Origin of the sequence: Dehalogenimonas formicexedens, from assembly GCF_001953175.1 — a bacterium.
GTDB classification, from domain to species: Bacteria; Chloroflexota; Dehalococcoidia; order Dehalococcoidales; family Dehalococcoidaceae; genus Dehalogenimonas; species Dehalogenimonas formicexedens.
In genome coordinates this window covers 2,048,519-2,092,789 of record NZ_CP018258.1, presented here as the reverse complement: position 1 = coordinate 2,092,789, position 44,271 = coordinate 2,048,519, and the positions used below count along the sequence as shown (strand labels likewise).

Genomic DNA, 44,271 nt, shown 5'->3' with positions numbered 1-44,271 from the left:
AAAATAGTACTATGACCAGATTAGTTTTCATGGGCACCCCCGGGTTCGCCGCGTCCGTCCTTTCCGGCTTGATCGACGAGGGCTGCGAAATCGCCGCCGTTTATACCCGCCCCGACGCCCCCGCCGGAAGGGGCCGCGGCCTGGTCGCCTCTCCGGTAAAACAACTGGCCGAAAAATACGCCCTTCCCGTGATTCAGCCGCGATCGCTCAGGAAACCCGAAGCCCAGGACGAGCTCCGAAAAATCTCGCCAGACGTTATCGTGGTCGCCGCCTATGGGCTGATCCTGCCGCAGGCGGTCCTGGATATTCCGCGCCTCGGCTGCGTCAACGTCCACGCCTCGCTGCTGCCGAAACACCGCGGCGCCGCGCCGATCTCCGCGGCCATCCTTTCAGGGGACGAATTTACCGGGGTCTCGATCATGCGCATGGACGCCGGGATAGACACCGGGGCCGTTTACTCACGGTCAATGATCCCTGTACTCTCGTGGGACAACACCGGAAGTTTGACCCAAAGCCTGGGGATTATCGGCTCGATGGCTTTGCTCGACGTGCTGCCCCAACTCATTAACGGGACGATCGAGGCGGTACCGCAATCCTCCGAAGGCGCCACTTATTCGCCGATGATCTCCAAAGAAGCCGGCCGTATAGATTGGTCCAAATCCGCCGCTGACATCTGGCGGCAGGTCCGGGCCTTCCAACCCTGGCCGGGCGCTTTTACCACCTGGGAAGGCAAGCTGGTCAAGCTTGTCGAGACGTTCCCCGCACCCAACCAGCCTAAGGCTGCGCCTGGTACCGTCGTCGCCCGCGCTGGGGAGGGTGCCGCCATCGGGGTTGCCACCGGCGACGGTGTCCTGACTATCAGGAAGCTGCAGATCGAGGGCAAGAAGCCGATGACCGGCGAGGAGTTTCTGCGGGGGGCGCGGGGCTTTATCGGCGCGGGGCTGGGTTAATTCCAACTACCCTACCGGAACCTCGATCCTGGTCAGCAGTTCGCTCTCCGGCACCTCCTGGGGGGAATTCAGGTAAAACTCAAACCATGGCCCCGCCGGTTTCAACCCGGTCTCCTCCAGCCATTTCATGATTTCGCCGTAGGCGGTTTCCATCTTGGCGTACGGACCTTTGTAAAGGGCCGAGGCGGTCAGCGCGGCGGGATTTCCCGGAACCTGATGTCGTCCTGAGGCTGAAGCTGTCCCGGCACCGGAAAGCCCAGCTCGACATCCAATGCCTGCGGATCCATGTTGTAATAGGCCGCGTAGGGTTCGCCGGCCAACTGCGATCCGGCGCGCGGCAGGTATTCCATGATCTTCGTATAGGCTTCGCCGATGGTCTGGGGTAGTTCAGCTTGAGGGACACGGGTCCTGATGAACGCCACCGGTTGGGCGGGTTTGTTGACCACCTGGATATTCATCGTTTTTTTCCTCCTGTTCAAGCCCCTATTGTATCACTTCAATAGACAAATTTGGTCATATAGAACATGATTATTGTCTCTCACCGCAAAATTCTGGTATACTCTAACCGGTACCTATCGTTATGTAATGGAGGTTCTTGATATGTTGGGTGGCTGGGGCCTCTACCTGGCTTTGATCGTTCCCCCTCTTCTGCTGATGCTTTATGCCCAGTGGAAGGTGTCTTCCACCTTCGGCAAATATTCCAAGGTGGCTAACGACCGCAATATGACCGGACTCCAGGTGGCCCGATGGCTCCTGGACCAGAATAACCTGCAGAACGTCCAGGTCGAACTGACCAAGGGCAAGCTCTCCGACCACTATGATCCCCGGGTCAAGATCCTGCGGCTGTCTCCCGATGTGGCCAACAAGGCCTCGGTAGCCTCGATGGGCATCGTCGCCCATGAAGTCGGCCACGCGGTGCAGCACGCCCAGGCCTACGCCCCGATGCAGATCCGCAGCGCCCTGGCCCCGGTGGCCAGTGTCGGCTCCAACTTCGGTTTTATTCTGATCTTCATCGGCATCCTGCTCGCCGGCGGCGGCGCGGCCTTCGGGCTGAACCTCGCCTGGCTGGGCGTGGCCCTTTTCGGCGTGGCGGTCCTCTTCACCTTCGTGACCCTGCCGGTCGAATTCGATGCTTCGTCTCGGGCCCGGTCAATGCTCCGCTCGACCGGACTGGCTTCCGTGTCCGAGGCCAGCGGCGCCAGCGCCGTCCTTTCCGCGGCAGCTCTGACCTATGTGGCAGCCCTGCTTGCCGCGGTCGGCCAGCTCCTGTACTGGGTCCTGTTGCTCACCGGAGGCGGCGGCGGCCGCCGCTAAAATCAGCTTTGGCTCACAGATGGGGGCGGCTCAGGCCGTCCCCATCTTTAGTTATAACAAAAAGTTATCGAAATCCAGCGGCGGCGGCATTTAATAACAATTTGTTATGGCGCTCGGTGGGCGGCCGATCCCCGTCCGGGCGGCATCCAGGGCTAAAAATTGTTTGCCCTTTAGATAATCAAGACCCTGTCTAACGGCGAAAGGGCAATAACTTTTAGATAAGCCGCCGCAACATTCGATAACCGGCGGCGCCGGTACGATTGAAATGACCCCGGTTCTGGATTACAGGAGCGGTAAGATATCGTCCCTATAAATACAACTGTTAAAGCCATCTTATTTTGATATACTGAAACAAATTGAATAACACATTGAAACGGACTCGATAATTGATAGATCAGGCAGAAATCGAAGTTAAAAGCGGCGACGGCGGGCGAGGAGTGGCTACCTTCCGGCATGAGAAATATGTCCCCCGCGGCGGGCCGGACGGCGGCGACGGCGGCCGAGGCGGCGATGTCATCATCGAAGCCGATAAAGATATCGGCAGCCTGATGAAATACCGCCACCAGCGCCATTTCAAGGCCGGTGACGGCGCCCGCGGCCAGGGGCAGAAGAAGTACGGCAAAAGCGGCGAGGATGTGGTCATCAACCTGCCGGTCGGCACCGTAATCCGCGACAAAGACACCGGCGAGGTGCTGGCCGACCTGTCCCATAACGGGGAACGCGTCGTTGTCGCCAAGGGCGGTAAAGGCGGCCTGGGCAACCCCCATTTTGCCGGTTCCACCAACCAGGCGCCGCGGCTGGCGCAGGTGGGCGTGCCCGGTGAGACCAAAACCCTGTCTTTGGAGCTGAAACTTATCGCCGACGCCGGCATCATCGGATTACCCAATGCCGGCAAATCGTCGTTGCTTTCGGCCATTTCGGCGGCCAGACCAAAGGTCGCCGATTATCCTTTCACCACCCTGGAACCGGCCCTTGGCGTCGTCGCCGCGGGCGGGCACAGCTGGGTGGTGGCCGATGTTCCCGGCCTGATCGAAGGCGCCCACCTGGGTAAGGGCCTGGGGCTGCAGTTTTTGCGCCATGTCGCCCGGACCCGGGTGCTGGTGCATCTCCTCGACGGGTCCTCCGCCGAACCGGTGAACGACATGGTCAAGATCAATACCGAACTGCTGTTGTACGACCCGCTCCTGGCCCGGAAAGAGCAGATAATCGCGGTCAACAAGATCGACCTGCCGGTGGTTAAAAGCCGCATACCGGTCCTTAAGGAAATGTTCAAGGCGGCAGGGCATAAAGCCGTCTTTATCTCCGCGGCTACCGGCGAGGGTGTCGAAACACTGCTGGCCGAACTGGACCGGGTCCTTTCCGAACCTGAAAAATCTCCGGAAACGGACAATGAAGAACCGATCAAGGTGTTCCGGCCGGCGCCCCAGCGGGAGAAAGTGGAAGTCACCCGGGACGCCGACGGTTACCACGTTCATTCTGACGAATACGAGCGCCTGGTGGCCGGTTCCGACCTCAACGACCCCGAGGTCCGGCGCCAGATCCTGGGGGAGTTGTGGCGCTGGGGCGTGTTGAGGGCCATCAAAGCCGCCAGGATCCAGCCCGGCGAGAAACTCTTTATCGGCAAAGGGGAGTTTTACTGGTGAGACTCGGGCTTCTGGGCGGCACCTTCGACCCGCCCCATGTCGGCCACCTCCAGATAGCTGAAGAAGCCCGCCGGAAACTGTGCCTAGACCGGATAGTATTCATCCCGGCCGGCCTGCCGTGGGTGAAAGCATCGATGAAAGTGTCTCCCGCCCAACAGCGGTTGGAGATGATCAGGCTGGCGACCGCGGGGAAATCATATTACTCGGTAAGCGACCTGGAGGTCAGGCGCCCCGGACCGTCCTACACCTGGCAAACCCTCCAGGAACTCAAGGCCCAGTATCCTGGCGATGAACTGTACTTCATCCTCGGCTGGGACAACCTGACGTCTCTCCCTTCCTGGCACCATCCCGACCGGATCATCCAGGCGGCTTGCCTGGTGGCGGCGCCGAGGGTGGGCTCGACGCGGCCGGACCTGCACGAGCTTGACGCGCGGGTGCCGGGAATCGCGGCTCGGACGGTGATTCTGACCGAACCGGAGATCGATGTCTCGGCGACGGCTATAAGGCAACTGGTCAGGTTAGGCCAGCCTGTCAGCCACCTGGTGCCGCCGCCGGTTGCCGGTTACATCAGCGCGAATGGCATGTACCGGGATTGACCCGGTTCCGCAGCCCAGTCGCGGCAAATTAGAAATAACGCCTCTGAAAATGCAGGGCGACGTTTACCAGAGATATCAGGACCGGGACTTCCACCAGGGGCCCGATGACGGCCGCGAAGGCCACCCCGGAGCCTATTCCGAAAACCGCCACCGCCACCGCTATCGCCAGTTCGAAATTGTTTGACGCCGCGGTGAAGGAAATTGCGGCTGTCTGCCGGTAATCGGCGCCGGCTTTCCGGCCAAGATAGAACGACACGAAGAACATGATCACGAAGTAGACCAGCAGCGGCAAGGCAATCCTCAGGACATCCAGAGGCAGGCTGAGGATGACGTCGCCCTTCAGTGAGAACATCACTACGATGGTGAAAAGCAGCGCCACCAGCGTTATCGGGCTGATGCGCGGAATGAAGCGCTGGTCATACCATTCCCTGCCGCGCCGCCGGATCAGGTACCGGCGGGTCAGCATCCCGGCAAAGAACGGGATGCCCAGGTAGATCAAGACGCTCCTGGCCACGTCGAGAATCGATATTTTTACCAGCGTCCCGCTCAGGCCGAAATACGGCGGCAGGACGGTGATAAAAACGTAGGCGAACACTGAATAGAAGACGATCTGGAAGATCGAATTAAAGGCGACCAGCCCCGCCGCGTACTCGGAATCTCCCCTGGCCAGTTCGTTCCACACGATGACCATGGCAATGCAGCGGGCCAGGCCGATGAGAATAAGCCCGGTCATGTAGTCCGGGTAGGCGCGCAGGAAAATGACCGCCAGGGCAAACATGAGCACCGGACCGATCAACCAGTTCTGGATCAACGACAGGCCGAGGATTCTCCAGTTTCTGAAGACCTTGCCCAGTTCCTCATATTTCACCTTGGCCAGGGGCGGGTACATCATGAGTATCAGCCCCGCGGCGATGGGTATCGATGTCGTGCCGGCTGAAAATGAGCTGATGGCGTTGCTGAAAGACGGGACGAGGAAACTCAGGAGCAGTCCGGCCGCCATGGCGAGGAAGATCCAGAGGGTCAGCAGTTTATCGAAGGTAGATAAAGTTGTCGGGCATCCGGCGTCTTGCTGCATTAGGCTTAATTTACTACAAGTTAAACGTGGGGACAACAAAAAAGAGAGGCTAAAAAAGCCTCTCTTTGAATTCCAGTCGAAAGTAAAATTATTTGACGGCGTTGAGCTTTTTGGCCATCCGGCTCTTCTTGCGGGCCGCGGTGTTGGGGTGGATCAGTTTCTTCTTGGCGGCCACGTCCAGGGCGCTCTGGCTGGCGGCTACCGCTTCTTTGGCGGTGGGAGCCTTGGCGGCAATGGCTTTATCAGCCTTCCGGATGGCGGTCTTCAGGCCGCTGGTGGCGGCGCGGTTCCGCTCGGTCTTCTTCGCCGAGGTGATGATATCTTTAATTGAGCTCTTGATATTGGCCAAAGGGATGCCTCCTAAAACTTATACACTGACAACAAGCATATGATTATACGGGATGCCGGGACTTGATGCAACCTGCCGGGAAGAATCTACAAATAAACCTAAAGTACTGGAACATAACATCTTGAAACCACTGATACACACTGCTAGTATTGTGCCGATGAATTTTTTGACCAAGATCGGCGGTGCTCGACGCCATAACGAGAGCTGCCTGTGCGTGGGGCTCGATCCCGAACCCGCCAGGCTTCCCGAAGGCGTCGGGGTTGAAGAATTTTGCCGGGCGATTATCGGCGCCACTTACGATTTGGTCTGCGCCTATAAGCCCAACATCGCCTTTTTCGAGGCCCTGGGACCGGATGGCTGGCGCATCCTGAAGAACATAATCGAAGCCACGCCCCGCAACATCCCGGTCATCCTGGACGCCAAGCGCGGCGATATCGGCAACACCGCTAAAGCCTACGCCAGATCCGCATTCGATGAACTGGGCGCCGACGCCGTCACCGTCAACCCCTACATGGGCTATGACTCGCTCGAACCCTTCATCGAATATAAAGACAAGGGAATCTTCGTTCTCTGCCGTACTTCAAACCCCGGCTCAGCGGACTTTCAGTCGCTCGATTGCGGCGGGAAGCCGCTATATCAGGTCGTCGCCGACAAGGTGGAATCCTGGAATAAAAACGGCAACCTCGGCCTGGTGGTCGGCGCCACCCAGCCAGATGAACTCAAAACCATCCGCGAGAGCCATCCCACCCTGCCCCTCCTCATCCCCGGTGTCGGGTCACAGGGCGGCTCACTGGAACTCTCTGTCAAAAACGGTATAACCGAAGAGGGGCTGGGGATCATCAATGTCTCCCGCCAGGTGATCTACGCCTCCAGCGGGCTGGATTACGCCGCTGCCGCCCGCTCGGCGGCCTTGAAGCTGCGGGACGAGATCAACCGTTTTCTGGCCTGACAATTAATCGTTGCATTTGTCCGGCCGCCCCACCATAATCATCCCATGGTCGAAAAAATCATCGCCCCGCGCCTGGAATTGTTTGATCTTACAGCCGGGCAACTCTTTAAATACCTGAACGATGTCGCAGCCCTTGAAGCAGAACTGGGCTTCCAGGTTTCCCGTTCTATTGTCGACGCCAATCTGAGCCGGGCTCTCGGGATAAAACTGGAGAAACTGAAGAGCGCTCCGCAGGAAGCCCATCCATGGCTCACCTATTGGCTCGTCGTTTTGAAAGAGCCCCTTTTTGGATCCGGGATGATCGGTTTCAAGGGGGTCCCGGACGCAACCGGCCGCGTTGAGGTCGGTTACGGCATCGATCAAGCCTGGCGCAACCAAGGCTACATCACCGAATCCCTGGAGGCACTCAGAGCGTGGGCTTTCCAACATCCGGATTGTCACGCCATAACCGCCACCGCCGTGGTCAACCCGGCTTCGGAAAAGGTGCTTGAAAAAACGGGTTTCAAAATCGTAAGCCGCGATGGCGGCACGTCATCATGGGAATTTTTGAAGCGGGACTGGCAGGACGATGGTCGATTTCAAGCTTAACGATGTCCTTCGACTGAGAAAACCCCACCCGTGCGGCGGCTACGAGTGGACGGTCTACCGCCTGGGTGCCGACATCGGCATCATTTGCAACACCTGCAAGCATCGCCTTCTGATCCCCCGCTCAGACATCGAAAAGCGGATCAAAACCTTCGTCTCGCGAGGCGAGTGATGGCGGACGACACCTTCCCCGAAAAGCCCCGGCGCATCATGCACATCGACCTGGACGCCTTCTTCGTCTCGGTAGAACAGGTCTTCGATCCCTCCCTCAAAGGCAAACCCGTCGCCGTCGGCGGCATCCCCGGTGAAGGCCGCGGTGTGGTGACAACGGCGTCATACGAAGCGAGAAAGTTCGGCGTTTTTTCAGGTATGTCACTCGTCGAGGCCCAGCGCCGCTGCCCCAAATGCATTTTCATTGGGGGTAACTGGGACAGATACTCCGAAGCTTCCAAGAAATTCATGGCGATATTGGCCGACTTTTCGCCCTTTCTGGAACCCGCGGGCATCGATGAAGCCTACCTTGAAGTCACCGGCTTCGAGAGCCTCCACGGATCGCTCAAGGCCATGGGCGAGAAGATCCGGAAACGCATCCGTGACGAGATCGGCATCGCCGCGTCGATAGGCCTGGCGGGCAGCAAGATAACCGCCAAGGTGGCTTCCAAGGCGGCCAAGCCGGATGGCATGGTGGAGGTGCCCGTCGGCGGCGAGGCGGCGTTCATGGCTCCCCAGCCTATCGGCCGGATGCCGGGCGTGGGCGGGGTCACCGAAAAAGCCTTGAACTCCCTGGGCATTAGGACGCTCGGTCAACTGGCCAGCATGCCGCTCGACTCCCTCACCTCCCGGTTCGGCTCTTACGGCGAGATGTTGAAGAGACATGCCAGGGGTATCGACCGCAGCCGCGTCCAGCCGCCATCGGAAGCGAAATCGATCTCGACCGAGCGCACCTTCGACCACGACAGCCGCGACCGGGAGTTCCTGGAGGCGACTTTAAGATACCTTTCCGAGCAGATCGGCGCCCGGCTCCGCAAATACGGCCAGAAAGGCTCAGTGGTGCACATCAGGATCCGCTGGTCGGATTTTGTCGCCATCACCCGGCAGAGAAGCCTTGGCTATTCGACGGATTCCAACGAGGTCATCTTCGATGAGGCCTTGAAACTGCTGGATAAAGCCCTGGAGAGCAACCGGCAGGCAGTGAGGTTGCTGGGGGTTGGGGTGGCCAACCTTTCGGAAGGGGAAAACCAGCTGCCGCTTTCGATCGGTGCGTCTGCGCGGTCGTCGGCCATAGACAAAGCCCTGGACCGCATCCGCAAGCGGTACGGCTTCAGCTCCATCCAGACCGGGCGGACCTTGCCGCTGGGACACCGTTCAGGCGGAAGAGAACACCCATGGCAGCGCAAGCCCCCCGAAGACAAGCAAATAGATGAAAATTAGTTAAGGATTGTTATTTGTTAACGGCTTCAGAAAAACTGGCCTATAATCGAAGTCGTCGGGTAAATAAATCTTAACGAGGGCGTGCTATGGCTTCGGGGCGAAAGGCCGGAAAGTATAACAATTCTGCGCTGCGGAAGACGGCTGAGGGTTTGATCGCCCGCGGCGCTCCCGAAAAACTCGCTTCGTTGACTTCCGATGACATTGCCGAACTAGTCCAGGAACTCGAAGTGCACCAGGTGGAGCTGGAGTTACAGAACGAGGAACTGCGGGAAGCCCAGGTCGAACTCCAGGAATCACGAGACGCCTACGCCAGCCTGTTTGATTTCGCTCCGGTCGGTTATCTCATCCTAGACCGGGACTACCGGGTCACAAATATCAATTTCACCGCCCGTAAAATCCTTGACGCGGACAGGATGAAGGTGATCAAGGCGCCGTTGTCCAGATTTGTCAACCGGGAAGACTGGGACCATTTCTACCACTACATGAAAAAACCTTATCAAAAAACTTCGCCCGCCTACACTTTTGAACTGAGGATGTTCACCGATAAACGAATCCCTTTCGACGCTCACCTGATCATGGAGCCCCTTTATAACACGGAGGGTACCACTTCCAGCTATCGCATCGCCCTGCTGGACGTGACCGAGCGAAAAAAAGCCGATGAGGAACTCCGGAAGTACCGGGACGATCTCGAACAACAGGTTGTCAACCGGACGTTGGAACTCAGGGACCTGGCGAACCGGCTGGTGGACATCCAGGAAAAGGAACGGGCCAGCATTGGCACCGAACTCCATGACGATATCGGCCAGACTTTAACATATGCCACCCTGCTTATCGCCCAGGCGATCCGCCGGCCTGAGGAAAAAATCCTGCGCGACGCCCAGAAAAGCGTCCAGGAAGCCATGGCCAAGACCCGCGACCTGTCCCATACGCTGTCTCCCAGCATCCTGAAGAGCGCCGGACTGTCGATGGCGCTGGAATGCATGGCGGGCGAGTTTGAACGGAACACCGGCATCAAGACCGAATTTACCATCGATAAGATAATTGACCAGGTGCCGGACGCGGTGGCCCTGGCGGCTTACCGTATCACCCAGGAGGCGTTGACGAATGTCACCCGGCACGCGGCCGCCTCGCAGGTTTTGGTGAGCGCCATCAGGAAAGGCGATAAACTTTCTGTCGTGGTGGCGGATAACGGCATCGGCTTCGATCCGTCAATACAGAAACGCACCACAGGGCTGGTCGGCATGAGGGAACGGGTGCTGGCTCTGGGCGGCGAGTTCAGGATCGGCCCTAACGGCAATCAAGGCACCCGCCTGTCCGCCGAGTTCCCCCTGCCGCCGGATGTCCCCTCGCCTGATTTGTTGTAGGGGCGACGCGGGCGTCGCCCGACGATCTCACTGATACGGTTGAATTATCCCGTTTTTCTGCGACCCCGTTTACACGCAGGATCGTTGGGCGAGGCGTTCGCCTCGCCCCTACAGCGGATTGATTAATGTCGATGTTACGTCTTGGGGTGGAGTGCCGTAGGGGCGACGCGGGCGTCGCCCGACCATCCTGCCCATGTGAAGATGCATCCCATTGATCGCATATCCCGAGGTTTGTTTGGCATCGTTGGGCGAGGCATTCGCCTCGCCCCTACATTCTACGGTTTGGAACGTGGTGAGTCAGGCATCATCAGCCCAGGTATTTGGTTTCGAGTGTTCGGGGTCGTCAGCCCATTTGGCAGGATTTAATTCGATATACTCCCGGATACTGTTCAGGTCTTCATCACGGCGAATCACGTGTTCATAATAATTGCGTTGCCACACCTGCGGCATTTTTATACCCGCATCGTGGATGCGCTTCGTGGTCCGGGATTTGAACGCACCAACGATCGCCCCAATGGATTTTGGTTCCGGACCGACGGGTCGGGATGGGTCTTGTAGGGGCGACGCAGGCGTCGCCCGACCATCTCTTCCATTCAACCAGACGATCCCATGAACGTGGTTTGGCATCACCGTGAATGAATCGGTTTCGACGTATGGGAACCGCCGAGGTAATTCCGCCCAGCATTCTGCGACGATCCGGCCGTTATCGTTCGGCTTCATGGTTTCGTTTTCGATCTGGCCGAATATTGACCGTCGATCATGGGCGCAGATGGTGATGAAATATGCCCCGCCGCCGGTATAATCATAATCGGCCAGGCGCAACGAACGCCGCCCGAAATCCGATTGCGGGGTTTTGTTTTTATCGATCATTTTTTATTTTCGTTCGCCCCGGGGTGGCGCGGTGCCGTAGGGGCGACGCAGGCGTCGCCCAAACCTTCCGCCCAAATGCGAACACACACATCCATGGCTAATTATCGTTTTGTTGGGCGAGAGACATCGTTGGGCGAGGCGTTCGCCTCGCCCCTACACTGACGCCAGGTTGCCCATCCATCCCGCCCGTTCAACGTTGGCATCAATATTTAATGCCGTGTATTGTTGTTGACCGGCATAGTTGGGCGAGGCGTTCGCCTCACCCCTACATTTACCCGCAGCCCTCTTTGCGCGGCTCGGTGATGTCCTCGATGGCCAGCAGGAAACGCTTGGGTTCGCCCTTTTCAACCAGCTTCCGGGCGTTAAGGCAAAGTTTTCGTTTGCCGATGCGCTTGAAGTCTGCTTCGAAGAAATAACCCTTGACCTCATGCCCGTCTTTCAGGATCCCGCTGAGGGCTTCTTTCAGCTCGGGAATGTTCCATTCACCTTCGCCTATCTCGTAAAGTTGCTTGCCTACGGCATCGGCGCGGGAGATCTTGAAGGCGTCGTGGAAAGCCGCGTTGGCGGTGACCAGCCTCAACTTATCGTCCAGCACCAGGGTCGGCTGAAACAGCGTATCTATGATCGATTCGGCGTATGACAGGGCGACCTTCACGCGCTCCTGTTCGGTGATGTCGAGGAAGGTGACCACCACCCCGGCGATGGAATTATCGGTCGTGCGGTAGGGAAGAATGCGCATGGTGTACCATTTGCCGCCCTTGCTTTCGATGCTCTCCTGGACCGGGATGAGGGTATCGAGGACTTTCTGCGCCCGGGAGTTGATGTCGTATTCGCCTATCTGGGAAGTGATATGGGATATCGGGCGGTCCACATCGGAGGCGATGAGGTTGAAGATATTCGTCGCCGCCGGGGTAAAACGCTTCACCTTGAGGTCGTTGTCCAGGTAAATGGTGGCCACACCGGTGGAGTTGAGCAGGTTTTTCATGTCGTCGTTGACCGTCGACAGTTCTTCGATCTTGGCCTGGTGCTCGGCGTTGACCGTCGACAGCTCCTCGTTGACCGACTGGAGTTCCTCGCGAGAGGTCTCCAGTTCCTCGTTGGTGCTCTGCAGCTCCTCATTGGTGGACTGGTATTCCTCGTTGGCCGACCTAAGCTCTTCGTTAGCCGTTTCCAACTCTTCGATAGTCGAGCGGAGCGTTTCCTTATTGAACTGGAGTTCCTGTTCCAGCTGAGAGACTCTGCCGTCGGGTCATCGATACCCTTGCCCTTGAATCGTCTGGACTTGGGGACGTCCTGGAAGGTGATGATATAGCGGCCGCCCAGTTCCGCCATGCCGACCGGCATGATCGGGACCACGGTGATCTTGACCGGCCTGGTATCGCCATTCACGTTGACCTGGGCTCCTTCGTTAACTGCGGTCCGATTGCTGGTCATCGCTTCATGAAGGGCGGCAGAAATGGCGGCGCGTATTTCCGGATGAGCTATCTCCGAAATATCCAGGTTCGGCCGGCCCTCGGGGAAACCGATGAACCGCCGTGTGTCACCATGGGTATAAATCACCTGCTGGTTGGAATCCAAAAGCACGGTGGGCGGCAGGGCCTCCAGCAGCACCTGCTCCGGGGTCCGGGGTTTGAGCCCGGCGGTGGCGATGGATTCGCCCTCGTTCTTCGGCGCCAGCGGCTCCTTCCAGGCGCGGCGCATCTGCAGCGGGAAGGGCAGGTGCTTGTCTTTGACCTGGGCCTTGTAGATCTTCCACTTGCGGTCAACGGGTTCGAACAGTTCAGCGAACTCGCCCGTTGTTTCGGCGGTGCCCAGGAACAGCAGCCCGTCATTGTTCAGGGCGTAATGGAACATCGGGATCAGCCGTTTTTGGAGATCGGAATCGAAATAGATCAGAAGGTTCCGGGCGGAGATCAAATCCATGCGGGTGAACGGTGGGTCGGCAATAATATCCTGGACTGCAAAAACCAGTTTTTCCCGGAGTTCCCGCTTGATCTGGAACTGGTCGTCTTTCTTGGCGAAGTATTTCTTAAGACGCTCTTCGCCGACGTCCGGTGCGATCGAGGTCGGATACACCCCGGTTCGGGCTACCGAGATGGCATCCGGGTCCAGGTCGGTGCCGAAGACCTGAATTATGAAATATTTTTTCAGTTCTTCCAGGACTTCATCGATCACCATGACGATCGAATACGCCTCCTCCCCCGTGGAACAGCCCGGTATCCAGGCTCTTATTTCGGCCCCCTCCGGTTTGGAATTGAACAAATTCCGGAGCTGTTCCTTGAGCGCGATAAAGGCCTCAGGGTCGCGGAAGAAAGAGGTGACGTTGATCAGGAAATCCTTGACCAGCGAGTCCACCTCCGACGGCTTTTCGCGAAGATACTTGAGATACTGGGAGATGTTGTCTATCTGGTTGATGCCCATGCGCCGCTCGATACGGCGGTTGATTGTCGATTGCTTGTAGCCTGAGAAATCGTGCTTCGTGCGGGCCCGGATCATCGAAAGGACATTGGCCAGGCTGGCCGAATCCTTCTCCACCTCATGCTGGCGGACCTCGCGCTTGCCGTAAGACTTGTCGACGTATTCGATCAGCTGGGAGGCCATTTTTTCAGCCGGCAGGATGAAATCGGCCACTCCGGAGGCAATAGCCGAACGGGGCATGCCGTCGTAACCCGCCGTCTCCGGGTCCTGGACGATGACCATTCCCAGCTCCGCCTTGACCGCCTTGGCGCCGAGCGAGCCGTCGGTGCCGGTGCCGGACATGATAATGGCAATGGCTTTCTCCTTGAGGTCGGAAGCCAGCGACTTGAAGAAGAGATCGATCGAATGGGAAATGCCCGGCCGCTCGATCTGCTGCAACAGGCGCAGGTTGTGGTCGGTGATGGTCATATTGCGGTTGGGCGGGATCATGTAGACGTGATTAGGTTCCAACTGTACCTCATCGGTCGCTTCGCTGACCGGCATCCTGGTATAGCGCCCCAGCAACTCCACCATATTAGAGGCATGCGTCGGATCCAGGTGCTGGATCAGCACAAAAGACATGCCGGTATCGTTCGGCATGGCCGACAGGAACTTGCCGAAGGCGTCCAGCCCGCCCACGGAGGCGCCGATGCCGACGATAGGGAAGTCTTTTTTATTGTACCGGGGCGATTTTTTTGCCGGGGTGGCTTCCTTAAGCGGTAAGCCGGAACTCTTGGCACCGACGCTTTCGGGTTTGGCGGGTGCGGTTTTTTCCTTTTTGGCCTTGTCAATCTCAGCCGCTTTGGTGGTCTTTTTCTCCGTGGCCATTTCCCGCCTCCTTGAGCGCGATGAAATACCCGCATCCCGGGTTCACAAGTAGCATTCTAAGAGTACTCTATTCTCAACCGAGAGTCGAGGGTTTTGCCTTAAAATCAAAGAATGACTGTGTCGGCGCGCCTCAGATACCGGCATATTGACCATGCCTCTGCAGGGATTTCGTACAACCCGATCGTCCCGCCGGCGATGGTATTCGGATGGGCGAGCATTGCGTCGAGACCGGCGGGCTTTTATGACGGGGATGACCGGGTGAATCAACCTTGCCCGGGGATTGAAAAACCGCCCTCAACAGGTAGTGACAAAAATAGTCCAGCTGGTGTTATTATTTAGTCGTTCGATTTGCCGGAGCCGGTGTTCCGGTTTGAGGAGGACTCCATGAATTTCGGTATAAAGACGATAATCTTCCCCGTCAAGGACATGCTGAAAGCCAAAGCGCTCTATACCAGCCTGCTTGGCGTTCCTCCGTATACAGACCAGTCTTATTACGTCGGTTTCCGCGACGGCGATCAGGAAATCGGGCTTGATCCCGCCGGCCACGCCAAGGGCATGACCGGCGCTACCATCTACTGGCAGGTGAGTGATATCAAGAAGAGCCTGAAATCGCTCCTGGCATCCGGGGCTAAAATTGACCAGGAAGTCATCGACGTGGGGCGGGGCAAACTGGTAGCCCGTGTCCGCGACGCCGACAACAACGTTATCGGGCTGATCCAGGACGTGGTGGTGTAGAAATTATTTTCGTCTCCGCGAGCCGCGAAAGCCCTTGAAAAATATTTTGAGAATACCCCCGAAAACGACAAAACTCGCTTGCGTGTTCTAGTACGCGTGTACTATAATAGCCGCCGTGTCCCACCTTTTGTCATTCTGAACGGAGTGAAGAATCTCAATTTCGCCCTTGAGGCCTGGATTGTTATTGAAACTGATTCCCGCGTTAAACGTTCCGCCCGGATTGACCGCCTTTTTCGTCTCGAAACGACTCCAATCCTGCGGCAAAATCCAAACGTGAAAACAGGATTCGTTTCATTCGATATTGCAAAAAGGACTTTCAAATATTCTCACCCCCGGCAACCGTGAACTGAAAACTGAAAACTGCGAACTGACAACTCATAACTGACATTTCTTTAGAACATATGCTACAATGAAAGGCAAGAACATGGCGAACATTGACTTAGAGAAGCAAAGAGCACTGGAAGCAGCCGTCGGGCTGATCGAGAAGCAATTCGGCAAGGGCGCCATCATGAAGCTGTCGGAAGCGGCCTCCACCATGGCGGTGGACGTCATCCCGACAGGCTCCATCTCGCTGGACCTGGCTTTGGGCGTCGGGGGCATCCCCCGCGGCCGGGTGACCGAGATCTTCGGTCCCGAGGGTTCCGGCAAGACCACGCTGGCGCAGCACGTCATCGCCCAGTGTCAGAAGCAGGGCGGCAAGGCTTTCTACATCGACGTAGAGCACGCCTTCGACCCGAAATACGCCAAGACCTGCGGCATCAACCTCGATGAGCTTTACATCGCCCAGCCCGACACCGGAGAAGAAGCCCTCGATATCTGCGAAAAACTGGTAAGGTCGGGCGGCGCCGACCTGGTGGTCATCGACTCAGTAGCCGCCCTGGTGCCCAAGGCTGAGCTTGAAGGCGACATGGGTGATTCCCACGTCGGCTTGCAAGCCCGCCTCATGAGCCAGGCCCTGCGGAAACTGACCGCGGCCATCGGCTCGACGGGAACCGCCGTCATCTTCATCAACCAGCTTCGCGAAAAAGTGGGCATCGTCTTCGGCAACCCCGAGATCACCCCCGGCGGGCGGGCGCTCAAGTTTTACGCCTCGGTCCGGCTGGACGTGCGCCGGGTGGAGACCCTGAAATCCGGGAACTCCGCCATCGGCACCCACGTCAAGGTCAGGGTGGTCAAGAACAAGGTGGCGCCCCCGTTCAGGAGCGCCGAATTCGACATCCTGTTCGATTCGGGCATTTCCCGCGAGGGCAACCTGATCGATCTGGGCGTTGAATCCAACGTGATCAAGAAATCCGGTGCTTTCTTCTCTTACGGTGATGTTCGCCTGGGGCAGGGACGGGAGGCGGCGAGGAATTTCCTCGTCCAGCATCCCGAGACGGCCGATGCCGTCGAAAAGGATATCCGTGCCGCGGCGGCCACCAACGCAAGCTTTATCGAAACCGAATAGCCTCCAATAAAGGCTCTTAGTTTAGGTAAAACCCTTTGGTGTCGGGCGCGAGGGCATGGCATCCTCCGCCCGATACTTGTTTAAGGGGGAGAGGTTGCCTCTGGCGAGACGACCGGGAAAACCGGCTCAACCCAGGCTTCTGAACGAGGAAGGCCCCGACCGGCCGCCCAAAGAACCGGCTGACGCCTGCTACCAGGCAGCCCTGAAACTGCTGGGGTACCGGGCGCGCACCGAATCCGAGATGCGCCAGAGGCTCACCCGCAAGGGGTTTGGCGAAACCGACATCGAATTGACGCTCGGCCGGTTGAAATCATCCGGCCTGATCGACGACGCCGCTTTCGCCCGGTCCTGGAGTGAAAACCGGTCGGCAGGCAGTCCCAGGTCAGCCTACATCATCAAACGGGAACTCAAGACCAAGGGCATCGACGCCGGCACCGCCGATGAGGCCGTCTCCGCCATCGATGACGGAGAGGCGGCCTACCGCGCGGTTTTGCCGAGGCTCAAGCGGCTGGAATCTTTGCCGCCGGAAGAAAGCCGGCGCAAGCTGGCGGATTTCCTCAGGAGACGGGGTTTCAACTGGAATACCATCGAGCGGACTCTCGTCCGGCTCAAGGCGCAGGGCGTTGAGCCGGACGAAGGGAGTATTTGAACCAATTACAGGATAGGCCGTTATCCCCCAGGCAAAACGGCAACAAACTTAAAATAATCGGGGGTTAAAAATATGGACCTTGCTAATCCACTGAATATCCTGGCAGCTTTCGTTATCGGGGCGGTCGCCGGAGGTGTTTTCATCACCTTCTCCCGGCAATTGGTCTACAGCCGCAGGCTCAGGGTGGCGCAGCGCAAGGCGGCTCACACCATCGCTGAAGCCAACGCCGAGGCCAAAACCATTGCCCAGAGCGCGCGCGATGAAGCGGAAAAAATGCGTTTCGCCAATGAGAATGAACTTCGCGAACGCCGCACCGAGCTGGCCAAGCAGGAGACCCGGGTAACCCAGAAAGTGGAAACACTGGAGCGCAAACTTGAGACCCTGGACCAGCGCGAGCACTCCCTCATGGCCCGCGAAAAATCGATCGACGAAGAGTTGGCCCGGGTCGAAGAACTCCGCGGCCAGGAGCAGCGGAAATTGGAAGAGGTGGCCGGCTTGACCACCCAGGAGGCCAAAGACCAGCTGCTGGAAATTGTCGAAGCGGAGATGCAGGTGGAGTCAGCCCGCCGCATCCGCCAATGGGAGCAGCGGATTAAAGAAGAGGCCGATGAAAAGGCGCGCAACATCATCATCCATGCCATTCAGCGCACCGCCTCCGATATTGTGACTGAAACCACCGTCTCGGTCGTGCCCATCCCATCCGACGAAATGAAAGGCCGGCTCATCGGCCGCGAAGGCCGGAACATCCGCGCCCTGGAACAGGCCACCGGGGTCGACCTGATTATCGACGACACGCCGGAAGCGGTGACCATCTCCAGCTTTGACCCGGTCAGGCGCGAGATCGCCCGCCAGGTGCTGTCCAAGCTGGTCATCGACGGCCGCATCCATCCCGCCCGTATCGAAGAGGTGGTGGCCAAGGCCAAGGAAGAGGTCGAAGCCGCCATGCAGGCCGCCGGAGAGCAGGCGGCCTATTCCGCCGGCGTCCACGGCTTGAGACCGGAACTGGTCAAGATCATGGGCCGCCTGAAGTACCGCACCAGCTACGGCCAGAACGTCCTGCAGCACTCGGTTGAAGTGGCTCAGCTGGCCGGGATGATGGCCGCCGACCTGGGCATCAACGTCAATGTGGCCCGGCGCGCCGGCTTCCTCCATGACATCGGCAAGGCCGTCGACCGCGATATCGAGGGCACCCACGCCGCCATCGGCGCCGACCTGGTCAAGCAGTGGGACAAGAACCCCGACGTGGTGCGCGGCGTCGCCGAGCATCACTTCGATCAGACCGAAACCTCGATCTGGGGCTTCCTGGTTTCCGCCGCCGACGCCGTTTCCAGCGCCCGCCCCGGCGCCCGCCGCGAATCGCTGGAAAATTACATCAAGCGCCTGAAAGCCCTGGAAGAGATTGCCAACAGCTTCAAGGGCGTTGAACGGTCGTACGCCATCCAGGCCGGGCGCGAGATCCGCATCCTGGTCAGGCCGGAGGAGATCGACGACCTGGGTTCGATGAGGCTGGCCCGCGATATCGTCAAGAAGATCGAAGAAGGGCTGGACTATCCCGGCCAGATCAAGGTCACAGTGCTGCGCGAAACCCGGGCGACGGACTACGCCAGATAAAGCCGATTTCTCCCTTTGAAAAGGGAGACTGAGAGGGATTTAAGGGAGGGGCGAAAGCCCCTCCTAGTTTTTTCAGTTCATGCTGGCCGGAATCCTGCGAAGGGGTAGAGTGCGCCCCGTGTTCCTGTGCCTTTGATAGACCTCGCCGGTATTTGTGCCTTTCTTCTCCGGTTCTACGTGAAGGCAAAGGAGTGGGAGAGGAAAGGCAATCAAATATTCGCCCCGGAGTTTGCTCCAAGGCATCAATTAACCTCGATGGTAGTACAGGCATCCTGCCTGTATAGCCAGCGACGGACACAGAACACAAGCGGCGGGTTTAGACCCAAAAAGAGAATTACAGCCGCCCGCGTTGAACGATCGCCCAATGAGTGGCATAATAGGGCGTTTCGGGCTATCTTAAAACATCGGGGATAAATGAAAATACTGGCTATCGGCGACATTATCGGCAAGCCCGGGCGGCGGGCGGTCAAGGAAATACTGCCGGCCTTGAAGCTGGGCCTGGGCGTCGACTTCGTCATCGCCAACGGTGAAAACGCCGCCGGCGGCAAAGGCCTGACGCCTGATACGGCTGAGGAGCTTTTCTCCTACGGCATCGACGTCATCACCTCCGGCAACCATATCTTTGCCCAGTCCGAGATTATCCCGATGCTCGAGGGTTCTGCGCCGGTGCTGCGGCCGCTGAATTATCCCCCCGGTGTTCCGGGAAAGGGTTTTGCCATTGTCAAAGGTGTCCTGGTGGTCAGCCTCATGGGGCGGACTTTCATGAACACTATCGATGACCCTTTCCGGGCTATGGACAGTCTACTCTCCAGCCTGGATAAAAAACCGAACCACGTGATCGTCGATTTTCACGCTGAGGCCACTTCGGAAAAGCAGGGCATGGGCTGGTTCCTCGACGGCCGGGTAACCGGTGTAGTCGGCACGCACACGCACGTCGGCACTGTCGACGCCAGAATCCTGCCGGGCGGCACCGCCTGCGTTTCCGACATCGGCATGGTGGGTCCTTGGCAATCGATCATCGGCGACGATAAAGACGACGTGCTGAAAAGATTTCTTACCGGCATGTACGAACGCCTCTCCGTAGCCAAAGGTTCACGGATCATTTTCAACTCGGTCCTTATCACCACCAATTCCGAGGGCAAGGCCATCGCCGTCGAACGCGTGGACCGGGAAGCGGCGATCTAAAAATCCGAAATCCGAATATCGAAATACGAAACAAATTAGAATGACCAAATATCAAATGACAGAAACCGGAAGACGGGAAACAGTCCTGCAGCCGAGGGATGTCCCTGCAGTCATTTCGGATTTTGGATTTCGTGCTTCGGATTTCCGCCCGGAGGGCGGCTAATGGTCAGCCGCGTCGATCTCCACCTGCACTCGACAGCCTCCGACGGGGTGTTCTCCCCTGCCGAGGTGGTGCGCAAGGCAGGCTACCTTAAGCTCAAATACATGGCTCTGACCGACCACGATTCAGTTGACGGTATCGCCGAGGCACTGGCCGAAGCCGAAAAATTCCCTAGCATGACCGTCATTCCTGGCGTGGAGATGTCAACCGACGTGGCCGCCGGGGATGTCCACATCCTGGGGTACTTCATCGACTGGCAGGACCCGGAACTGATCCGCCGGCTCAAGATCATGCGCATCTCCAGGGAGGACCGGGGCCAGGCTATCGTCGAGAGACTCCGGGAACTCGGCATGCCGCTCGAATGGGAACGAGTCAAGGAGATCGCCGGGGAGGCCGTCATCGGCAGGCCGCATATTGCCCAGGCCATGCTTGAAAAAGGTTACATCAAGTATCTCGGCGAGGCTTTCGACAAGTACATCAGCCGCGGCGGCCCGGGTTATGTCGAACGCATCAAGATGGCTCCCGCCGAAGCCGTGGCGCTCATTCGGGCCTCCGGCGGTGTGCCGGTGATGGCTCATCCGCTGACGTTGCCCGGTTACGAAAAGCTGATCGAGGAACTCGTCCCCGCCGGGCTGGCGGGCATTGAGGTATTTTATTCCAGCTTCAAAGACTGGGAGATCGAAAGATTGAAACTTCTGGCGGAACGGCTTGGACTCGTAGCCACCGGCGGCACCGACTATCACGGGCTCGATCCTGTGACTGAAACGATGATCGGGGGACAGCCGGTGCCGCTATCGGCCGTCGAGGGACTGATGGCACGGCGCCCTTAAATTGATCGAGCGAGGATTTTCGGAGAATATATGGTTTTTGCCCTGGCACTAGCCGCCTACCTTGTATCCAGCATTCCGGTGGCGTACCTGGTGGCCCGGTGGACCCGTGGAATAGACCTTAGGAAATTCGGCTCCGGTAACGTCGGTTCCTCCAACGTCCTGGCCGCCACCTCCAAGCGCTGGGTGTTGCCGGTGGCAGTGTTTGACCTGAGCAAGGGCATTCTTGCCGTATTGGCGGCGCGGTGGGCCGGCCTGGACACGGGACTGCAATTCATCGTCGGCCTTGCCGGCATCGCGGGGCATAACTGGCCTATTTATTTGAACTTCCGGGGCGGCAGGGGGATCCTGACCAGCCTCGGCGTTATCCTCGCCTTCTCCCCGCTGCTGGGACTGATTGTTTTGCTGATGGCATTTTCCCTGGCTCCGTTCAGGCAACTGTCCCTGGGGGTTTTTGCCGCCCTGCTCCTGCTGCCGGTTCTGTCCTATTATTTCGCCGGGTTTTTCGGCATCGACAACAGGGCGGCGGTAACCGCCGGGATGGTGGCTATTACAGCCCTTGCTTATGCTCGTAGACTGTTGGCGGGCCCCCGGAGCGACCTCGCGGCTGATCTTTCGACGGGAGAATTGCTGATCAACCGTCTGGTGTTCGACAGGGATATCCGTAACCGCCGCCTGTGGCTTTCAAGGTCGGAGAATTCGGGCAAGGCTTTCAGCTGAATAATTAGCGATCGAGATTCATTAAAATGCGTAAAGTAGCCGTAATCGGCGCCGGGCAGACCAGGTTTTCCGGGGCCCAGGAAAAAAGTCTTTCGGAATTATTTGCTGAAGCTGCCTTCGACGCCCTGGCGGATGCCAATTTGCAGCCGAGGGACGTCCAGGCTCTTTTTGTCGGCAACGCGCTGGGTGATTTTTCGGAAGGCCAGGGGATGACGCCGGCCTTCATCGCCGATTACATCGGCGCCTGGAATGTGCCGGCCAACCGCTACGACGGCGCCTGTGCCTCGGCTTCGATGGCTGTTAGAGACGCCTTCCTTCTCGTCGCTTCCGGGGTCTACGATATCGTAATCGCCGGTGGGGTCGAACGCGCCGCTTCGCTCGGGACGCCGCTGGCTACCCGCACTTTCGCCATGTTTTCAGATTCACGGTACGAGTTCCCGGCGGGCATGACCTTTCCCGGCGTGTTCGCCCTGCTGGCGCACCGTTACGCCGCCCGATACGGCCTGCCGATCGAGAAGCTCAAAGAACAGATGGCCCAGGTGTCGGTACAATCTTACAAACACGGCATGTTCAACCCTAAGGCGCACCTGCGGAAATCAGTCACCATCCCCGACGTGCTCAAGAGTTTCACCGTCGCCACCCCTATCCAGCTCCACGACTGCTGCCCGTTTTCCGACGGTGCGGCGGCTTTGATCATCGCTTCAGAGGACAAAGCCAGGGTGCTTTCGCCAAAGCCGGTGTTCATCGCAGGGGCAGGACAAGCATCTTCGGGGCCGCTGGCCTCACAAGGCGAATACCTGCCCCGGTTGAAAGCCCGTGAAATGGCCTCGAAACAGGCTTACGCCATGGCCGGCGTGACCCCGGGTGACATCGATGTTTGCGAACTGCACGACTGTTTCTCGATAGCCAGTCTCATCGCCGCCGAGGGGTTGGGCTTCTTCGATTACGGCAAGGCTGGAGAGGCCTGGATGAAGGGTGAGGCGGACATCGGCGGCAAAGTGGCGATCAACCCATCGGGCGGCTTAAAAAGCAAGGGGCATCCCATCGGCGCCACCGGGGCCGCCCAGGTATATGAGATCGTGCGGCAACTCCGGGGTGAGGTGGAATCTGAGCGCCAGGTGCCCGACGCCAAAATCGGCCTGACCGATACCCTAGGCGGCGACGGCGGCACTATGGTCAGCATGGTCTTCAAGCGAGGCTGGTGATGGCGATAAAATTATCTTTCAAGGAATATGACACCGCGCTGAGGGAAGGGCGCCTTCTTGGCTTGAAATGCGGTTGCGGAGACATTCTCTGCCCGCCGCGGGCGGTCTGCCCACGGTGCGGCGATGCTGACCTTGAGGTTGTCCAGCTTTCCGGCAGGGGCAAGATAGCCAGCTACACCACCCTGTTCGTAGCCGCCGAAGGGAGGGATAAGGAACTCCCGTACGCTATGGCGCTGGTTGCCCTTGAGGAGGGTCCTTATCTAATAGGCCGCATCGACACTGATTGTCCCGATAAATTAGACATGAGTGCCATCGGGAAAACGGTAACTACCGGCCACGGGGTTTTCGGCGGCGATAAATATTCCGCCGGTGAGGCGGCCTATCCAATGTTCAGATTTGTGACTGATCAAGCGTACGAATAATTTACTCAGGAACCCTGGTTCGGCCGGACAGTTGAAGACATAATTGAAATCAACAGGCCGGCCAAAGATATAGCCAGTCCGAATCCACTGCCGCTTGAAGCCAATATCAGGGCGATTCCGAAGAGAATTATCGCGATTCCAACCAAAATACCTTTCATTGTCTATCCTACCTGCGGTTTGTATTCAGCCCAGGATTCCGGGGATTCCCATACCATAACCGATTCGAGGACGGCGCCGTGGATCGCTGGTTTAATTGCCTCGAAAATGGTGCGTGCCAGGTTCTCGGCTGAAGGATTGATCTGGTCGAAAGGCGGCACGTCGTTCAGGAGGGTGTGGTCGAAGCGGTCGATCACGGGTTTCAGCGCGTCCTTTATCTCCCTGAAGTCAATAACCAAACCGGTCTCGTTGAGCGTCGCCGAAGAGACCTTTACCGCCACTTTATAACGGTGCCCGTGCAGATTTTCACATTTGCCCTGGTAACCACGGAGGAAGTGGGCGGCGTCAAAGTGATTTTCGACGGCAATGTAATACATAGGCTTCGACCTTCTTTAAGCTTTTTTACCGTGGAGAGAGCCGCTGTAAAGCTCGACCCCACGCGTGTTGTCCAGGGCTGCCAGAAGCTCGTTAACGGTCTTTTTCATAACCGGATGAACGAGGTCGGGCGCAAGCTCGTTCAAGGGGACAAGGACGAACGCCCTTTGGGACAGGCGCGGGTGGGGTATCACGAGAGATTCACCGGACATGGTTAGATCATCGAAGAACAGAATATCGATGTCGATCGGTCGAGGGGCATCCGATCCGGCATCTCCCCTGCCCAACTTCTGTTCGATCGACTTCAGAAATCCCAGCAGACCTTCGGGCGTCTCCGCGGTGTTTCCTTCGATAACCAGATTCAAGAATTTGGGTTGTTCGGAAACCCCAAGGGGTAGCGTTTCGTAGATGGGAGAAGTCCGCGTGACGGTCACTTTCTCGCTGATTAACTTTAATGCTGATTCCAGGTTTTCCAGCCGGTCCCCCAGATTCGAACCGAGCCCCAGGAAGATTTGATGGAACTGGTTGCTGCCGAAGCCGAACCCAAAGACCACGGCGCCGGTCATCCGGGCGGCCTGGACATTTTCTGCGACATCATGGACACGGATAATGCTGGCGCCGTTCATAATCCCGATGGCGGTAGTCGCGATCGTGCCGAAAAGACGCTGGTCCGGCGGGATGTCACCCAGTACTCTGCCGATGGTTGACTTGCGTGAAGTGCCGAGCAAGATTGGCTTGCCCAGGGTTTTAAGCGCATCCAATCGGCGGAGCAACTCTAGGTTCTGTTGGACTGTTTTACCGAATCCGAAACCAGGATCAACGATGATATTGTCCTTGGCTACACATGCGGATTCAGCGGCTTGGATGGCGCCAAGCAGGTCTGTGAGAACCGCCGAGATGATGTCTTTCGCCGGTTCGTCCCGCTGGGATGAGGTCAGGATGATCGGGACGTTCAAACGTGAAGCGACTCCGGCCAAACTGGGGTCCCGTTTCAAGCCATAGACCGAATTGATCATCGCCGCCCCCGCCCGGATAGAGGCTTCCGCCACCTCCGATTTGTAAGTGTCGACGCTTATGGGGACATCGATCTCGAAACTGAGTGCGCGGATGACTGGGACAACCCGGTCGATTTCTTCCGCGACTGAGATCTCCGGGGCGCCTGGGCGGGTAGATTCACCGCCGACATCGATAATATCCGCGCCTTCCAGGACCATTTGCTTCGCCCTGGCGACGGCACTATCAATGTCATACCCCACTCCGTCTCCTGAAAAGGAGTCTGGCGTAACGTTAAGTATGCCCATGATGAAGGTGCGTTTCCCCCACTGGAAATCGCGTTTGCCGATTCGGGTGGCGTTAGGCAATCCGGTGCGGATGTTCATCGGTGTTTATGATAGCGTTGGACAGGTTGAGTGGCAAGGGAGGCGCTTTGCTTGCCAGTTAGCAGTCCTTGTAAGAGTTTGCTAATTTCTCCAACATTATGTCTAGTGACGATTGACAAGATAAATGAATGGGCGGTATCATTAACCCGTAATTCGCAAATAGGGTTTGCTTCAACTGAGGAGGTTGAAATGAGGTTAGGACCGCCCGAGATCATCCTGATTCTTGTTGTCGTTATTCTTATTTTTGGTGTCGGTAAGTTGCCCCAGATCGGCAAATCGCTGGGTGAGGGTTTGAAGTCCTTCAAACAGGGCGTGTCCGGCGAAGGCGAAGAAGCAAAGAGCGATGAAACTACCGAAAACGCTGCCGAACAAGCCAAAACTGAAGCCACAGATATTGAGGCTCCCGCCAAGGTGAGCGAAGAAGATCTGGCTGCGTTCAAGAAATGGCAGACTGACCAGTCAAAGAAAGGCTGATATGAAATTCGGTCCACTTGAAATTATTCTAATACTTGCAATTATCCTGGTCGTCACTGGCGCCGGGTTTGCGCCCTCGCTGGGAAAGAATCTCGGTACAGGCATCCGGCAATTGCGCCAAGCCGTCGGCGGAGATAAAAACAAGACCAAGATCGTTACTAGCCTCCACGATGGCGCCGCGGCTAAAGAAATTAACCGGCGGGTGTTCGAACAGAAACGAAGCTCTAAAGCCGGCTGATCCCTTTAAATAATCTGGAGCAATATTAATTAGATGAATTTATTTGGCATGGGCACTTTCGAGATTCTCACGATTCTCGTGGTGGCCACTCTCGTCTTCGGTCCCAATAGAATTCCTGAATTTGCCAGGAAAGCCGGGGAATTTTTGCGCAGCTTCCGGAGAGTCACCACGGACATGACAAAAGAGTTTACCAAAGCCATCGATAGTTCCCCAACCAAGCCTGTCGATTCCGGCAAGTCTTCAATCGACAAAAAATAAGCGGAAGTCTGAAAGATCTTAGCTGATAAATGACCGACGAAAAACGTTTGCCCATAACCGAACACTTCACCGAGATGCGGCAGCGGTTTATTCGTTCCATTCTGGGGCTTGTGGTAGGTGTCATTATCGGCATGTTCGTAGCCGATAAACTTGTACTCCTTCTTGAACGCCCGGCCGGAGATCTGGCTGGGAACATTATCGCCACTGAGATGCTGGAAACCTTCAGCACCTATTTTAAGGTAGCGATGACTGCAGGCTTTATCATCGCCATGCCATGGATCATATACCAGATGTTTGCCTTTCTGACCCCTGCTCTTACGGCAAAAGAAAAGCGATTTTTGTTTCTATTCTTCCCGTTCATCGTATTCATGTTCCTGGCCGGTGTGGCTTTCGCTTATTTTATCGCGTTGCCGCCCGCTATTCACTTCTTGTTCACCTTTACTATTGGCGATGTTACGGTCATGCCTCGTATCTCCAATTATGTCGATATAGTACTCCGTATGCTGGTGATAATCGGCTTGGTTTTCGAACTGCCTATCATCCTTATGGCTCTTTCCGCGGTGGGCCTCGTTACCTCGAAATGGCTCGCTTCCAAACGCAAGATATGGTTTGTCTTGGCGTTTATTATCTCTGCTTTTATCACCCCAACCTTCGATCCCATCAACCAGACGATTGTCGCAGCTCCGCTCATCGTCCTGTATGAGCTGAGTATCTGGTTGACCAGGATCGTCAAAAAGCGCAAACCCTCAATTCAAGGCGTCGCGTAACCCCTTCGGTGGTCTGAAGAAAAATATTTTCAGGCTTAAACCGCTAATTCCTCTATCATTCACTAATCAATTACCCCTATTATCTGAGTAAAGGGACAAATGTCTATAAAAGGTCAGTGACGGACCAATCTTGCTAACGTATTGACACCTTTTTGGGCTGGAACTATAATCTGCCGACACTTTTCTGTTGAGGCGGCTTGATCGCTGGGACGAGGGGGACAGGAAGAGAGGCATGGCTTGACGCAAAGCAGTTTCTGGCGGATTCACGGCAGGACGGCGATTATCATCGGAGCCGTAGTGTCTCTCGCCGGCGCCTGGATTTTCGGACAACTCAATCTCAAGACCGACGTCGCCAAATACCTTGACGATGCCATCCCCAATGCCACTTTCCAACTTGTCTCCAGCAAACCCTCGGAAGGGCAATACCTTTACTCGGCCACGGCCAACGGTACCCAAATCGGCTGGGTCACCGCAGGTAAAGGCCAGGGGTACGGAGGTCCCATGGTGGTCATGGTTGCCTGGACCATGGACGGTACCATAACCAACCTGCAGGTCCCGGAGCTTAAAGAGACGCCGGTCTGGTACGCCAGGTTGAATAAACCCCTTGGAGATTTCTCCAGCTATTTCAGCCAGTACATAGGGCGGACTTTTTCTGATCCTTTTACCCTCGGCACTGACATCGACGCCACAACTGGAGCCACTCGATCCTCGATAGGGGTTGCTCAAGGTGTTTACGGCGGGCGTCTGCTCCTGGCCGAGCAACTTGGCAAACCGTATGTTGGTCCACCGCAACAGATCAAAATCGGTCCGGAGGAAATTCTTCTTATTGTTGCCCTCGTTCTGGTAATCGCCTTCCGAATGATTCCCGGTCTGAAGCAGAAGCGGTGGCCTCGTTATGTGATGCTTATGTTCGGCCTGGCTGTTTTCGGTGTGTGGTCGTCAGCGATGCTGTCGCTGATTAACTTTGTGGTGTTTCCCATCGGTTACGCACCATCGATTTTCACCAATCCGTTCCTTTACATCATGGTCTTCGGCGTACTTCTTTTGGCGCTGACTGTGGGTAAGAATTTCTGGTGTTTCTGGATCTGTCCGTTTTCCGCCCTTCAGGAAGGTGTCCATTTCCTTGGCGGAAGCCAGGTTAGGCCGGTAAGCCGTCTTCAATTGGCGCTGCGAAACAGCCGCTATGTCATCTTGTGGGCGGTAGTAATGCTGGTATTTATTTTCAGATCGCCGCAGCTTGCCGTGTACGAGCCGTGGAACACCGTCTTCAGTCTGCAGGGCAATCTTGCCCAATGGTTGCTCCTCGGATCCGTATTGGGGATAGGTCTGTTCATTTATAACTTCTGGTGCCATTACCTGTGTCCGGTGGGAGCCACCATGGATATTGTTCTCAAGATTCGGACGTGGGCGGTAAATACCTATGGACGCCTCACCGCTGGCAGCGCCGGAGGAAACCGAATTGGCTAAAATCGATAATCGGAATATCGTCATCGTCCCGGAACAAGCGGTTTCAAGGGGCAAGCAGACGTTTGGCGCCCATCAGGAATTCAAGTGGTCCGAAGCCAAATGTACCTCGTGTGACCGCTGCAACCGCGCCTGCCCGGTGGATGCCATCACCCTTGAACGCACCCGGCAGCTCAAAAAGAGAATGCGCACCGCGCCATGTTCCCAGGCTTGCCCGGCGGGGCTGGATGCATCTCGTTACATTCGCTTTATCGCCGAGGGTAAGTACGCCGAAGCCGTTTCCGTCATGCGGGAACGCGTTCCTTTCCCTCTCGTTTTGGGCTATATCTGCAAACACCCATGCGAGTCGGCTTGTCAGCGTAACGAATATGAAGGTTCCCTGCTCATAAGGGCTCTTAAGCGATTCGCCGCCGAAAAAGACGACGGCTCCTGGCGGCAGAAACTCAATCTCGCTGCGCCAACCGGTAAGAAAATCGCCGTTATCGGATCAGGACCGGCTGGCCTGTCCACCGCTTACTATCTGGCTCTTTTGGGGCACAAAGTCACCATTTTCGAGGCGCTGCCGGATAAGGGCGGCAAAATGCTGTCCAGCATCCCGGAGTACCAGCTTCCCAAGAATGTGATGAACCTTGAGATTAGCACTATCGAAAGTTTCGGGGTGGAAATCAAGACCAATTCCAGGGTTGAATCCGTGGAATCTCTGTTTGGCCAGGGCTTCGATTCGGCGGTGCTGGCTACCGGCATCCTCGGCTGGGGGAAATCCCTGAAACTGCCTATTCCCGGATCGCGGGATGCCGGAGTTTCCGACGGAGAGACCATCATGGCTGACCTGGATGCCGGGAAACCGGTGGAATTCGGGCAGAAGGTGATCATCCTCGGCGGCGGCAGCCTCGCCTTCAGGTTAGCCACCGCCGCGGCCAGGTCCGGCGCCAAGGAAGTCCACATCTTCGGTCAGGAACACACCGGGGACAGGGAAGCTGATTCCTTCGAGGTCGACGAGGCTGTCGCCGAGGGCGTGATCGTCCACTCCTCGTCCCTTTTTTACCGGGTCTACTCAGAAAACGGCAAAGCGGCGGGTATCCTGGGACAAAAAATCCGCGCCTTCGGTTACGACCGGACAGGCGCACTCGGCTACGATCCTTTACCAAACACCGAAGAAAAATACCCCGCCGACATCGTGATTTCGGCTCTGGGCCGAGCAGGTGACACCCCGCAGGGTGACCTGGAGGTATGCCGGAGAGGCGTCTTTGCCGCCGGCGACGCCGTTAACGAACAACGTTCCGTGGTCGAGTCGATCGCCGCCGGGCGCTGGACCGCGTCAATGGCTGATCGCTACTTGGGTGGCAGTGGTAATCTCGATCAACAACTCGCGCCGCCGGAATCTTCCAGAGCCATTACCCCGATCCGAAGCCTGCTAAGAAGGATGCCATCACCAATTCCGGTGAAACAGGTACGAGCGGCCGACGGCAGCCAGGCGGCTTCGGAACAGACACTTGATGAGAAAGCAGCCAAACTCGATGCCGAGCGCTGCCTTAAATGCGACCTGTGCTACGACCTCAAAGGCTATAATCTTGACACCAACGCGTGCGTTTTTTGCGGCCGTTGCGTCGAGGCGTGCATGTGGAACGCCATCACGCCCGGGACTGGCTACACCACCGCGGTCGAGGCACGGCAAGGGATTGAACACGCCGAGTCCGCTGGGCAGGCGGGCAAACGTAAAGTCTATCTGTATGCCCTGAGGATACTGGTGGCGACTGGAGCCCTGATGGTTATTGCCGTCCTCCTTTCTAAAATTAACGCTTAACCCCCCAGTGAGGCAGGAATTATTATGTTGAAGAACAAACTTACCCGTCGGGATTTCGTCCGAATAAGTGCCGTAGGGGCTGGCGTCCTGGCGCTTGGCGGGGTGGGCATCAAGGAACTGCTGGCCACCGGGGGCGTCAAAGAGGTTAGCGAGACCCGCGAGCTACTTGGGACGTTCATTACCATCAAACTAGTCGACCCTGAACCGGAAATCGCGGCATCGGCGATCCGTGAAGGTTTCGCCGAAGTCGAGCGGCTTTCTTCGATATTCTCCCGTTTCGATCCCGGCAGCGGTTTGGCGATGCTGAACCGTGACGGGTATATCGATAACGCCCCGCCTGAGCTGCTTGGTATCGTTCAAAAGGCTAAATATATCTCCGGGATTACCGGCGGCGCTTATGACATAAGTGTCCTGCCTCTTCTCAACCTCTACGTCGACAGTTTTGCCGAGGGCGGCTCGCCACCTTCGGATAAACAGATCGACGTTGCCAAAGATCTGGTCGGTTACCAGGGCATCGAAATTAAGGAAAGGCGTATTTCGCTGGCGGCGCCGGGCATGTGCCTGACCCTGGACAGCATAGCCAAGGGTTTTGTCGTCGACCAAACAGCTTCGATGCTCCGTAACCGAGGGTATTCCCGGGTTCTGGTGGCAGGCTCCGGCGATATGTCCTTAAGAGGCGCCAGGGACGACGGCCAGCCGTGGAAGATCGGCTTGACCCACCCGAGGGCCCTGGCCGGTTATTACGAGGTCTTCCAGACGACGAACGATTCCATCGCCACCTCGGGAGACTATGAGAACACCTTCACACCCGACTTCAGCTGGAACCACATCATCGATCCCCGGATCGGTCATTCACCCAGGGAACTGGCATCGGCCACCGTTATCGCATCGGATACCGCTTATGCTGATGCCCTTTCTACCTCGGCCATGGTAATGGGTAAAACCGACGCCCTTTCACTTCTGGAAAGCCTACCGGGAGTTGAGGCGCTCCTCATCGACAAAAACATGAACAAGTACTCTACCAGCGGATTCCAAAGCGCCGTTCAGGTGGTCCCGCAATAGCTCGATTGTGTTTAGTGTTTTGGAGGTCTGAAAATGGCTGACGCATCGCTAAGCAAAAGCATTTTGATTACGGCGCCGGTGGTTGCCGCAGCGGTCATCAGCTTGATTTTCGGGGTCAACCAAGCCATGAATTCGGAGCCGACCCAGACCTTCACACCGTTGAACACGACGACACGTCCGCCCACTACCACGACCCGGCCGCCCACCACTACCGCACCGGCGACCACTGCTTCCACCACGTCAGCGGCCCCGGTAACGACTCACTAGATCGGCGGGGAAGTTATTCCAGTTTGCGGGCTGGGATCCTGACGTTGTCCTGGCGCTTGGTGAGGCCTTCCTGGTCTAAGCGCGTGAGAAACGGGATTGAGTATTTCCTGGAGAAGCCGGTGATGGCCGCCATATCCTGAATGGCGATCTGACCTTTGGATTTCAAGATATCGATGATCTTTTGCCGCGTTGACCGGTATTGAGCAGCCGACAACAGGATGCCTTCAGGCAGTTCGACGACCTTACCTTGTTCCAACAAGTACCGGAGTACGGTGGCAGCCCCATTCATGGATTGAAGCAGTTCGGTCCGGGTGGGTGGCGCCTGCGGATTTTTTTCGATCGTCGCAATGATGCGGTTCTCCATCTCCGATTGCCCGCCGGAAAGCATCGGCTTATGGCTCGACAACGCGACAACGTCTTCGGAACGGATGATTTTCTTTTGTCCGATGAGTTCATCGACAAGGGCAGCGAATAATTCGGGGGGCAACGCAAGTTTGGCAGCGGCCTCGGCCTGGGCAAGCCCTTTATTGAGTGGTTCAGCCTGGTGCGCCGCCGCCAGGATTCCAAGAAACCGCAGCTGGGTATCCGACCAGTATTTTCGGTCTATCAGCCACAGGCCGCGGGCAGCCAAAGACCCCTTTTTAGCCAGACCCTCGATTGATTTTCCAATCGCGGTGTCGGAAAAGGCGGTTTCTCTCAAGAACCCCTGCCGTGAAGCGAACTGAGTTTTCGATAGTTCGGTGATCACCGCCGAATCAATGTCCAAATTGCGCCGTATATTTAAAATCTCCAGCTTTTGTGCGGCGTTTTTCAACTGGTACCTTTCTGCCGTCGGATCGAGAATTCGTCCGCCGCCAATAGTCTCGGCGGGAGAACTCTTCCTCAAAATGAAACGCTCACCGATCAGGGTGGAAACCTCTCGATCGAGCCTCAATTGCACCATCGATGGACCGCCCTGGTTCAGTTCCTTGCCTCCAAGAGCGATGACCCTCGCCGGCAGCTCCGCCGTCTCGAAGAACAACGAAACCTCAGCCCCGGTCTTCAGGGGCTGTTTCACCGAGGGCAAGATTTTCAGTTCGGCGTCCAGATAGCGTGATACCGGCGTCTCCTGACCTTTTTTCACGATCAGATCGCCGCGTTCCAATTCGTCCTTCTTGATTCCTGACAAATTCAGGGCGACACGGGAACCTGGCATTGCCTGAGTGAGATGCTGTTTGTAGCTCTCGATGGCGCGGACGTGAGAAGTCAGGTTTTCGGGCAAAATGGTAATTTCGTCGCCGACTGAAAGCGAACCGTGATGCAGCGTTCCGGTGATTACCGTGCCCGTTCCCTTGATGTTGAAGACCCGGTCGATAGGAAGCCTGGGCTTTTTGATGTCTTCCTGCCGGACTTCGGCGGCCAGTTTTTCGATGGCGGCTTTGAGAGAGTCTATACCAGCGCCGGTTTTTGCCGATACTTCGATTATCGGGACGTTATTCAGGCTGGTGCCGGCGAGGTGAGCGACGATATCCGCCCTGACCATCTCGCGCCAATCAGCTTCGGCAATGTCGATTTTGTTCAGGACGACCAGTCCCCGGTTGATGCCTAAAAGGTCGATGATTTGACGGTGTTCTTCGGTCTGCGGCATCCAACCGTCGTCGGCGGCGACGATGAGCATGACGGCGTCGATGCCGGTGAGGCCGGGGATCACATTGCGAACGAAATGCTGGTGGCCTGGAACATCGACAAGCCCGACCCTTTCTCCCGAAGGCAAGGCAAACCAGGCGAAGCCCAGGTCGATGGTCATGCCGCGCTCTTTTTCCTCCGGCAGGCGGTCGGGATCGATCGAGGTGAGCGCTTTAACGATGCTCGACTTGCCGTGGTCGATGTGGCCGGCGGTGCCTAGCGTGAGCAAGAATCCGTCTCCAATCCCAAGAAAATCCTGTTCAACTCCTAAATCCTAACGATCAAGCACTGAACAAATCCGAAACCCGATTGACAGGTTGATCTTTAAGACTAGTTCCTAGGATTTCCCCGCAGCCGCTGCGATGGCTCGCACTAAATCATCTTCCTGATCAGGAAATACCGTCCGCAAGTCTATGATAAATTTGCCACCGCGGACGCAGCCCAACACCGGCGGGGAGCCGAGCCGCAGCCAGTGGCAGAAATTATCCATCGAGCCCGGGATCGCAATCTCGATAAGGCGCGTCGGCAGGGTTTCGTCAGGCAGAGAACCGCCGCCGGCCAGGCTCTCGCCGTCGGTCACTTCTGCGGCGAAACCGGCCTTCGCCAGTTTTTCCACAAGGATGCCGCACCGACGGTCCAGTTCTTCCAGGGTCGCACCCATCATCCGATACACAGGGAGTTGTGAGGTTTGACCCTTGAGGTACTGGAGAATGGTTGCCGAAACAGCCACGGCGGCGTATTTATCGATTCTGATGGCCCTCAGCAGGGGATTTTTTCGTAATACGTCAATGTAATTCTTTTTACCCAGGATAATGCCGCATTGCGGTCCGCCGAAAAGCTTGTCGCCGGAGATGCAGACGATGTCGGCACCTGACGCAAAAGCCTCCGCGACGGTCGGTTCGTGAGTCATGCCGAATAGAGCGGTATCGATAATCGCGCCGCTGCCCAGGTCAAGGACCAGCGGCAGGTCGAACTGTTTTGCCAGTTCTTTCAGCTCCTGGAGGGCGGTGTCATGGGTGAAACCGCGGATAGCGAAATTGGAACGGTGCACCACCATGAGCATCGCCGTCTGGTCGGAGACTGCCGCTTCGAAATCGCGGATAAAGGTCTGATTGGTGGTGCCGACCTCACGAAGAATCGCCCCCGATGCCGCCATGACCTCCGGCACCCGGAAACCGCCCCCGATCTGGACCAGTTCGCCGCGGGAAACGATGACTTCCTTGCCTTTGGCAAGGGTGGACAGGATGAGCAACACCGCAGCGGCATTGTTGTTGACCACCAGGGCACTCTCGGCGCCGGTGGCCATTTGAAGCAGCTTTTCCATGGACTGGGCACGGACTCCGCGTTCTCCGGTGTCCAGGTCCAACTCCAAAGCGTAGTAACCGCCCAGAATTTTCGATAAAGCATCGACAGCCGAGGGCGATAACGGAGCACGGCCGAGGTTGGTGTGCAGGATGATGCCGGTGGCGTTTACTACGGGTTCCAAAAATCCCGGCCATTCAACCGCCAGGTGATGTTTGACCATGTCGACGATAGCATCGAAAGGAGGAGTCTGCCCGCCTTTGACGACACGTTCTCTGATTTGGTCGATAATTTCCCGGACGGTGGCCGTGACTACAGGATGGGAGTAACGGTCGATGGCCGGCGCCAAATCGGGCCCGGACAGGACTTTTTCGACCGAGGGCAATTTACGTAGTTCGTTCTGGTTGTCGTTAGGCATTTTTTTGCCTCTATTCTGTGATGATTATTCTGCCTTTCGGGTCAGCTATGACCTCGCCGATTATGGCGGCCGATGGGAACCCGGCGGCACGAATCCGGCTTACCATGTCTTCGACCACCGGTTCCTGGGCGGCGATCAGTAGCCCGCCGGAGGTTTGAGGGTCGAACAGGACATCCAGCATCCATTCGTCAAGTTCAAATTCTGGGTCGAGCAGATCTTCCCGGTATTCACGGTTGGAATAGGCGCCGCCCGGAATAAGTCCGGCCTTGGCCCAACGCTCAGCGCCTTCCATAAGGGGTATCTGGTTCCAATACAATTTGAAACCGACCTCGTTTCGGGTCATCATTTCTGCCGCATGGCCGATCAGCCCAAAACCCGTGATGTCAGTGGCTGCGTGGGCCCCAAGGTCATCAACAATCTCCGCCGGGGTTTTATTCAGTGCGATCATTTGCGAGATGACCGCTCCAATCCCGGCTTCGTTAAGCTGGCCCCCTTTTAGCGCGGTATTCAGGATTCCGGTACCGAGCGGCTTGGTCAGAATCAATTTATCTCCCGGTTGCCCTCCGCCCTTGGTGAGAACCTTTTTAGGGTGGATGATGCCGGTGACTGACAGGCCGAACTTGATTTCATCGTCTTTTACCGAATGCCCCCCCACCAGCGCGCAGCCCGCTTCGTCGAGCTTGGAAAGTGCTCCTTCCATGATAAGCCGAAGACTTTCGATCTCCATTTTGCCGCTCGGAAAGCCGACAAAGCTCATCGCCGTTACCGGTTTCCCTCCCATGGCGTAGACATCGGAGAGAGCGTTAGCGGTGGCAACCTGGCCGAAAGCAAAAGGGTCGTCGACGACCGGGGTAATGACGTCGATCGTTTGCACTAAGGCGATCTCGGGCGTGAGTTGGTACACGCCTGCATCGTCAGGCATTTCGAGTCCCACTAATACTTCGGGATAGGACTTGATGGGCAAGCCGCACAGGGCTTTGGCTAGGTCACCCGGACCTATCTTGGCCGCTCAGCCGGAGTACGCTGAGTATTCAGTCAGGCGTTTGTTACTCATACGGCTCACCCCCTTTCGATCGACAAAATTCGAAGCACGAAATCCGAAATCCGAAAAAACTCAAAATACATTTTATTAAACATCAGAGTCAGAAACTTTGCGTAAGATAGCTCCAAAAATATTCATTAGTTCAGTGGATTCTTGTATGAGAGCCGAAAATTGAGTTTCAAGATTTTCACCGGTTGGTTTGATAAGACTCAACCAATAGCGGCATTCCTTAGCTTCCTTACGGCATATCTTGATTCTGACAGCTAAATCCTTTTTACTTAAAGATTCGTTGGCTTCAATGTAGTTCGCTCCAATTGAACCAGCAGCCCTGACAACCTGTCGAACTAATTCATTAATCGCTGGATCTTTAGGTAACCGCCGAGAAGCTTCGATCACTGCAGCTGCAAAGGCTTCAGTTCTCTGCTCAAGATCGTATTTCTTTTCCATTTTTGAAATCGAATTCGTATTTGTTTCGGATTTCGATATTCGGATTTCGGATTTGTTAATTGGCGGAGGGGAAGGGAATCGAACCCCCCGCGACGGTTTGCGCCGCCGCCTACGGTTTTGAAGACCGCGAGGCCCACCAGAGCCTATCCGCCTCCGTTAGAGAGAGATTATAACACAGCCGTTTAGAGACTGGCATAAAAAAGAGAGGCGCCTGAAAAGGCGCCTCTCAAAGGTATTGGATTTTAGTTTAGGATGTGATCAGCTTGATCTGGGTATAGGTGTAAGTGCTCCCGTTTTGAACGACACCCCATTCTTCAAAGGTTGCAGATGTCCGGTCGCCGTACTGGTTGAAAGTGATCGGGCCTGAGACACCCGCATAATTCTGGCCGATGGTCAGAACGGCGGCGGCGATCTTGGCTGAATCGTTGGTGCCCGCCTGCTTCATTGCGGCGATGGCCAAATTGGTGGCATCGTAAACGGTGTCGTTGTAGGTTCCCGGTTCTTCATTATATTTAGCTTTGTAGGCAGCCTTGAAGGTGTCGAACAGGGTACCCTGGGAAACCGGGTTAGTGCCGACGACTGATTGGGCCATGAAGGCGGCGGCCTGGGCGTCGGTAAGGGTCTTGGCGGCTTTAACGCCTTCGGAGGTGATCCATTGGATTGGTTTGCCGAGTCCGAGCTGAGCGGCCTGCTTGAAGACGATGATGGCATCATCTTCGTATCCGGCATGGACGATGAAGTCCGGCGCTGCGGCCTTGATCTGCTGCAGTTCAGAGAGGTAGTCAAGCTTTGTGGGATCGTACTTGATGGTGGACACGATTGTCGCCTTGCCGGCGAGAGACGCGGTCACGGCGTTGGCGATACCGACACCGTACTGGTTGTTCTGGACCATGAAGGCGACCTTCTTGTTGGTGCCGGCATCGGTGATGATCTTGGCCATCGCCTTGCCCTGGATATCATCGGTGGTCGCAGTGCGGATGAAGAACTGTCGCCATGCCTGCTGGGCGATATCGGGTGAAGTGGCTGAAGGGGAAATCAGCAGGACCTTGTTATCGAGGGCCCACTGACCGGAGGACATGACCGCACCTGAAATCATGGGGCCAATAATCACTTTACAATTGTTGATCGTGCCCAATTTCTTGATGGCTTCGAAACCCGCCGCCGGGTCGGTTTTACCGTCTTCGATGAACAGCTTTATTTTGGCTCCATTGATGCCGCCGGCGTTGTTGGCCTGTTCAACGGCAAGTTGGATGCTTTTAACTAAGCTGCCGCCGATGCCGGACAGGGCACCGGAAATGTCCATGACCACGCCGAGGTTAACATCGGGTGGCTGGGTAGTGCCGGATGGGGTAGTGTTGCCGTTACCGCTGCCGCAGGCGGCAAAGGTGACTGCCATTACGAGTGTCAGAAGAAGGATTGCTGCCTTTTTAAACACCTGGGTCCCCCTTTCCACAAAATGAGAAATTTGGCTGATATTACAACGCTTAAGAAATCGGTGTCAAATTTTATTGTACCTTTGTCCTAGTGCCAAGCTCTTGTCAGCCAACGTTAACCATACGCTGGAGAACGATTCAGGAACTAGAGTACTAATACCCGTTAAAGTTTAGCCGGAAAGGCCCAGGTATTTTTTTCGGGCTTCATCATTCTCGAGGATGGTAGCCGCTTCACCTTCGAGTGCAAGTTGCCCGCTGACCAGAACGTAAGCTCGCTTGGCAAAAGCCAGGACGCGGCGGGTGTCCTGTTCGATGACGATCAGGCCGGTCCCGTGGCTGTTGATCAGCCTGAGTTTTTCCAGGATGCCTTCGGCTGCCTTGTGAGACAGGGAGGCCAGGGGTTCGTCCAGGAGAAGCACCCTGGGGTTGGCCATCATCGCCCGTGCGATAGCCAGCATCTGGCGTTCCCCTCCCGAAAGGCTGCCGGCGTAAAACTTCTTGCGCCGCTCGAGCTCCGGGAAGATCTGGTACATCCTATCGATGTCCGCTTTCACCTGCTGTCGATCGGTTCGGACGAAGGCCCCCATCTCCAGGTTTTCCTGGATGGACAGGTTCCTGAAAACGTTATCTGTTTGGGGAACGTAACCCAGGCCGAGTGAAACGGTTCTGTCTGATGTGAGACCGGTGATGTCCTTTCCCCCGAACGTGATTTTACCGCTGAATAAATGGGCGAACCCCAGGAAGCTCTTAAGCAGGGTTGATTTGCCGCTGCCGTTGGGACCTACGATAGCCACGCTCCCGGCTTCCTCGAGCCGCAAGGAAACGCCGTTAACGATGTGAACATCACCGTATCCGGCGACGATATTTGCCGCTGTAAAGATATCGGACATCTAGGACCTCTCCTTGGTGGCGCCGATATATACCTCGAAGAAGATCGGGTCATTGATCACCTTGGCTGGTTCGCCCTGGAGCGCGATCTTGCCGCGGTCCATGACATAAACCCAATCGGTGAATTCCATGATCAGTTCAAGCCGGTGCTCGATGATGAGGAAACTCATGCCTTTTTCCCGCTTGAGCTTGTCCAGTTCGGCAAAGATCTGCATGCCCAAAACCGGATTGACCCCGGCCGCCGGCTCGTCCAGCAGCATCATTTCCGGTTCGGCCATCAGCGTCCGGCCGATCTCCAATAGTTTCTGCTGCCCGCCGGACATCTCGCCTGCCTTGGCGAAAGTAAGGTGAGAGAGGTTAAGGAGTTCCAATAATTGCATCGCCCGGATAGCCAGCCGCTCTTCATCACGATGCCAGGCGCCGCGTCTGAAGAGTGAATTCCACAGGTGGTCGCCGGGCTGATTGCGCGCGGCGATGATCATGTTGTCCAGCACTGTCATGCTGGGGAAAAGACGAGGGAATTGAAAAGCGTTACCCATGCCAAGGTCGAAAATCTGGTGAGGTGATAATTTTTCGATATGCCGTCCGGCAAAGGTGACGTGCCCGCCATCGGACGGCCGGAGTCCGTAGATCGAAGAAAGCAGGGTCGTTTTGCCGCAGCCGTTGGGACCTACCAGGGCCACGAATTGTCCGCGCCCGACCTCCAGGCTAACGCCATCCACGGCGCACAAACCGCCGTAGTTTTTGATCAGGTTTTCTACTTTGAGGAGGGATTCAGCCATCGCATGGCCCTCCTAGTGCCGAGTGTATTGACCTTGCTTTCCTTGAAAAGTCCCCCGGGGCGATACATCAGGATGACGATGATGATAAGTCCGAACAAGATGTTCTGGACGTTCGTCGGATCGACGGGAAGGTGAATGTAATCCTTCAGGATTATGGTGCCGCGCTCGAACAACTGCACCGCTGCGGCGCCTACGATGACTCCGATATTGGAGCCGGGTCCTCCCAGGATGACCATCATCCAGATGGTGAAGGTGATGATCGGCAGGAAAGAATCGGGAGTGATGTAGCCGATAAAATTGGCGAACAGCGCGCCGCCGACTCCAGCCATGGCTGAGCCGATCATGAACACCTGGGCTTTGTACTTGATCCGGTTCTTGCCTATGGCGTCGGCCGCGGTCTCATCGTCCCGGAGAGCCCGCATGATCCTACCGAAGGGGGAGTTGGCCAACAGTCGCATGAAGAAGTAGCATACGACCAGGATAGCCCCCACCAGGATGATATTGATGATTAGTTGCTTGGAGAAGTTACCTGTCGCAAACGACGGCGGCACCGAGATGCCCCAGACACCGTTGGCCAGCCAGTCTTCAGCCTTGATGAAAATGCGCAGTATTTCCCCGAAGGTCAGGGTGACAATGGCGAGGTAGTCTTCACGAAGCCTGATCGCGGGCAAAGAAACGAGAAGTCCGAAGAAAGCGGCGATTACTGCGGCCAGGCCAATCGCCAGAGGCCACGGGACGCCGGCTTCCACCAGTATGGCGAAGGAGTAGGCGCCGATCATGAAATAGGCGACTTTGCCGAAGCTTGCCAAACCGGTGTAGCCGTATTCGGCATTAAGGGACAGGGCAACGATAGAAAAGATGCCCACATACACCAAAGCGTTCAGCACATATACTAGTATCAGATCCATCTAATTACCCCTGAACGCCTTTGCCAGCCCCTGAGGCCGGAATATCAAGACCGCGATCAAAATCACGAAGGGTATAGCCATCCTGTAATCGGTGGACAAGCCCGCCTGGGCAAGCAGCACCACGCCTATGTTCTCAGCCAGGCCGATGATGACCGCCGCCACCATCGCCCCATAAAAGCTGCCGATACCGCCTAGCATGGCTACGGCGAATGTCGGCAACAGGATGTCCCAACCCAGGTACGGTGAGACCCGGGTCTCGACGCCGCGGAAAAGTCCGGCTATTCCGGCCAGACCCGCGGAAACGAACCAGGTAATGACCAGGACCCGGGTCGTGTTGATCCCTGATGACAATGCCAGCTTGGGATTGGAAGCTGTCGCCCTGATCGCTTTGCCGATCTTCGTCCGGGTCATCATGAAATGGAGGGCAATGCCTATACAAATCGCGGTGACGATCAGGAGGATCCAGTCCAGGGTTATATGGACCGAACCCAGCTCCCAGCTGGGCCAGACAATCTTCTGGAAAGTTAAAGGGGCGAAACCCCAGATCTGCCCCTCGGTATGACGAAGAATGAAGCCGAGAGCCATAGAGGCGACCATCAGGTGGATCAGGCTGGCGCCCTTGTCAGACAACGGTTTGAAGATCAACCGGTAGCTCAAGAATCCGGCGAGGCCGGCGACGATGAAGGCGACCAGGAAAGCGACGGGCAGCGGGGCGCCAAGCTGTTCGCTGATCCAGAAACCGATGAAGCCTCCCAGGGACATGATCTCGGCGTGGGCAAAGTTAGGAAACTTAGCCAGCCCGTACACCAGCGTCAGCGAAATGGCTGAGATGAGGTACAGGCTTCCGGTTACCGCCGAGTTAAGTAGAATCTGAGGCCAGTTCAAATCCAGTCACGCCAGGGGAAAAATCCGCGTAAATATAACAGATTAAGGCTCAGCGTGGCAATTTTATGTCAGGGGAATTGACGTGTTAGGCTTGGCGGGATTAAAATAAGTAACTATAGGAGACTGAAAACAATGCCGATCTACGAATACCGTTGTATGGACTGCCGGAAAAAATTCGATCTGCTGCGGCCGATGAGCCAATCCACCGACCCGGCTGAATGCCCGGTCTGCAAAGGGCAGGCCAAGCGCATCGCGTCTACGTTCATGGCCAAGGGCTCCGGCGGGCAGAACATCGGTGGCGGAGGCGGCTGCTCCAGCTGCTCATCGTCATCCTGCAGTTCCTGTCATTAGACTACAATAATCACTCAGTACTGGAGGGCGGACTCGAACGAGCCGCCCTTTTTTACAGCTTCTCCATGATTACCGGCTTCCGGTGAATGTACTTTAGAATGAGTTCATGGAGATGCGTTCCTCCGGTAACCATGCCGGCAAGTCACATCGCCCGATACCTAATGCCTCCGTAGCCGAGGTTTCGAACAAGGGTGAGATGCCGGGTATGGCCGGCATGGATCATCAGAAAATGAACGACGGCCGGCACGCCGGGCACGCTACTGCCGACTTTGCCCGGCGATTCTGGATTAGCCTGGCTATCACATTACCCATCCTGGTTCTGTCGCCGTTTATCCAGGATATTCTCGGTTTGACAATCTCCCTCCCTGGTGGCGACGCCCTGCTGTGGGTTCTTGCCGCCTTCGTCTATGTCTATGGCGGATGGCCGTTTCTGGCCGGATTCAAACGGGAACTCTCCGGGCGAAACCCTGGCATGATGACTCTGATAGCCCTGGCTATTTCAGTTGCCTTTTTCTATTCTTCTGCGGTCACCTTTGGGCTCAACGGTGAGATCTTTTACTGGGAACTTGCCACCCTGGTGGACATCATGCTCCTGGGGCATTGGATTGAAATGCGTTCTGTTGGCGGGGCTTCCAGGGCTGTTGAGGAGATGGCAAAGCTGTTGCCGGCGATTGCCCACCGTTTGTCTGAAAATGGCATTACCGCAGATGTGTCGGTCGATCAGCTTGTAAGGGATGATCGCGTTCTCGTCAAGCCGGGCGAAAAAATTCCAGCCGATGGCAATGTGACACACGGCCAAAGTTCGGTCAATGAAGCCCTGCTAACAGGAGAATCACTGCCGGTAGAAAAAACATCGGGCTCAACAGTCATCGGCGGTTCCCTGAACGGTGACGGTTCACTGACTGTCCAGGTTACCGGGACGGGCGAGCAATCCTATTTGTCAAGGGTAGCCAGGCTCGTCGCCGAAGCCCAGAAGTCAAAGAGCCGCGCCCAGGACGTGGCGGACCGCGCTGCGAGATGGCTGACGGCTATTGCCATTTCAGCGGGTTTTCTGACTCTTTTGGGGTGGCTCATATTCTCTTCCAGGCAATCAGACTTTGCCGTCGAACGTATGGTCACGGTGATGGTGATCGCCTGCCCTCACGCCCTCGGCCTGGCAGTGCCGTTGGTTATCGCCGTGTCAACCAGTCTGTCGGCCAGGTCCGGTTTGCTGATCCGCGACAGGAATGCCTTCGAGAGGGCCCGTTCTGTCAACGCCGTCGTTTTCGATAAAACCGGGACCCTGACTGAAGGGAAATTCGGCATTTCCGACGTGCTCGTCCTGGATGACCGGTTTTCCCGTGAAGAAATCTTAAAATACGCCGTTTCGGTCGAAAAGCACTCGTCGCACCCCATCGCCAACAGCGTTGCCGCGGGGGCTCCGGCAACATTTCCCGCCGAGGATTTCAAATCGTTGCCCGGTCGAGGGGCGCGGGCCAGGGTGGAAGGCCGCGAGGTGATGGTGGTCAGCCCGGCCTACCTGGATGAAGCCAAGATCGGTTATTTCGACAGGGAAAAGGTAGAAACGGCGCTTAACCAGGGCAAAACGGTGGTTTTTGCGGTTATTGACGGGATCGCGGTGGGGGCTATCGTACTGGCTGATGTCGTTCGGCCGGAATCCAAATCGGCGGTGGCTGCCTTGAAAGCCCTGGGCAAAAGGGTGCTGATGATGACCGGTGACAGGGAAGAGGTCGCGCGGTGGGTGGCGTCGGAAACCGGTGTGGACGAATATTTTGCCGGAGTACTCCCGGATCAGAAAGCAGCAAAGATCAGGGAACTCCAGGCTGGCGGCCTGACGGTTGCCATGACCGGGGACGGTGTCAATGACGCTCCGGCCCTGGCCCAGGCTGATATCGGCATTGCCGTCGGCGCCGGCACGGAGATCGCGATCGAGACCGGTGACATCGTCCTGGTGCGCTCCAGCCCATCGGACGTGGTTCGCATCTTCGAATTGTCCAGGGCGACGTATGGGAAAATGGTTCAGAATCTGGCCTGGGCGACGGGCTATAACGCTATCGCCATACCTGCCGCGGCAGGGGTATTCACGTCGTTCGGTTTGCTTTTGTCCCCGGCGGCGGGGGCAGTTTTGATGTCGCTCTCGACGGTCATTGTGGCCATCAACGCACAACTATTGAAGCTGAGATAGGGACCTAACCAAAACGAAAGAATTTCGTTATTTTCAATGTCAGAATCAACATCAGTACCTTGGAGGGGATTATGAAGAACATTATGGTAGCCGTGGTTGGGGTTCTCATACTTGCGATCGGGCTAACCGGATGCGGTGAGAAACCGCTGAACGCCAGCTTGGGTCAAAGTGTAGACCTTAAGCCGGGACAGGCCGTTGAATTGAATTCGGAAAAGATGACTCTTAAGTTCGAAAAGGTTCTGAACGACAGCCGGTGCCCGGAGGGAGCCTCATGTGTCTGGGAAGGGCAGGTCCAATGCCTGGTGACGCTTGATCTGGACGGGAAGAAGGAACAGATCACCCTGACCCA

45 protein-coding genes, 1 tRNA gene and 1 pseudogene (1 of these 47 running past the window's edge) are annotated in these 44,271 nt (G+C 56.6%); 28 read left to right on the top strand and 19 right to left on the bottom strand.

What is annotated here, in order from left to right; genetic code table 11:
* The first annotated feature begins 11 nt into the window (after window positions 1-11).
* The gene (gene fmt, locus Dform_RS10965; protein ID WP_083635464.1) at window positions 12-950 is read left to right on the top strand and encodes a methionyl-tRNA formyltransferase; all 939 of its coding nucleotides are present in this window, start codon (window positions 12-14) and stop codon (window positions 948-950) included.
* Between the two features lie 6 nt (window positions 951-956).
* On the opposite strand, the pseudogene Dform_RS10960 reads toward fmt, so the two are convergent.
* Window positions 957-1,408, bottom strand: a pseudogene (locus Dform_RS10960) (GyrI-like domain-containing protein).
* Window positions 1,409-1,550: 142 nt separating this feature from the next.
* Between Dform_RS10960 and Dform_RS10955 the strand changes: the two are divergent.
* The 3 genes from Dform_RS10955 to nadD all read left to right on the top strand — a co-directional run bounded on the left by Dform_RS10955 (window position 1,551) and on the right by nadD (window position 4,503).
* Window positions 1,551-2,264, top strand: a complete 714-nt coding sequence (locus tag Dform_RS10955; RefSeq protein WP_076005001.1) for a zinc metallopeptidase — start codon at window positions 1,551-1,553, stop codon at window positions 2,262-2,264.
* A 386-nt stretch (window positions 2,265-2,650) separates the two neighbouring features.
* Entirely contained in the window at window positions 2,651-3,907 is a 1,257-nt protein-coding gene (gene obgE, locus Dform_RS10950; RefSeq protein ID WP_076005000.1) for a GTPase ObgE, read from the top strand.
* Window positions 3,904-4,503 carry a nicotinate-nucleotide adenylyltransferase gene (nadD, locus tag Dform_RS10945; RefSeq protein WP_225973693.1) on the top strand — a complete coding sequence of 200 codons (600 nt, stop codon included), beginning with the start codon at window positions 3,904-3,906 and terminating at the stop codon, window positions 4,501-4,503. Before obgE ends, nadD begins: the two co-directional genes overlap by 4 nt.
* A 28-nt stretch (window positions 4,504-4,531) precedes the next feature.
* Here the strand turns inward: nadD and arsB are convergent, their stop codons facing one another.
* Both arsB and rpsT read right to left on the bottom strand, forming a co-directional pair.
* Window positions 4,532-5,578, bottom strand: coding sequence for an ACR3 family arsenite efflux transporter (arsB, locus tag Dform_RS10940; RefSeq protein WP_076004999.1), 1,047 nt, complete (start codon window positions 5,576-5,578; stop codon window positions 4,532-4,534).
* Between the two features lie 88 nt (window positions 5,579-5,666).
* Entirely contained in the window at window positions 5,667-5,927 is a 261-nt protein-coding gene (gene rpsT / locus Dform_RS10935) for a 30S ribosomal protein S20 (protein WP_076004998.1), read from the bottom strand.
* Window positions 5,928-6,084: 157 nt separating this feature from the next.
* Here rpsT and pyrF point away from each other — a divergent pair, with 157 nt between their 5' ends.
* From pyrF to Dform_RS10910, 5 genes are all read left to right on the top strand, one after another.
* The gene (gene pyrF, locus Dform_RS10930) at window positions 6,085-6,876 is read left to right on the top strand and encodes an orotidine-5'-phosphate decarboxylase (RefSeq protein ID WP_076004997.1); all 792 of its coding nucleotides are present in this window, start codon (window positions 6,085-6,087) and stop codon (window positions 6,874-6,876) included.
* 45 nt (window positions 6,877-6,921) lie between these two features.
* On the top strand, window positions 6,922-7,464 hold the full coding sequence (locus Dform_RS10925) for a GNAT family N-acetyltransferase (RefSeq protein WP_076004996.1): 543 nt from the start codon (window positions 6,922-6,924) through the stop codon (window positions 7,462-7,464).
* Window positions 7,445-7,633 (top strand): DUF951 domain-containing protein, encoded by a 189-nt coding sequence (locus Dform_RS10920; protein WP_076004995.1) that lies wholly within the window; start codon window positions 7,445-7,447, stop codon window positions 7,631-7,633. Before Dform_RS10925 ends, Dform_RS10920 begins: the two co-directional genes overlap by 20 nt.
* Entirely contained in the window at window positions 7,633-8,892 is a 1,260-nt protein-coding gene (gene dinB / locus Dform_RS10915; protein ID WP_076004994.1) for a DNA polymerase IV, read from the top strand. Before Dform_RS10920 ends, dinB begins: the two co-directional genes overlap by 1 nt.
* Window positions 8,893-8,978: 86 nt before the next feature.
* On the top strand, window positions 8,979-10,256 hold the full coding sequence (locus Dform_RS10910; RefSeq protein ID WP_076004993.1) for a PAS domain-containing sensor histidine kinase: 1,278 nt from the start codon (window positions 8,979-8,981) through the stop codon (window positions 10,254-10,256).
* Window positions 10,257-10,553: 297 nt separating this feature from the next.
* Here Dform_RS10910 and Dform_RS10905 read toward each other — a convergent pair whose 3' ends face one another.
* The 3 genes from Dform_RS10905 to Dform_RS10895 all read right to left on the bottom strand — a co-directional run bounded on the left by Dform_RS10905 (window position 10,554) and on the right by Dform_RS10895 (window position 14,411).
* Complete coding sequence (locus tag Dform_RS10905) at window positions 10,554-11,126, bottom strand: transposase (protein WP_076004992.1); 573 nt, start codon at window positions 11,124-11,126, stop codon at window positions 10,554-10,556.
* Between the two features lie 271 nt (window positions 11,127-11,397).
* Entirely contained in the window at window positions 11,398-12,111 is a 714-nt protein-coding gene (locus tag Dform_RS11500) for a PAS domain-containing protein (RefSeq protein WP_076004991.1), read from the bottom strand.
* Window positions 12,108-14,411 (bottom strand): chemotaxis protein CheB, encoded by a 2,304-nt coding sequence (locus Dform_RS10895; RefSeq protein ID WP_076004990.1) that lies wholly within the window; start codon window positions 14,409-14,411, stop codon window positions 12,108-12,110. Before Dform_RS10895 ends, Dform_RS11500 begins: the two co-directional genes overlap by 4 nt.
* 384 nt (window positions 14,412-14,795) lie before the next feature.
* On the opposite strand from Dform_RS10895, the gene Dform_RS10890 reads away from it, so the two are divergent.
* The 9 genes from Dform_RS10890 (at window position 14,796) to Dform_RS10850 (ending at window position 23,372) form a co-directional block, all read left to right on the top strand.
* Window positions 14,796-15,146 (top strand): VOC family protein, encoded by a 351-nt coding sequence (locus Dform_RS10890; protein WP_076004989.1) that lies wholly within the window; start codon window positions 14,796-14,798, stop codon window positions 15,144-15,146.
* A gap of 424 nt (window positions 15,147-15,570) precedes the next feature.
* A complete protein-coding gene (gene recA, locus Dform_RS10885; protein WP_076005161.1) occupies window positions 15,571-16,593 on the top strand; it encodes a recombinase RecA in 1,023 nt (340 codons plus the stop codon).
* A 94-nt stretch (window positions 16,594-16,687) separates the two neighbouring features.
* Entirely contained in the window at window positions 16,688-17,242 is a 555-nt protein-coding gene (locus Dform_RS10880) for a regulatory protein RecX (RefSeq protein WP_076004988.1), read from the top strand.
* A 72-nt stretch (window positions 17,243-17,314) separates the two neighbouring features.
* Complete coding sequence (gene rny, locus Dform_RS10875; RefSeq protein WP_076004987.1) at window positions 17,315-18,853, top strand: ribonuclease Y; 1,539 nt, start codon at window positions 17,315-17,317, stop codon at window positions 18,851-18,853.
* A 414-nt stretch (window positions 18,854-19,267) separates the two neighbouring features.
* Complete coding sequence (locus Dform_RS10870) at window positions 19,268-20,038, top strand: TIGR00282 family metallophosphoesterase (protein ID WP_076004986.1); 771 nt, start codon at window positions 19,268-19,270, stop codon at window positions 20,036-20,038.
* Window positions 20,039-20,200: 162 nt separating this feature from the next.
* On the top strand, window positions 20,201-21,028 hold the full coding sequence (locus Dform_RS10865) for a PHP domain-containing protein (RefSeq protein ID WP_076004985.1): 828 nt from the start codon (window positions 20,201-20,203) through the stop codon (window positions 21,026-21,028).
* Between the two features lie 30 nt (window positions 21,029-21,058).
* The gene (locus Dform_RS10860) at window positions 21,059-21,745 is read left to right on the top strand and encodes a glycerol-3-phosphate acyltransferase (protein WP_076004984.1); all 687 of its coding nucleotides are present in this window, start codon (window positions 21,059-21,061) and stop codon (window positions 21,743-21,745) included.
* Window positions 21,746-21,771: 26 nt separating this feature from the next.
* Window positions 21,772-22,950 (top strand): thiolase C-terminal domain-containing protein, encoded by a 1,179-nt coding sequence (locus tag Dform_RS10855; protein ID WP_076004983.1) that lies wholly within the window; start codon window positions 21,772-21,774, stop codon window positions 22,948-22,950.
* Window positions 22,950-23,372, top strand: a complete 423-nt coding sequence (locus Dform_RS10850) for a Zn-ribbon domain-containing OB-fold protein (RefSeq protein WP_076004982.1) — start codon at window positions 22,950-22,952, stop codon at window positions 23,370-23,372. The genes Dform_RS10855 and Dform_RS10850 overlap by 1 nt, the downstream gene beginning before the upstream one ends.
* Window positions 23,373-23,533: 161 nt before the next feature.
* Here the strand turns inward: Dform_RS10850 and queD are convergent, their stop codons facing one another.
* Window positions 23,534-23,905, bottom strand: coding sequence for a 6-carboxytetrahydropterin synthase QueD (gene queD, locus Dform_RS10845; protein WP_076004981.1), 372 nt, complete (start codon window positions 23,903-23,905; stop codon window positions 23,534-23,536).
* Window positions 23,906-23,920: 15 nt separating this feature from the next.
* Window positions 23,921-25,282, bottom strand: a complete 1,362-nt coding sequence (gene folP, locus Dform_RS11755; RefSeq protein ID WP_076004980.1) for a dihydropteroate synthase — start codon at window positions 25,280-25,282, stop codon at window positions 23,921-23,923.
* Between the two features lie 189 nt (window positions 25,283-25,471).
* Here folP and tatA point away from each other — a divergent pair, with 189 nt between their 5' ends.
* The 7 genes from tatA (at window position 25,472) to Dform_RS10805 (ending at window position 31,349) form a co-directional block, all read left to right on the top strand.
* Complete coding sequence (gene tatA / locus Dform_RS10835) at window positions 25,472-25,756, top strand: twin-arginine translocase TatA/TatE family subunit (protein ID WP_076004979.1); 285 nt, start codon at window positions 25,472-25,474, stop codon at window positions 25,754-25,756.
* A gap of 1 nt (window position 25,757) precedes the next feature.
* Complete coding sequence (locus Dform_RS10830) at window positions 25,758-25,994, top strand: twin-arginine translocase TatA/TatE family subunit (protein WP_076004978.1); 237 nt, start codon at window positions 25,758-25,760, stop codon at window positions 25,992-25,994.
* Window positions 25,995-26,027: 33 nt separating this feature from the next.
* The gene (locus Dform_RS10825) at window positions 26,028-26,252 is read left to right on the top strand and encodes a Sec-independent protein translocase subunit TatA/TatB (RefSeq protein WP_076004977.1); all 225 of its coding nucleotides are present in this window, start codon (window positions 26,028-26,030) and stop codon (window positions 26,250-26,252) included.
* 29 nt (window positions 26,253-26,281) lie between these two features.
* Window positions 26,282-27,019 (top strand): twin-arginine translocase subunit TatC, encoded by a 738-nt coding sequence (gene tatC, locus Dform_RS10820; protein ID WP_076004976.1) that lies wholly within the window; start codon window positions 26,282-26,284, stop codon window positions 27,017-27,019.
* 237 nt (window positions 27,020-27,256) lie between these two features.
* Window positions 27,257-28,486 carry a 4Fe-4S binding protein gene (locus tag Dform_RS10815; protein WP_083635462.1) on the top strand — a complete coding sequence of 410 codons (1,230 nt, stop codon included), beginning with the start codon at window positions 27,257-27,259 and terminating at the stop codon, window positions 28,484-28,486.
* On the top strand, window positions 28,440-30,287 hold the full coding sequence (locus tag Dform_RS10810; RefSeq protein WP_076004975.1) for an FAD-dependent oxidoreductase: 1,848 nt from the start codon (window positions 28,440-28,442) through the stop codon (window positions 30,285-30,287). The genes Dform_RS10815 and Dform_RS10810 overlap by 47 nt, the downstream gene beginning before the upstream one ends.
* Window positions 30,288-30,311: 24 nt before the next feature.
* On the top strand, window positions 30,312-31,349 hold the full coding sequence (locus Dform_RS10805; RefSeq protein ID WP_225973692.1) for an FAD:protein FMN transferase: 1,038 nt from the start codon (window positions 30,312-30,314) through the stop codon (window positions 31,347-31,349).
* 11 nt (window positions 31,350-31,360) lie between these two features.
* Here Dform_RS10805 and Dform_RS11420 read toward each other — a convergent pair whose 3' ends face one another.
* The 11 genes from Dform_RS11420 to Dform_RS10750 form a co-directional block, all read right to left on the bottom strand.
* Complete coding sequence (locus tag Dform_RS11420; RefSeq protein ID WP_158513508.1) at window positions 31,361-31,585, bottom strand: hypothetical protein; 225 nt, start codon at window positions 31,583-31,585, stop codon at window positions 31,361-31,363.
* A 44-nt stretch (window positions 31,586-31,629) separates the two neighbouring features.
* Window positions 31,630-33,510 (bottom strand): selenocysteine-specific translation elongation factor, encoded by a 1,881-nt coding sequence (selB, locus tag Dform_RS10795; RefSeq protein WP_076004973.1) that lies wholly within the window; start codon window positions 33,508-33,510, stop codon window positions 31,630-31,632.
* Between the two features lie 108 nt (window positions 33,511-33,618).
* Window positions 33,619-35,001, bottom strand: a complete 1,383-nt coding sequence (gene selA, locus Dform_RS10790; protein ID WP_076004972.1) for an L-seryl-tRNA(Sec) selenium transferase — start codon at window positions 34,999-35,001, stop codon at window positions 33,619-33,621.
* Between the two features lie 10 nt (window positions 35,002-35,011).
* On the bottom strand, window positions 35,012-36,001 hold the full coding sequence (selD, locus tag Dform_RS10785) for a selenide, water dikinase SelD (RefSeq protein ID WP_076004971.1): 990 nt from the start codon (window positions 35,999-36,001) through the stop codon (window positions 35,012-35,014).
* A gap of 129 nt (window positions 36,002-36,130) precedes the next feature.
* Complete coding sequence (locus Dform_RS10780; RefSeq protein WP_076004970.1) at window positions 36,131-36,490, bottom strand: four helix bundle protein; 360 nt, start codon at window positions 36,488-36,490, stop codon at window positions 36,131-36,133.
* A 60-nt stretch (window positions 36,491-36,550) separates the two neighbouring features.
* Window positions 36,551-36,645: transfer RNA gene (locus Dform_RS10775), tRNA-Sec, on the bottom strand.
* 92 nt (window positions 36,646-36,737) lie between these two features.
* Window positions 36,738-37,925, bottom strand: a complete 1,188-nt coding sequence (locus Dform_RS10770) for an ABC transporter substrate-binding protein (protein WP_076004969.1) — start codon at window positions 37,923-37,925, stop codon at window positions 36,738-36,740.
* Window positions 37,926-38,093: 168 nt separating this feature from the next.
* Window positions 38,094-38,813, bottom strand: coding sequence for an ABC transporter ATP-binding protein (locus Dform_RS10765; RefSeq protein ID WP_076004968.1), 720 nt, complete (start codon window positions 38,811-38,813; stop codon window positions 38,094-38,096).
* The gene (locus tag Dform_RS10760) at window positions 38,814-39,593 is read right to left on the bottom strand and encodes an ABC transporter ATP-binding protein (RefSeq protein ID WP_076004967.1); all 780 of its coding nucleotides are present in this window, start codon (window positions 39,591-39,593) and stop codon (window positions 38,814-38,816) included. It lies immediately after the preceding gene.
* Window positions 39,569-40,501, bottom strand: a complete 933-nt coding sequence (locus Dform_RS10755; RefSeq protein WP_083635459.1) for a branched-chain amino acid ABC transporter permease — start codon at window positions 40,499-40,501, stop codon at window positions 39,569-39,571. Before Dform_RS10755 ends, Dform_RS10760 begins: the two co-directional genes overlap by 25 nt.
* Complete coding sequence (locus tag Dform_RS10750; protein WP_076004966.1) at window positions 40,502-41,386, bottom strand: branched-chain amino acid ABC transporter permease; 885 nt, start codon at window positions 41,384-41,386, stop codon at window positions 40,502-40,504.
* A 132-nt stretch (window positions 41,387-41,518) separates the two neighbouring features.
* On the opposite strand from Dform_RS10750, the gene Dform_RS10745 reads away from it, so the two are divergent.
* From Dform_RS10745 to Dform_RS10735, 3 genes are all read left to right on the top strand, one after another.
* Complete coding sequence (locus Dform_RS10745; RefSeq protein WP_076004965.1) at window positions 41,519-41,737, top strand: FmdB family zinc ribbon protein; 219 nt, start codon at window positions 41,519-41,521, stop codon at window positions 41,735-41,737.
* Window positions 41,738-41,843: 106 nt separating this feature from the next.
* Window positions 41,844-43,922, top strand: coding sequence for a copper-translocating P-type ATPase (locus tag Dform_RS10740; RefSeq protein ID WP_425481066.1), 2,079 nt, complete (start codon window positions 41,844-41,846; stop codon window positions 43,920-43,922).
* Window positions 43,923-43,993: 71 nt separating this feature from the next.
* On the top strand, window positions 43,994-44,271 hold the 5' portion of the coding sequence (locus tag Dform_RS10735) for a hypothetical protein (RefSeq protein ID WP_076004964.1). Its footprint extends 139 nt past the window's final position; only the first 278 of its 417 coding nucleotides appear in the window; the start codon lies at window positions 43,994-43,996; its stop codon lies beyond the right edge, outside the window.

What these genes read in the sequence shown, in the direction of transcription:
- fmt (WP_083635464.1), top strand. Translation starts at nt 12, where the DNA reads ATGACCAGATTAGTTTTCATGGGCACCCCCGGGTTCGCCGCGTCCGTC.
- Dform_RS10955 (WP_076005001.1), top strand. Translation starts at nt 1,551, where the DNA reads ATGTTGGGTGGCTGGGGCCTCTACCTGGCTTTGATCGTTCCCCCTCTT.
- arsB (WP_076004999.1), bottom strand. Translation starts at nt 5,578, where the DNA reads ATGCAGCAAGACGCCGGATGCCCGACAACTTTATCTACCTTCGATAAA.
- pyrF (WP_076004997.1), top strand. Translation starts at nt 6,085, where the DNA reads ATGAATTTTTTGACCAAGATCGGCGGTGCTCGACGCCATAACGAGAGC.
- Dform_RS10925 (WP_076004996.1), top strand. Translation starts at nt 6,922, where the DNA reads ATGGTCGAAAAAATCATCGCCCCGCGCCTGGAATTGTTTGATCTTACA.
- Dform_RS10920 (WP_076004995.1), top strand. Translation starts at nt 7,445, where the DNA reads ATGGTCGATTTCAAGCTTAACGATGTCCTTCGACTGAGAAAACCCCAC.
- dinB (WP_076004994.1), top strand. Translation starts at nt 7,633, where the DNA reads ATGGCGGACGACACCTTCCCCGAAAAGCCCCGGCGCATCATGCACATC.
- Dform_RS10910 (WP_076004993.1), top strand. Translation starts at nt 8,979, where the DNA reads ATGGCTTCGGGGCGAAAGGCCGGAAAGTATAACAATTCTGCGCTGCGG.
- Dform_RS10905 (WP_076004992.1), bottom strand. Translation starts at nt 11,126, where the DNA reads ATGATCGATAAAAACAAAACCCCGCAATCGGATTTCGGGCGGCGTTCG.
- Dform_RS11500 (WP_076004991.1), bottom strand. Translation starts at nt 12,111, where the DNA reads ATGAAAAACCTGCTCAACTCCACCGGTGTGGCCACCATTTACCTGGAC.
- Dform_RS10895 (WP_076004990.1), bottom strand. Translation starts at nt 14,411, where the DNA reads ATGGCCACGGAGAAAAAGACCACCAAAGCGGCTGAGATTGACAAGGCC.
- Dform_RS10890 (WP_076004989.1), top strand. Translation starts at nt 14,796, where the DNA reads ATGAATTTCGGTATAAAGACGATAATCTTCCCCGTCAAGGACATGCTG.
- recA (WP_076005161.1), top strand. Translation starts at nt 15,571, where the DNA reads ATGGCGAACATTGACTTAGAGAAGCAAAGAGCACTGGAAGCAGCCGTC.
- rny (WP_076004987.1), top strand. Translation starts at nt 17,315, where the DNA reads ATGGACCTTGCTAATCCACTGAATATCCTGGCAGCTTTCGTTATCGGG.
- Dform_RS10870 (WP_076004986.1), top strand. Translation starts at nt 19,268, where the DNA reads ATGAAAATACTGGCTATCGGCGACATTATCGGCAAGCCCGGGCGGCGG.
- Dform_RS10865 (WP_076004985.1), top strand. Translation starts at nt 20,201, where the DNA reads ATGGTCAGCCGCGTCGATCTCCACCTGCACTCGACAGCCTCCGACGGG.
- Dform_RS10860 (WP_076004984.1), top strand. Translation starts at nt 21,059, where the DNA reads ATGGTTTTTGCCCTGGCACTAGCCGCCTACCTTGTATCCAGCATTCCG.
- Dform_RS10855 (WP_076004983.1), top strand. Translation starts at nt 21,772, where the DNA reads ATGCGTAAAGTAGCCGTAATCGGCGCCGGGCAGACCAGGTTTTCCGGG.
- Dform_RS10850 (WP_076004982.1), top strand. Translation starts at nt 22,950, where the DNA reads ATGGCGATAAAATTATCTTTCAAGGAATATGACACCGCGCTGAGGGAA.
- queD (WP_076004981.1), bottom strand. Translation starts at nt 23,905, where the DNA reads ATGTATTACATTGCCGTCGAAAATCACTTTGACGCCGCCCACTTCCTC.
- folP (WP_076004980.1), bottom strand. Translation starts at nt 25,282, where the DNA reads ATGAACATCCGCACCGGATTGCCTAACGCCACCCGAATCGGCAAACGC.
- tatA (WP_076004979.1), top strand. Translation starts at nt 25,472, where the DNA reads ATGAGGTTAGGACCGCCCGAGATCATCCTGATTCTTGTTGTCGTTATT.
- Dform_RS10830 (WP_076004978.1), top strand. Translation starts at nt 25,758, where the DNA reads ATGAAATTCGGTCCACTTGAAATTATTCTAATACTTGCAATTATCCTG.
- Dform_RS10825 (WP_076004977.1), top strand. Translation starts at nt 26,028, where the DNA reads ATGAATTTATTTGGCATGGGCACTTTCGAGATTCTCACGATTCTCGTG.
- tatC (WP_076004976.1), top strand. Translation starts at nt 26,282, where the DNA reads ATGACCGACGAAAAACGTTTGCCCATAACCGAACACTTCACCGAGATG.
- Dform_RS10810 (WP_076004975.1), top strand. Translation starts at nt 28,440, where the DNA reads ATGGACGCCTCACCGCTGGCAGCGCCGGAGGAAACCGAATTGGCTAAA.
- Dform_RS10805 (WP_225973692.1), top strand. Translation starts at nt 30,312, where the DNA reads ATGTTGAAGAACAAACTTACCCGTCGGGATTTCGTCCGAATAAGTGCC.
- selA (WP_076004972.1), bottom strand. Translation starts at nt 35,001, where the DNA reads ATGCCTAACGACAACCAGAACGAACTACGTAAATTGCCCTCGGTCGAA.
- Dform_RS10780 (WP_076004970.1), bottom strand. Translation starts at nt 36,490, where the DNA reads ATGGAAAAGAAATACGATCTTGAGCAGAGAACTGAAGCCTTTGCAGCT.
- Dform_RS10765 (WP_076004968.1), bottom strand. Translation starts at nt 38,813, where the DNA reads ATGTCCGATATCTTTACAGCGGCAAATATCGTCGCCGGATACGGTGAT.
- Dform_RS10760 (WP_076004967.1), bottom strand. Translation starts at nt 39,593, where the DNA reads ATGGCTGAATCCCTCCTCAAAGTAGAAAACCTGATCAAAAACTACGGC.
- Dform_RS10755 (WP_083635459.1), bottom strand. Translation starts at nt 40,501, where the DNA reads ATGGATCTGATACTAGTATATGTGCTGAACGCTTTGGTGTATGTGGGC.
- Dform_RS10745 (WP_076004965.1), top strand. Translation starts at nt 41,519, where the DNA reads ATGCCGATCTACGAATACCGTTGTATGGACTGCCGGAAAAAATTCGAT.
- Dform_RS10740 (WP_425481066.1), top strand. Translation starts at nt 41,844, where the DNA reads ATGGAGATGCGTTCCTCCGGTAACCATGCCGGCAAGTCACATCGCCCG.